The following is a 41401-nucleotide window of genomic DNA, read 5'->3' as shown; positions in this document are numbered from 1 at the left end:
AAACCGGTAACACTCTACCGATATGTCGACCCGAACGGCAATCTGCGCGATTATGGGAAACGGGTTCTCACCGCTTAGCGTAGGATTTTGCACTCTCCGGCATCAGACCCCATTCAGCCCGGCCTGACCGCCGCCAAGGGTCGCCAAAAGTGACCGCAAGGCTTTGAGATTGACGTTGAGAACTGTGGAACTGCGCGGGTTACGCGACAGCACCTACCGGGCAGCCTGCTCAAACGGAAAATCTGACGCCGCGCCCGTTCTTTTCAGACCCCAGCCTTTGATGATGCCATAGACGGCGGGAATGACAATCAGGGTAAGCAAGGTTGACGATACCATCCCGCCGATCATCGGCACGGCAATACGCTGCATGATTTCCGATCCTGTGCCATGCGCCCAGAGGATTGGCATCAGACCCGCCATTATCGCCACTACTGTCATCATCTTGGGACGGACCCGGTCCACCGCGCCCACCATGATTGCGGCGTATAGCTCGTCGCGGGTCAAATCGCGGCCTTTGCACCGTTCGCGTGCCTCGGTCAGTGCCTGATCGAGGTATATCAACATAATCACCCCGGTCTCTGCCGCCACGCCAGCCAGCGCGATAAAGCCTACTGCCACCGCAACCGACATATTGAAGCCCATGAACCACATCAGCCAGATGCCTCCGACCAGCGCAAAGGGTAGTGACAGCATAACGATCAGGGTTTCCGTCAGGCGGCGGAAGTTGAGGAAGAGGAGCAAAAAGATCAGCGCCAGCGTCAGCGGCACCACAATGGCAAGTCGTTCTTTGGCGCGTTCGAGGTATTCGAACTGCCCGCTCCAGCCCAGAGAATATCCCTGCGGCAGGGTTACAGATGCCGCCACCGCCGCCTGCGCCTCTGCAACAAAGCCGCCCAGATCACGACCCGCAATATCAACGAAGATATAGACCGCCAACTGCCCATTTTCGGTGCGGATCGAGGTGGCCCCACGTGTGCGCTCAATTTTTGCCACATCGCCCAAGGGTATGGTGCCACCGCCGGGCAGCGCCACCTGAACCTCGCGCCCGATCGCTTCTGGGTCCGACCGCAAGGCCGCCGGATAGCGGACGGCGACATCATACCGCTCGCGCCCCTCGACCGTTTGGGTGATTGCTTGGGCCCCGAGTGCCATGCCGATCACGTCCTGCACGTCCTGCACAGACAAGCCGTATCGACCAAGAGCGGCGCGGTCAGGGGTGATATCAAGGTAGTAACCGCCGATCACCCGTTCGGCATAGGCGCTGGTGGTGCCGGGAACCGTGCGCAGCACAGCCTCGACCTCGCGCGCGACCTTTTCCATCTCGGTCAGACTGGTGCCATAGACCTTGATGCCCACAGGGGTGCGGATACCAGTGGACAGCATGTCGATGCGCGCGCGGATTGGCATGGTCCACGCATTCGACACGCCGGGAAATTGCAGTGCCGCGTCCATTTCTTGCCGCAGGCTTTCGGTGGTGACACCGGGGCGCCATTCGGCCTCAGGGCGCAGTTGAATAATGGTTTCGAACATTTCTGTCGGTGCGGGGTCGGTGGCAGTCAAAGCGCGGCCTGCCTTGCCGAAGACCGTTAGCACCTCAGGGAAGGTCTTGATAATGCGGTCTTGCGTCTGCATCAATTCGGCCGCTTTTGTGACCGATAGCCCCGGCAAAGTGGTCGGCATATACATCAGCGTGCCCTCATTTAGCACCGGCATGAATTCTGACCCTAGCTGGCGCGCAGGCCAGATGGTGCCAACCAGCGCAGCAAGTGCCACGATAATCGTTAGGCTTTTAGCCTTCAGAACAGCCTGAATCACCGGACGGTAAACCGCGATCAAGGCCCGGTTTACAGGGTTTTTGTGTTCCGGGATGATCCGGCCCCGCACGAACACCACCATCAACGCTGGCACCAGCGTAACCGACAGGAATGCTGCCGAAGCCATAGCAAACGTCTTGGTATAGGCAAGCGGGCCGAACATGCGGCCTTCTTGGCCTTCCAGCGAAAAGATTGGCAAGAACGACACGGTGATGATCAAAAGGCTGAAGAAAAGCGCAGGACCAACTTCGGTAGCCGCCTCGATCAACACCTCGGTGCGGGGCTTGTCGGGGGCGGCGCGTTCCAAGTGTTTATGCGCGTTTTCGATCATCACGATGGCAGCGTCGATCATCGCGCCGATGGCGATGGCGATGCCGCCAAGGCTCATTATATTCGCGCCGATCCCGAGGAATTTCATCGCGGTAAAGGCCATCAGCAACCCAACCGGCAGCATGATGATCGCCACCAAGGCAGAGCGAAAATGAAGCAAAAACAAGATGGTCACGAACGCGACGACCAGGCTCTCTTCCAGCAGCGTCGTCTTCAGCGTCTGGATCGCCGACAGGATCAAGTTTGAACGGTCATAGACCGGTACGATCTCTACGCCTTCAGGCAGGCTTTGGGCGACCACGTCCAGCTCGGCCTTGGCGTTCTCGATCACATCCAGCGCATTGGCCCCTACCCGTTGCAGCACGATGCCACTGGCCACCTCACCCTCGCCGTTCAACTCGGCGATGCCGCGGCGTTCATTCGGAACGATTTCGACCCGTGCTACGTCTTTTAGGCTGATAGGCACGCCGCCGATGCTACGCAGGGTGATGTTGCCAATATCTTCGGTTCCCGAAAGATAACCGCGGCCCCGCACCATGAATTCGAATTCGGCCAGCTCTACCGTGCGCCCGCCGGTATCCATATTGCTTTCAGAAATAGCCGTGCCGATGTCGGACAACGTAATTCCTTGCGCCCGCATCCGCACGGGATCGACTGTCACCGAGTATTGCTTAACGAAACCACCAACGCTCGCAACCTCGGAAACGCCTTCGGCCCGACTTACGCCAAAGCGCACGACCCAATCTTGCAAGGATCGCAATTCTGCCAGTGACAAGTTTTCGCCTGTGATTGCATATTGGTAGACCCAGCCCACACCCGTGGCATCGGGGCCAAGAGCGGGCGTTACCCCGTCAGGCAGGCGGGCCGCAGCGGCGTTGAGGTATTCCAAAACGCGGGATCGTGCCCAATAGGGGTCAACGCCGTCCTCGAAAATGATGTAAACGAACGAGATACCAAAGAATGAAAACCCCCGCACCACCCGTGATCGTGGCACAGTCAGCATGGCCGAGGTTAGCGGATAGGTCACCTGATCTTCGACCACTTGCGGGGCCTGACCCGGATAGTCGGTCAGCACGATCACCTGCACGTCCGACAGATCGGGTATGGCGTCGATTGGCAGCGTGCGCAGCGACCAGATCCCGGCCGCGATAATCAAGGCGGTGGCAAAGAACACGAGCACCAGATTGCGGGCCGACCATGTGATGATACGCGCGATCATTCGCTTGCCTCCGGGGTCAGCAGCGCCGCAAGAGCTGCGTTCAGGTTGCTTTCCGCGTCGATCAGGAAGGTGGCCGTGGTGACGATGCGGTCTCCTGCGGCAATACCTTCGCGAATTTCTACCATTCCGGCACCTTGCCGTCCCAAGACCACATCTTGCGGTGCAAACTTGCCCTCGCCCAGATCGCGGATAACAACCTGGCGGTCGCCGGTATCAATCACCGCTGTCTGTGGCACTTGTACCACCGGCACATCGTCGCCCGTCGCCAGCGTGACATCGGCAAACATGTTGACCAGCAAGCGCCCCTCAGGGTTGGCAAGGTCGATGCGGACGCGCGCAGTGCGGGTCTGCATGTCAACCTGCGGATAAATTTCGTTGATCACACCGCTGAAGGTTTCGCCCGGCAGGCCGGGAAAGGCGATCATAGCGGTGTTGTCACGCGAAAGGCCCGTCAGCGCGCTCTCGGGCACATCGGCCATCACCCAGACGACCGAAGTGTCTGCGATCCGAAATAAGGTTTCGCCTGCAGATGACATCATGCCCTCAACCGCCATCCGGTCCAGCACGACGCCCGATCGCGGCGCCATCAGGGCGATGTTGACAGGGGCTTTTTTTTCGGCGGCAATCTTGTCGATAACCAGCGCCGGAACGCCCAGATTGGCCAGCCTTTGGCGGCTGCCCTCGGTGCGTTCCACCCCGTTGCGCAGGTCCGAGACATAAAGCGCCGCCGCTGCTGCAACTTCGGGCGAATACAGCGTCGCCAACAGCGCACCCGCCACGACGGTTGATCCGGTCGTCACATCCTCGACCGTTTCGATAAACGCATCGGTGCGCAAGGAGATGACACTGACACGCCGGTCATCCAAAGCGACAATACCCGGTGCGCGGATCGTAGCTGCCATGGGTTCCAGCACAGCAAGGGCCGTGCGCACGCCGGTGCGTTGCAACTTGCCCGGCGAGACAGTCACCGAGCCTGCATCGCTGGCCTCATCTGCAAAGACGGGAAGGTAATCCATTCCCATCGAATCGAGCTTTGGCACCGGCGAGGTATCGGGCAGGCCCATCGGGTGACGATAATAAAGGATCTTGCGCGGTGCGCCGTCGGCCGCGGCAAGAGGGGCTGCGGTCGGATCGAATGACACATCTTCGCTTGCCAGCACGGGCAAGAACGCCCGGCCATTGAGGGTGTCGGTCGGCGTGGCAGACCATTCGGCCAATCCATCGGGATGGCGGTAGTAGATGACAGGGCCAGCCGCCACTTTGGCCGCCGCTGGCATCGCTTTGGGATCCTGCCCGGTCCACATCGCCACCTGCACCTGTGCGGCGTCCGCCAGCATCGCTGGTGTCAAGCCTTTGCCCCCCGCCGCAAGGCCCGCCCATCCGGCCAGACCGCCGACGGCACCGATCAGAATCAGCTTTCCAACCAAAGTCATGGCAACACCTCGATCACAATCTGCGCCTGCACCGTCTCCGCCTCGCCCTGCACTTTTGCCGCAACTGAAAAGCGCCAGTTGCCGTCCATCGTCAGATCGGTGGAAAAGCGGTAGTGGCCGGGTTTTTCGGTGGGCAATGCCACTATGGGCGTCGTCATAGTCTCCATGCCGTCCGGTTCCATATCCATCCGCGTCGCAAAAAGGATGGCCCCGTCGACTGGCGTGTTGGTGCGGGTGTCGATCAGGGCCACATCCAGAATTGCTCCGTTGCCGAACGGATATGTGGTTTGCGCAAGGACAAGGGAATAATCAGACGCGGCCGCCTGCGCCATCGGCACAGAAAATTGGGCCGCAACCACAAGGGCCGCAAGAAAGCGGGGCAATAAATGGAGCATGACAGACCTGTAAATTTGGACAAAGGGGGCGCCGAAACTTGGAGTGTATCCCCGAAAGGAACCTACCCCAGATCAACGTGCAGCTTTGGGGTGCGCGAAGCACCCCACCCTTCATGCCTTCGGTGGTCTTCGCAGGCCGTTGTCCATGTACTGAAGACTATCCGTTAGCCCAACAGTCAAAAAGACCGCAATCTTCGAAGTTGGAAAAAACTCCAAGACGGCCAGTTTCTTGCTTTGAACCGATGACACCGCACGGCATTGCATCGTGGACACGCACGCGGCATCACATTCCGGCAAATCTGGGCAATCAATTGGGCAGCAATCATCCTGCATGGTCATCATGACCGCTGCACTTGCGGTTGAAACATGACTCAGGCTGGTCTGCACCAAAAAAGCGCCGACCAGCAATCCAACTAGAAAAAGGCGCATCTTTATCCACACCAAATTGATATGAAGTAAATGTAGAACGACGACAATACACAATTCGTTGAGCTTTTGTGCCGAATTTCATGATGGTGGCAGCACCCACAAGGCCATTTCAAGAACGCATGGCGTTCGTTCACGCAGCCTCATAGCGCGAGAAGACTTCGGTCGTGCCATCGCGCCGGATCAGAAACACATCGTATGCTTCGCGCTCGTTATCCGGCCCCATTCCCGGTGAGCCGTAGGGCATGCCAGGCACGGCCAAACCTATAGCATCGGGGCGCTCGACCAGAAGGCGGCGGATATCAGACGGTGGCACATGGCCTTCAAGCATATACTGATCAATCCGACCAGTGTGGCATGAGATCATGTCTTGCGGGATACCGTTGTCCGATTTGTAGCGCATCAGCAATGTTCCAAGGCTGTCCTCCGTGGTAACCGCAAAACCTTCGGTCTGCAGAACATCGACCCAAGCCGAACAGCATCCACAGTTTCGATCCTTGACGACATGAATGGCAGGATCTGCTGCAAGGGCCGGCCGGGCGATGGCTGAAGCTCCGGCGATCAACATCAGGTGGCGGCGTGTTAAGGTGGCAAAAGACATGGTGAGCTTCTCCTCAGGCAAGAATGCGGCGTAGTTTTGGAACAGCGAAACGCCGATCCTCGTGGAAGTCAATGATGCTGGCAAATCGCCCGTTGGCATAGAACAGGAAAACGCCCGCAGTGTGGTTCATGGTGTAGTCGCTGTCCCCGGTAGGCACCTTATCAAAGCTGACGCGAAAATCAGTGGCCGCGCGAGCTGTCTCGCCCATGCTGCCGGTAAGGCCTATGATCCGCGGGTCGAAATTAGATATGTAATCCGCCAGCACATCCGGTGTGTCACGCTCCGGGTCGACTGTGATCAGGGCGACCGTCAGCCTGTCGGCGTCTGAGCCAAGCGCTTCCAACCAGTCAGCGATATCAAGCAGCGTGGTTGGGCAAACATCGGGGCAATAGGTAAAGCCAAAAAACACCATGGCAGGGCGTCCCCGCCATTCTGCGACGGTGACCTCTTGCCCTAGGTGATTGGTCAGACGCCAGTCCATTTTCGTTAAGGGCAATGGTAGCAGTGCGTTGGGAACGGCGCGGTTACGCGCTTTCCATGCCCCCAATCCCAACATGAAAGCCGCAGCCCCTGCCACTCCGGCAAGCGAGAGGATTACTTGGCGTCGACGCACGCAGCCTCCTGTGCCCGCATCGACAAAATATCAACACTGACGTCAAGCGCACCTGCCTTCTCGAAGGTTAGAGTGATAGGAAATTTTTCGCCTTCGACTAGCGGTGCGGTCAGGCCCATGAGCATCCCGTGAAATCCTCCCGGCGACAGAGCCACAGTTTGGCCTGCTGGAACGGGAATTGATGCAGCATGGGGCATCGCGGCGACACCATCTGTGACAGTGGTTTCATGCAGCATCGGCATGCTGGCCGCCGGTGTCGTGAGGCCAAGCAGGGCGTCATCCATCGCGCCGCTGTTGGTGATCTCCAGATACAAAACCGCCGGGCGCCCCGTTCCGATAGAGGCACGGGACCAAGCCTGTTGGACGATGATATCGCCGCTCGTAAAGGTTTCACAGGCTTGCGCCATTGGGGCCGCCAACAAAAATGCCATTGCAGGAAGGAGATTTTTCATGTGTCAGAACCTCGATTTCAGATCGGAAAGAATGGCATCGGCAGGGGTGCCATAGTCGAATTGGCGCAACCAATCACCCTTCGGGCCGATAAGGTAAAGGGCTGCACTATGCGACATGGTGTAGCCATCGGTAGCATCTGGCGCGTTCTCGCGCTCAAAGAATGTCTTGAAACTCTCCGCTGCTGCCCGCGTGGCCTCTGCATCACCCGTTAGCCCCAGAATTGTGGGGTGAAAAGCCTGGGTGAAGGCGTCGATGCCCAGCTTGCGGTCACGTTCGGGATCAATCGAGATGAAGATGGGTTGCACCTTTGCCGCAGCATCGCCCAGATAGTCCATCACCTGTGCTACCTCGGACAGCGTGGTCGGACAGACATCGGGGCAGTTGGTGAAGCCAAAAAACACGAGTTGGAACTTACCCGCGAATTCGTCTGTTGCGCGAAGCTGGCCTGCGCTATCGGCCAGAGAAAATGCAGGCCGAAACGTGGCTTCTTGGGTTTGCGCGTTCATTTGGGGCCGCAGCACCAAGGCACCGTAGGCTAGGGCCGCAAGCCCGGCCATGATCCAAAGTCCGATCTGAATATGTCGAAGCCTCATAGACGGCAGTCTCCATTAGCGTTTGTGATTGCAATCAGCCTGCTTGTTCCACAGCCAGCCGAATGTCGGCAACCAGAGTGTCGGCACTGAAGCTTTCCAACCGCTTGCCATTCAGGAAAAATGTGGGCGTCTGGCGGATGTTCAACGTTTCGACATCGGCGGCGTCCTGGTTCAGCACAGCGGTGGTGCCGGGAAACAGCATGTCGCCCTCGGCGCGGGTAAGATCAAGGCCAGCAGCCCCGGCGATTTCCCAAGCCACGTCAAGCTGGGGCGCTCCATGAACGGCCCAGCCTGGCTGCTCTTCTAGCAAAGCGTCCAAAACAGGCTCGAACAGATCCTGACGCCGCGCGGCTTCCAGCATCCGCACTACCTCATCTGACCCTTCGTGAAACACGGTGTAGCGCAAAACAATTCGCAGCTGCGTCGGGAATTCCTTACGCAACTGCTGCAACACGGGGTGATATGCGCGGCACGCCTCACAGGACGGGTCGAAAAATTCGACCAGCGTCACAGGGGCGTCAATCGGGCCAAGGATGGGCGAATAAGCTCGGATCAGAACAGCGTCATCGATAATAGGGGCTGTTTCTGCGGCAAGGGCGGCGTCACGCTGACGCTGGCGGGTGACGTAAAACGCGCCGCCACCAAAGGCTATTACGCCCAAAGCGGTCGAGCCGAGAACAAAAGCGCGGCGATTCATGTGCGGGATCCTTTTAGTAAGCTGAGATTGGCCAGGATGGCCGCAAAAGCGATGGTTGATAGATAGGGCAAGGGTATTCCAAGGACCACCTGTGCCTGATCTGTGCAGGACGGGCCTGATGCGGTGCAAGGGGCGATGGCAGCAGGGATCAACCCTGCATACAGCCCGCTGTGCCAAAGTGCCAATGCGAGCCCCGCCAGTGCGAGGGGCAGCGCGTATATCCGCACGCCTGTATCCCCGCGCAATGTGGCTATCCCCAAAAGCGGCACCAAAGGAAACATGGCGATGCGCTGATACCAACATAGAGTGCAAGGCATCTGGCCCAGCACCTCACCGATGAACAGCGCGGCCAGGGTGGCGACAAGGGCAATCCCGAAAGCTACCGCCAGCGCCCCTTCCAAACGGAAAGTTGTAAGGAATCCGTTTTCACGCATTGGCATTCTCCTGCTCAGGTGCCTTACGCAGCATTGCCAAAATCAATGCTACCGCCCCAAGGCTGATCGCCACATCGGCCATATTGAAAGTCGGCCAATGCCACGTCCGCCAATAGACGTCGAGAAAATCTGTCACCATGCCTTGCCGCCCCCGATCAATAATGTTTCCGAGCGATCCACCGACGATCAGAGTCAGCCCCAGCCGTTCCCATCTGTTGTTTGTCCGCAATGCCATGATGGCCATGAGCAGTGTCAAACCACCCGTCAAGGCAATCATGGCCCATGGCCTGCCTGCCATGACCCCGGACAACAAGCCAAAACTGGCACCTTCATTAAAGCCAAGAGCGAGATTAAACCCTGGCGAGACAGGATAGACATCCCCTTGCGTCAACCACACAAGCGCCATGAGCTTTGTGATCTGATCAAAAGCGACCACGCAAACCAGAACAAGACCCATCGCAAAACGCGTTTCCGGAATCTCTGCCCACAATCCGATCCAGCGTGGAACATCCTTGCAATATGTCAGGTAAGCCTGCCCAAGTGTACGGGTCAACGCGGCCTCTTCCGACCGGATCTGCAGGCTGGCCGAGATCAGGAACATCACGACGGCCAGGGCCGTCGGCAGCGCAGGGATCGCCAGTGCCACACCAGCCAATAGAAAAGCCTGCCCCAAAAAAGTAGGGTTGCGGCTGATGCGAAACAACCCGGTTTGTACCAGCGCCCCGGTATCGGCCTGAGGAACCCCTACCCGCCAAGATGCCCCCATCGACCTTTGGGCCGCAAAGGCGACCATCGTGCCAACTGCGGAGACGCATATCCCAATAATGCTAAGGGCGGCAAACGCGCCTTCGGTCCACAGCGGGTCGGCCTTGTGCAAGGCCGGAACTGCCAGCCAGAGCATCGGTCCAAAGCCCGCCACCACAAAGGATGAGCGAAAACCAAGTGCAGCGAGGCGATCTTGGCCTTTGGCCTTGTCAAACAGCCAGACCGATTGTCCGATCGCGCGTGCGGCCTTTGCATTGCCCCAGACAAACAGTGCCAGATATCCCGCCAACACGGCAAGGGCGGCCCAACCAAACAGCGATATCACGTCAACCCTCCCGCTCAGGATTAAAGCGCAGCAGGCGCAGCGCGTTCAGGGTAACCAGCACGGTGGCACCGGTATCAGCCAGAATGGCGATCCACAGCCCAGTAATTCCCAACACGGAGGTCACGAGAAAGACCGCCTTCAGCCCCAGCGCTAGTGTCACGTTCTGACGGATGTTGGCCATCGCCGCCCGCGCCAGGCGGATTTGCGCAGGCACATCCGTCACCCGGTCGCGCAGAATGGCGGCATCTGCGGTTTCCAGCGCCACATCGGTGCCCGACCCCATCGCTACGCCAACAGACGCCTGTTTCAGCGCCGGCGCGTCATTGATGCCGTCACCAATCATCATCACATGACCGGTCTCACCCATCTTCTTGATCGCCGTCAACTTGTCCTCGGGCATCATTTCCGCCTGAAACTCTATGCCGAGGCCGCCCGCAATAGCCGCTGCGGTGCGTGGGTTGTCGCCTGTCAGAACCACTGGGGTGATCCCCATGGCGCGCAACTGGCGCACCGCATCAGCGGCATCGCTGCGCGGCTCATCGCGCAACGCAAACAAGGCCAGCGGCTCGCGGGCGCGGAAAAGCACAGCAACCGTCTTTCCCTCTTCCTCCAGAGCTGTCGCGCGCCGCAACCCAATACCATCCAGACCGCCTTGTTCCATTGCATATTTGGGGTTGGTAACCCATACGGATGCGCCATCAATCACCGCCTCGACTCCTTTGCCAGGGATCGCGCGGGCGTCTTGCGCCGCCAATACAGGCGCATTTGCGTCTTTGGCCTTGCCAGAGATTGCCATGGCGAGTGGATGGCTCGACCCGGCCTCAACCGCTGCTGCAAGTGACAGTACTGCGGCCTCATCCATCCCGCCCAGCGTCAGCACATCCGTTACAACCGGGCGGCCATGCGTCAAGGTGCCGGTCTTATCAAAGGCCACATGGGTGGTTTTGGCGGCAGCCTCGATCACCGCACCGCCCTTCATCAACAACCCTTTGCGTGCGCCCGCAGACATAGCCGAGGCAATGGACGCAGGCACCGATATCACCAGCGCACAGGGGCAGCCGATCAGCAACAGGGCGAGGCCACGATAGATCCATGTATCCCAAGGCTCACCAAGTACAAGTGTTGGCACAAAGATGACCAGCGCCGCCACGCCAACGATGGTGGGCATATACCAGCGGCTGAACCGATCGATGAACCGTTCTGTCGGCGCGCGGGCCTCTTCAGCCTCCTCCACCAATTGGATAATGCGGGAAATTGTGTTGTCTTGCGCAGCTTTGGTCACCGTCACGCGCAAGGCGGCCTCTGTATTGATCGAGCCTGCAAAGACCGCATCGCCTGGCCCCTTGGTGCGAGGCACGCTTTCGCCCGTTACCGGGCTTTCATCGATGCCACTTGTGCCCGATGCAATCTCACCATCCGCTGGGATGCGATCACCGGGACGCACTAGAACGATCTGGCCCACAGTCAGAGTTTCAGCGGGAACTTCACGGGTGGTGCCATTTTCCTCCAGCAGCGCCGTTTTGGGCACGAGATTGGCCAAGGCACGAATGCCGTCACGCGCTTTGTTGGCTGCAACGCCTTCCAGCACCTCGCCCACCGCAAACAAAAAGACCACCAGCGCCGCCTCTTCCGCCGCGTTGATGAACAGCGCGCCTATGGCGGCAATGGTCATCAGGCTTTCGATGGTAAAAGGTTGGCCGACGCGCAGCGCGGCAATGGCCCGTTTGGCCACTGGGGCCACTCCGATGAGGCAGGCGATGAAAAACGCCCAATAGCCGATCTCAGACGAAGTCAAAAGTTCGATGCCCCAGGCGACCACCAAAAGAATGCCGGTCACGATGACCAGTTGGCCCTTGGAGGTTTGATACCAACGCTTGCCCCTGTCGGCGGGGTCGTCATGCACATGGCCTGCACTGCCGTGGCCCGCATCAGGGCTGGATTTGGCGTCATGGTCATGGCCGTCGTGATCGGAATGATCCTGCGCACCTGCCTGCTCGGGCATCACAAACCCCTTCCGCGCGGCGGCCTCGCCCTTTGGCGCAATGCCGTAGCCAAGCGATTTGACCGTCGCCTCAATCCGCCCGCGGGGGGTTTGCGCCTCATCCAGTGTCAACCGCAGGCGTTCGGTCATCAGTGCCACACTGATATCAGAAACCCCCGGCAGCCGCCCCACCGCATCCTTGATCTTGTTGGCACAAGATCCGCAGTCCATGCCCGAAACGGTCCATTCGCAACTGCTGTCGGTTTGTTCAACGGGTGGCGTGGTCATATCTGTCTCCGGTCTGGTCAAGGCATTGCTCTTATTGATTCCCATCTTTAATGTCTCTAGCAACTAGAGGTTCAAGAGGTTTTTTATGCTGACCATCGGAAAGTTAAGCAAGACTGCCGGCGTCAAAGTGCCGACGATCCGCTATTATGAAGAAATCGGTCTGCTGCCCGAAGCGGAACGAAGCGCCGGAAATCAGCGGCTTTATGGCACCGTCACAATGGACCGGCTGACTTTCATCCGCCATGCCCGCGAGCTGGGCTTTACGCTGGAGGCCATCCGCGACTTGCTCAGCCTGTCCGATACCCCAGATCAATCCTGTGCGGCTGCGGATCAGATCGCAAAGGCACAACTTGTCGCCGTGCGTGACCGCCTTGCCCGCCTGCGCGCCTTGGAAATCGAGTTGGAACGTATGATTGCCCAATGCGCCCATGGCACCATCGCCGATTGCCGCGTGATTGAGGTGCTGGGGAACCATGATCTGTGCGGCCATGCGCATAACGCGTCGGATCACCCATCCCTATAACGTCAGCCGACCGTCCGCGAGAGCCGCCGCCATCCCAGAACAGCAAGGCCGAGAAAAACCAAAAGCAGCACGATGCTGAAGGTGCCCCACCCGTCAACCACCGCACGCTCAATCGCGGCGCCAAAGTAATATCCAGCACCCACCAAAAGCCCCGTCCATAGCAAAGCCGAGGAAGCATTCAACACCGTAAACACCGGCCACTTCATTTGCGTCAGACCCACAGGCAGCGCCCCGATTGTGCGCATTCCCTTGGGATAACGATAGATGAAGATATAAGCCCAGCCATAGGCATCCAGCAGTGCTTCGGCTTTGTCCATCAGCGCCAAAAGACGCGGCCGTGACGCCAGAAAGCCTGCGCCAAACCGCCGCGCCACGGCAAAGCGCAATTCATCACCCAAATAGCCACCCGCAAATGTCGCAACCGCGACCAGTGCGACATCCAGCGCCCCGGCTTGCGCCGCATACCCCCCGAACAACGGCAAAGACCCGCTTTTCAAGGCGCAATAGCCAAAAAGCAGCAGGTAAACCAATGTGCCATACTGCGAAATCAGAGAGATAATAGCTTCCAAGAAAAACGATCCTTTGGGCGAAAGTTTTGTTGAGTGGCCGATGCTTATGGATCATGTAGCGTTCTGCCCTCAGCGTTAGATACATAGCGGACCCGCGCGGTGATGGCATTGGCGAACAATGATCTTTTTTGGAAATATACGCCCCTCCCCTCGGAATAGATCAATATGAGCCAGCATGCCTGTGGAGGTGAAGCCGAGCATCAGGAGCGAGCCGATGCTGCCGGTCCAGCCGAGAATTCGGCAAAGATGCTATACCGCAAAACCCATCATTGATTGCATTTGTCATTGAAGGTCTGTCCTGCCCACCAGAACGCGACCAAGGGAATAACAATCCATTGCAAAACCGGCGACAGGCCCGCATCGAGGAACGGAATGATCGGCATCAAATCTGAATAGGCCCAAGCTTCGCGGATCGTGATATTGAGCCATTCGCTGAAGAAAGTATATCCCAAGCCGAAAGCTACAGTCAAAGCTCTTACGGAACGCCGCGTCGCAGCGAAATAGGGCCAGCCTTTGCCTATCAGTATCAAGACGAGCATCAGTGTGCTCAGGGCGATCAGGATATCCCCACCCGTGCAATGAACGGCCGCAAAGACGATCTCCTTCCAACTGCCCGCGGTCCAAATCGTGTAAAGCGGCATGTGTGCAAACTCCCAGATCAGATTGGCTGGGATGATCACTGAAAAATATCGACGAACTGCGGTTAAAGAAATCGCGTCCGTAAACGACGGCATGACGCCTATTGTGGGATCGCTCATTGGCCCTCCTGGCTCGGTTTCCCATTTGGGTTGGCGATGTTCATTCTATAAAATCCCGCAAGAAGGACACCATCTTTGGATCGTCCCATTTGGCCGGCCCGATCAGTCGCCCAAGCTCTTGCCCTTTATCGTCAATCAGGATTGTCGTCGGCAGGCCAATTGCGCGCAGCGCGGTCATCGACAACATGGTATTGTCGACATACATGGTAAGGTTATTAACGCCAATATCATTGTAAAAGCGTCGGACTGCGGGCGCACCTGCCCTGTCTATCGACAGAGCAACCACCTCGAAAACATCGCTCCCTAGTTCTGCCTGTAGCGCATCCAGCGTCGGCATCTCTTCTCGACATGGAACGCACCATGTCGCCCACAGGTTCACGAGGATGACCTTACCTCGAAAATCTTCCATATCTCCCCGACGGCCGTCTTCTGTCAGATAGCGCACATTGACGATCGGTTGTGGCATTGCACGGACAGCAAACCCTTGCGGTCCCGCGAACGCTATTCCAAAAGACCATGCCCATACAATCAGAGCCCGCGTAAAATGTTTCATTGCGTTGGTCCCTTGGCAGTTTTGCGTTTCAAATACGGATCGCCAGCAGAGGCACCAGCATGAGCTTGGGGGTTCATTCTTGCTTGCAGACTTCTGCGTCATGGTTGTACCTTCTCATCCGCTTGGCTGCGGCTTTCCTGCAATTCGCGGATCCGGTCGGGCCATGTGTTCTTGATAAAGGCCAAGATTTCCACGATTTCTTCATCCTTCAGCACTTCTTCGAAACCGGGCATGTCGCTTTCATAGCCGTTCCCGACGATCGCCGCAGTTCCACGCTTTACAATGTCAGTCAATATGCGGTCCGAATGATGCCAAGTATGCCCCGATGGGTCATGCGGTGGGGCGGGCAATCTGCCGTTTGGCAATCTTGAGCGCCACTCAGGCTGCCCCTCAAGGTTAGCACCGTGGCAACTGGCGCAGTTTTCTTGATAAAGGCGCGCGCCCGTGGGTATGTCGTTCTGCGCCGCAACCGGTAAGACCGTTGCGGTGAACAAAAATGCGGAGAGCCTAATGGTGTTTTTCACTGCGCTTCCGCCTCCTCGTTGCGAGCCACCTACAGAGGATGAAAAATGCCACGAACAACGACAAGATAAGCAGGACTTAAACCGCCCAGGCCAATCCCATCATCAACAGGCTGTCGCCGCTACTGGCACCTTCAATCCGCATCTCGGTGCCTTACTATTTCCCGTTGTCCGAGCGGATGTATTTGACCAGTGCAATTGCCGCCAGCCCCAGCACCACCACAATCAGTAGCCAAACGAGACCCGTCGCAACAACCATACTGCCACCCATCATTCCACCGTCCATCATCATACAATTCATCCTTTTTTCCTGTGAAGCCGGTCTGGCGCGCAATTGCGCCAGACCGTGCAATTGATCATTCGACCATGTAGACAGTCGGGCTCACACCTTTTTCGACAGCGAACACTTTGAATGGCTCCTGTTTAGCGCCGCCCATACCCGGCGACCCCATCGGCATGCCCGGAAGCGTCACTCCGGCAATTTTTGGTCGCTCATCAAGAAGTTTTTTGACGGCGGCAATCGGAACATGGCCACTCACAGCATAGTCGCCCAGAAATGCAGTATGGCAGCCCTGAAAATCATCCGGGATACCTGCCTCGCGGCTGATTTGCGAAAGATCTTGGGTAGGTTTCACTTCTACCGTGAAACCGTTTTGGCGCAGATAGTCGGCGTAGTCTTCGCAACATCCACATTGCGGATTCTTGTAAAGCATGACCTCCTGCGCTGCCGTCGGTGCGGCATTCAGGCTCATCGCGAATATGGCGGCAGCACCAGCGGTGCCAAGGCTTGCAAACCCAAATATCTTTTTCATTGGTTCATTCCTTCATGTGATCAGTGTTTTGTGGGTCTTCAAATTTTAGTGCTGCCGGAGGCGACGCGGACGACGCCCATCATGCCAGCTGCCTGATGTTCTAGAATGTGGCAATGGAACATCCAGTCTCCTGGATTGTCCGCCACAAACGCAATCTCAACCCGTTCCTCGGGGGCCATCATCACTGTATCCTGCCATTCGCGATAACGCGTTGGTTGCCCGTTGCGCGAGATAACGCGGAACGAATGCCCGTGGAAATGGATCGGGTGATGCCAGGCCGTGCGATTGTCCATCTCGAACACGTGCGACGTTCCCTGCGGCAAAACCAGCAAGGGTTCCTTGATCGGACCTGTCGCTGCCTTGCCGTTTATGAACCAAATGTTGCCCTCGCGCATCTGGTCCATCATCGACCTCATGCCATTGCCCATCATCATCTGCCCCATCATTCCGCCATTGAAGACGATCTGATGCCGCTCAGCCGAGGCCATGTCAGGGTCGGCAAGCGGGTTAGGCTGCAGATCCATCGGCCAATCCGGCACCGTGTCCCGTAATCTGTCAGGCGCATAGACGAGATCGACCAGACGGTATTCCAACCCTTGGTAGAAAATATCGGTGACAAAAGCCGCATCACCAGGCTTGCCGGTCATGTCGATCACCAAATCAACCCGCATCGCCGGGCCGATAAGCACGATATCGCCTTCTGGTGCATGGGGCGCCACGGGCTGACCGTCCAGCGCGACAATAACTGGCGCAAACGTCCCAAAATTTAACGCGAAAATTCGGGCATTGGCTGCATTGATCAGCCGAAGTCGGATGCGCTCTCCGGCCCGGACTGAAATACGTTCCGGTATTTGACCGTTTATAGTCACAGAATTCCCAATACGTCCGCCATGCATGGCATCGGCCTGACTGCCGAAATCATCCACAATCTGCCCGTCGGGAGACATCCGCCAATCATCGAGCATCCAAGTCATGTCGCGATCCACGCGGATCGGGTCCGTTTCCTCAACGATCAATGGCCCGGAAAGCCCGCGTCCGACCTGTTCCGAACTGCGGTGGTGGGGATGATACCAGAACGTGCCTGCGTCGAGTGCATCGAATTCGTAGAGAAAGTCGCTGCCAGCCGAAATCGGATCTTGTGTCAGGAACGGCACGCCATCCATAGCATTCGGAGTCCGTATGCCATGCCAGTGGACCGTTGTGCCTTCATCCAACCCATTTTGGGCCAAAACACGAATACGGTCGCCCTGACGCACGCGGATTTCAGGGCCCGGAATAGATCCGTTGTAGCTCCAGACATCGGTCGGGCCATAAGGTGCTGGACGCAAGGCCGCCTGGCCGGACGCCGCGCGCAGCACGAACGGTTCGTCTGTCGGGCCTGCCATGGCTATTCGTGCAGGTGACAAAGCGGATATGGCTGTGAAAGCGGCACCAGTGCGCAGCACTTGCCGTCGTGAGATATTTCTGTTGAGCATCATCGCTTCTGCCTTGTTCTGAAAATGTCGCGCTGGCCAAATTCGGCCAAATCAACGGTCAGGCCTCGCCACGAGCGAGACCAAATTCAAATTCAGATAGGAAGCTTGGGAGGGAATGGGTCAAGCGAAGGGCTGACGCCGCGCGGGATCAAAGGTTCGTCAACCGAAACGATGAGACCAAATAGTATCGCAAATCGCCAAGAAGACGCTTGACCTATGATCCCAGCCGTTCCCACTGAACCGCAAGGAACAGGACACCCGCCCTCGCAAATTACGCCAGAAACATATCCCTCGGGACCGCACCCATCGCAACGCTGATCTGCACTTCCGGCGGTATCCATATGCACCATGGCGATGTCAGCCATGCTCGCCGACGATCCCTTTGGGGCAACCACTGCACCGAAGGTCAGGGCTAGAATCAAAGCAAGGCGAAGAACATGGATCATAGAAGCCATATGCAGCCTTCCAGTAAGGGGAGGTCAAGCGATACTCTGTCACTTGGCCGTGATAACCTTCAATTCCAGTGCTTATTCTTGCCTCTCTCATGTCGGAACCCATCACATTTTTTGGGCAGCTAGTCTTGGCCCCTATCCGGCAAGTGCGTTCACGCGGGTTAAGCGGCGCACGAGTCCTGAGCCAGCACAGATCGTTACTCAAATGCTGCAAGGTGCCTAAGAGTGCCGATGGCAATTCTTGAAAAAGCAGTGAAGGTTTTCTGGCTCCCTTCGTTTTGGCATGGTCAGCAATGTTGATTGCTTATACGCTGACAAGTATCGATACTGCCTCGATTAGGGGCTAGGTGCTGCGCAATGCCTCGCCCATGAGGTTCCTGCGATCTACTCTCGACCCGTCTGCGAATGCTGCGAAGAGCGCGAGCGTTCGATCGCTCACATGATGTTCAATCCCTTCGGCATCCCGTTCGGCGGTCTCTAAGTCGAGACCAAGGCTGAGAAGAAAGCGCAATACAATTTCATGCCGATGGCGGCATTTTTTTGCCAGAGCGCGTCCGTCTTCAGTCAGAAAGACAGAGCGATATTTCGCACGGGTAATCAGTCCTTCGCGTGCGAGACGATCGAGCGTCTTGGCAACGGTAGGTGCTGTAACCCCCATTTTCGTTGCAATATCAACAGGTCTCGCTTCGCCTTTCGCATAGATCAGCTCGGCAATCAGTTCGACATAGTCCTCCGCCAGTTCATTTCGTCGGGCCGCACGCACCCCGACAAAAGCTTCGGCACGGGAATCCACCGCGCGCTCGTCAGGCATGACGGCTTCTACTTCCTGATTATCATTCTTTTTCATCCGTTAAGTTTTGCATGAATTGGATTGACAGGTAAAGGTGTAGAGTAGACAAGTTAGCCTTGTCTAACTTTTGGTGCATAGACTTTAGCACTGCTCCCGCAAGGAAACCTGATTCATGGCCGACGCTTCCAAACCCTCTCTTGATCCTTCGCGCCGCGCTCTGCTGGTTGGTGGCCTTGTGGCCGCAGGCGGAGCAGCCATCGCCGCTGGCAGTGCGCGCTCTCAAAGCGCAGCGGATCCTATGGCTGGTCACGATATGTCCACCATGCCGGCAGATCCATATGCTGCCCCAATGCAGGGAATGGCGCACGGCAACATGACAACGGTTGGCTTGGTCGATCACAATCGAAACGGGTTTGATCCGACTGCCATGTTGACGGATTGGGAAAGGGGAACAACCGAGCTATTGCCTGATGGGAGAACGCTTCGAACATTCGAAGTCGATGCCATTGACAAGGAAATCGAGATTGCACCCGGCATTTTCTTTCCAGCCTGGACCTTCAATGGCCGGGTCCCTGGTCCTGCCCTGAGGGCGAAGGAAGGCGAACGGCTTAGGATAGTCTTTCGCAACTTAGGCTCGCACCCACATTCCATGCACTTTCATGGCATCCATTCGGCGCGGATGGATGGTGTTCCTGGTGCTGGATTGATTGGTCCGGGCGAGGAGTTTATCTACGAATTTGACGCTAAACCTTTTGGTTGCCACCTTTATCACTGCCACGCCTTGCCCCTAAAGCGGCATATGCACAAAGGTATGTATGGTCTTTTCGTTATCGACCCCGATCCTGAGCGTCACCCCGAGAACGCGACCGTCGCGGCATCGCGCCTGCTTGGCAGCCCTGAGAATGCTCATTGGCAAGAGATGGCTATGGTGATGAACGCCTTCGACACTAATTTCGACGGCGCAAATGAAGTTTATGCTGCAAACACTGTCGGCCAAGCCTACATGAATGAGCCAATTCGCATCGACAAATCGCGCCCAGTTCGCATTTACTTGGTGAACGTGACCGAATTCGACCCGATCAATTCATTCCATTTGCACGCGAATTTTTTTGACTATTACGACACCGGAACCACGTTGACGCCAACGCTGCGCACCGTTGATCTGATCATGCAATGTCAGGCGCAGCGCGGAATCCTTGAGTTCAGCTTCGCCGATCACGAAGATGGAATGTACATGTTTCATGCACATCAGTCCGAGTTCACCGAACTTGGTTGGGTTGGAATGTTTGATGTAAGGAGCTCTGCGAAATGAACGAGCAGGTTCAGCCAAAGCGCCCCGCACTGAGCCGCTTGCTGCTGGTGCTTGTGCCACTGGCAGCCATGCTTGGCATGTTCGTTTGGATCGCGTCGCTTGATCCCCTGCGCAGTTTCAACAATGGCGCGCCGCCAGTAGAGGCATTGACCGTGGAACGGACAATTCTGGACGAGACCGGGATCGGGCTTTTGGTCCGTGCCGGTGGTTCAGACGCCATGGTGATCGCCCAGGTGGCGGTGGACGACGCGTTCTGGACTTTCACGCAGAACCCGCCCGGGCCGATCGTTCGTGGGGGTGCTGTGTGGATCCAGATACCCTATCCGTGGGTTTTAGGCGAGGCGCACGCAATTAATATGCTGTCTAACACTGGTGCTTCGTTCGAACATGAAATCGCTGTAGCTGTGCCAACACCAAAGGCCACGGTGGGTCAGCTTCGCCTTCAGGCATTAGTGGGAGCGATTGTTGGGTTGCTGCCTGTGGCGCTAGGTCTGATGTTCTATCCGGCAATGCGAAGCGCCGGGCGTGTTGGGGTGAGTTTTCTTCTCGCGCTGACGGTCGGTTTGTTGACCTTCCTGCTCATTGACATGACGTCCGAGGCGTTGGAGCTTGCAGACCAGGCTGCAGCATTGTTCCAAGGATCGGCCATGGTCTGGCTGTCTGGGCTCGCGAGTTTCCTCATGCTGATGGCAATCGGACGCTGGCGCGGCACGCCGGAAGGGCTGGCGTTGGCATTTTACATTGCCCTAGGGATAGGCTTGCACAACTTTGGCGAAGGGCTGGCGATTGGCGGCGCGTTTGCTGCCGGATCGGCAGGGCTCGGTACGTTCCTCGTTCTCGGCTTTGCTCTCCACAACGTTACCGAAGGGATTGGCATCGCTGCGCCGATGTTGCGGATCCGGCCGCCACTCTGGAGTTTTGCAGCCCTGACACTTTTAGCGGGTGGCCCTGCCGTTCTAGGAATGTGGGCAGGAAGTCTTGCATACGCTCCGCAATGGTCGGCATTGGCGATGGCCGTTGGGGCTGGCGCAATTTTGCAGGTCATGGTCGAGGTTACGGCCTATCTGATGCGCCAGAGCAGCGACCGGCAAGCGGTGCTGTTTTCTCCCGCCGTTCTAGGCGGGTTTCTTGCGGGACTCGGTTTCATGTATGCAACTGCTGCGCTGATCAAGGTTTGATCAACGCACGTTTTATCCAGATCTCAACACTTCGGATCGTCTACGCGACAAAGCAAGAAATGCGGATACCCTATGCCACCACATTATGATATTTGGCCCGTGAACTTAGTTAAGGAACCTGCGCACATGGACAGCAAAATTCCCGTCGTGAAAAAACAAGTTCGGTCGATCTTACTTGTTTCCGGACTTCTGGTACTTGCAGCCTGCTCCACGCCGATAAATCAGACTACCGATAAATCCACCGGGTTCCTCAAGGAACTGCCTGAAGGGGTCGCCCTGATTGCGGCACCCTATCAAAACCTTCAGGAGGTGATCTTGCAACCCGACGACGGGTGCTATTGGTATCGCCATTTCGGACCCGTCGAAACGACAATGCTTCCTTTACTTACGGTCGATGGAAGACCAATCTGCACAAAAGTCGCAGGCTAACAAAACCGTTTATTAGGCTATACGCTGGCTTTTAAGCCGTGCATTCAGGTGTTTGACACACGGACTCGAGTTGCCTCTGTAAAGGATGAACTTCCGCCGCGGAGCCACGCCCGCACTAAGTCTTTTTGTTAGCTTGTCGTTAAACGACCTTCTTCTGCCGGATAAAGGTATGCTGTCACGCCGGTCTCAACTTGGTCGAACAGCGAATTTATGTGTGGCATGACCATACGCACACACCCGGAACTCGCCCGGTTACCTATAGAACGCGGAAGCGGCGTCCCATGGATCCGCAAATAGGTATCACGATCACCCACAAACAGATACAGTGCCCGCGACCCCAAGGCGTTTGCCGGTCCAGGCTCCATCCCATCTGCGTATTTGGCATAGATTTCGGGTTCGCGCTCGATCATGGACTGCGTGGGGGTCCAAATCGGCCATTTTACCTTGCGTTTGATGGTATAAGTACCAGGCTCGTATAATCCACTTCGGCCAATGGCGACGCCGTAACGCATGGCCGTGCCATCGAACTGAATGTGATAAAGATACCGAGCAACGGCATCGACATGAATATCCCCCGGCACAAGCCCCGCACGCGCTTCTACCCGAGTTGGTAGCAAGCGCGGTTGCAATCCCCAAGGGTTGGTCGTCGCAGCATCATAACCTGCTGGGGTAACGAGCGCATCCCAAGTCGCCCACTGATTTTCCATATGAGACGAGGCGAAAACCGGTGTTGCAATTGGCGACGAAAACAGCGCTGTTGCCGTTGCGATAAAATGGCGTCGTGTGAGCATGGGCGTTGCTTTCTCATCAATACTTGGAGCGTTACTTTATATTTTTCCGACGGGCTTTAAAGGTTAAGCAATACGGGACAGGTGTCCAGTCAAGTCTGTGTGACCATTGATGAAAGTTGAAAGCCTGCACACGTACTAGTCATTCTGACAATACCGTGATGTGTCAAAGGATCTATTGCACCTAAAGGAACTAGAGCCCCTAAGCGTCTTTGCTCGATATGGAGGGTTTTCAAATTTCGGTCCGAATGGAAACACATAGGCTTTGCAGCAAAACGCGTTTACAAAACTTGGCCAGATTTGCTGTCTCCGTCGCGGCGGGTGCATCCTTTGTCTTGGCCCTCCCACCCTATTCGATTCTGCCGCTTGCGCTCATTCCCTTTGCGGTCCTGGCGGTGTTGTTGCGTGGTGTGTCCCCCCTCAAGGCGTTCAGTTTGGGATATGTGTTCGGCTTGGGTCAGTTCGTGCCAGGCCTTTTCTGGATCACCGAAAGCTTCCAGGTGGAGGCAGACCGGTTCGGATGGCTCGCCCTGCCCGCCGTGTTCGGACTTGCGATGTTGCTCTCAGCGTTCCCGGCATTGGCATGTGCAATCGCTACGCGCATGACGCGGGCCGGCCTACCGTCGGCGCTATCGTTGGCATCAGCCTGGGCGGGAGCCGAGTGGCTGAGAGGGCATATTCTGACTGGCTTCCCTTGGAATCTAGCGGCCTATAGTCTGGCGGACTGGACGGTGCTATCCCAAGCTGCTTCGTTGGTCGGCAGTTACGGGTTAGGGTTTCTGATCGTGCTATGCGCAACACTCGCGGGATATGCCTTTTGTCCCTCCAATCACCGTTTGCGCAGGCTCCGTGTCGCCGGGACGGCCGCAATCTTGATTGGCATATCTGGGTTCGGCATAGTGCGGATAGCGGCCTCTACCCTGCCCCCAGAAGGTGGTACGCGCATCCGGGTTGTTCAGCCGAACATAGCCCAAAGCGCCAAATGGGATCAAGCTACCCGAGACGAGAACAAACAGCGGCTTATAACCTTGTCCGAACGCGCTGGATCGTTTGATCTTTTGCTCTGGCCCGAAACTGCTTGGCCAGGTTTTCTGGCAGAGGATGAAGGAGCACGCATTATATTGGCAAGCCTTCTACCGGAATCCGGCGTCTTGATCACGGGCAGTCCAGTGCAGGAAGAAACCGCAACCCGAACGACATACCGCAATGCCGTGCTTGCCATTGCCTCAGACGGAACGATTTTGGCGCAATACGCCAAACACCACCTCGTGCCCTTTGGCGAATATGTTCCCTTGCGCGGCAAATTGCCCCTTCCGCGCTTGGTTGAGTCTCGTGGCGACTTTGTGCCCGGCCCGGGGCCAAGCACGTTGGCGATTGGGGCCGGCCTCCCCTTGGTTGGTGTTGCAATCTGCTATGAGGCCATTTTTCCAGGTCATGTCGTTGATGGCGCAACCCGACCGAGCTGGATTTTCAACGCCACAAATGACGCCTGGTTCGGAACATCAATCGGGCCTTGGCAGCATCTGGCATCAGCGCGCATGCGGGCCGTTGAAGAAGGCCTTCCCCTTGTTCGTGCCGCAAACACCGGGATTTCTGTTGTGGTCGATGCGTATGGCAGAACAATTGCCATGATCGAGCTCGAAAGGTCAGGCATCATCGATGCGCGCTTACCCCGACCGCTTCCGCCAACACCCTATGCTCGTTTTGGTGACTGGACTGCAATAGCGTTGATCATGTTTGCATGGATCATCGCCGGATTGCGACTGCGGCTGCAAAAGCCAGCACGCCTTACAAGCATAATGACATGATCGGCTCGCTTTGAGAGCCTATGCACAATCTTTGCTGGCCGGGCAACACAACAAATGGCTCGAATCTGACCTTACGTCGGCTGGACCCCAACCCACTTGGCCGCCAGCGCCTTTGGCGATTGGCGGCTGGTTAGAACAGCCATCAGCCTGTTTTCTGTGCGCCGGCTTTTGAGTTGGCAACGCCTTTTTGAATGAGCTCTTGTCTGAACCTCGAAACATTGCGGTCCAAGACGCAACAAGCCATGCTTGGCTTCAAACAAAGATCTCAATCGGTGTCCCATCTCGTACCATCGCATAAATCTCTTCCATTTCGCGATCTGAAACCGAGATGCACCCCGCCGTCCAATCCGGCTTGATCGGATCGATGTTGCGCCTCCGCCCGCCGTGAATGAATATTTCGCCGCCAGGTTCGCGTCCTTGCGCTTTGGCGAAAGCGATGTCAGCCTCATTTGGATAGGAAATGCCGATGGAAAGGTGAAACAAGCTGTTCGGATTGCGCCGGTCAATGATGTATTTGCCTTCGGGTGTCTTGCCATCGCCTTCAAATTGCTTGTGTCCCATCGGCGCAAAGCCAAGATCTGTTTTATAGGATTTAAGAACGCGATCACCGTTGTAAAGAAACAAACGTCGGTCGCCCTTGAATAATTGTATGCGGGTGACTTCCGGGCCGTCATAGGTCCTGAACCTGCTATTGGCACAGCCGACCAAGCCAAGAGCAAGACTACCTAGAACGACTATGCGGCGTGTCGCATGTATCATATTCACTCCTCAATCCATTTAGGTCGGATTGCTATAAAGTACAATTTTGTGATCAGTCCTGACCAAAGTGAGATAAGCTCAACCACGGGCGTTGGCAAAAAGATAGCCTTGAGCTAGCGGCCTTGACTGCAGTCATGGAGAGATCCCGCGAGTTTTAGGGGTCCAGCAAATCATGGATTGCAGCCATCGGAAATCCACGCGGCGTAGGGTTGCCCAATTTGTCAGACGAGTGGCACCTAGAAGAAAATCGGCGCAGGGATACACTCCTGCGCCGAAAGTCGGCTGTTTATTTCAATGTGACGATGGTCACTTTGCCATTGACCCGTTCTTCGACGAACTCGATGGCCTGGCCTTCTGACATCGTGGCGATCATTTCCTTATCGGCGCGAAACACCATTGTCATGCTGGGCATTTCGAGATTGACGAGCGGACCGTGGTCAACCGTGACTTTGCCCGCCTTAGCATCTATTTTCTTGACGGTGCCCTTGCTGTATTTCACATCGGCCTGCGCCATTTGGTCGCCGACGTTCACCTCGCGGTGCATACCTGACTCGTAATGGCCGAGGATGAGGCAGGCCGCTTCGAATGTGCCCGCATTTGCAAAGGTCCAGACAACCTCGCCCGAAGCACCCGGTTCAAGACGAATACGGTTCGGGTCGTCATGTTCCATATCCATCTTTGCCATTTCTATCTTGTGCTCAGCGTTTCGCTCGACCGTGTCGAGAACAAACTCATGCTCCAACTCACCTTTGTTTGTGATGTTGAATCGAATTGTTTCGCCCTGCTTGACGTTCATATCTTCGCTTTCGATGAGCATTTGGCCTTCGTCGTTTTCAAGAAGGGTCACGTTGATCGTCCGGTCAATCTTCGCGGCCGCTCCGGGTGCGCCGACTTCCATCATTGACGCAGCCATTCCAGGTTTCTTGGCGTGGCCTGCATCGGCAAAAGCTCCCGTTGCGAAGGCGAAAGTGATGGCAATGCCGAGAAGTAGTTTTTTCATGTTTTTGTCCTATAAGTTGGTTTGTCTTGATGTGACGAAGGGCCGATCAGCCCTTCGAGGTTAGTTTTGGCGTGAGAATGGTCTTGGGGCTGTTGTTGGTGGCGAATTCAGGCAGCTCGCCCGTCCATTCGTAGGCCTGTTCACCGGGCGGATTTTCATACCAGCCTGGGTCTGAGTAATCGTCTGCGTCAATGCCTTCCCGCACCTTCACAACCGAAAACATGCCTCCCATCTCGATGGGCCCATATGGCCCCCAGCCGTTCATCATCGGGATGGTATTATCGGGCAATGGCATTTCCATTTTTGCCATGTCGCCCATCCCGGAGGTGCCCATTGGCATATACTCCGGCTGGAATTTACGGATCTTCTGAGTGAGCTGCGACTTGTCCACGCCAATAAACGTTGGAACGTCATGGCCCATCGCATTCATAGTGTGGTGCGATTTATGACAGTGGATCGCCCAGTCGCCAAGATGATCAGCCACAAACTCGTAAGCCCGCATTGCGCCCACGGGAATATCGATCGACACCTCTGGCCACTGTGCCGAAGGAGGCACCCAGCCGCCATCGGTGCAGGTCACCTTGAAATCATAGCCGTGCATGTGGATCGGGTGGTTGGTCATCGTCAGGTTACCAGCCCGAACCCGCACGCGATCGCCCTTGTTGACTACCAGCGGGTCGATATCGGGGAAAATTCGGCTATTCCATGTCCACAAGTTGAAATCCGTCATCGTCATGATGCGCGGAACATAGGTGCCGGGATCAAGGTCATAGGCATTGAGCATGATCAGGAAATCGCGATCCACCGGCATGAAGGTGGGATCTTTAGGATGGACTATAAAAAAGCCCATCATTCCCATGGCCATCTGGGTCATCTCATCACCATGAGGGTGATACATGAAGGTACCAGATTTGACCAAGTCGAACTCATAGATGAATGTTTTTCCTGGTGGGATGCTGGGATGGCTAAGCCCCGAGACACCGTCCATTCCTGAGGGCAAAATGAGACCGTGCCAGTGAACCGTGGTGCCTTCGGGGAGTTTGTTTGTGACATAGATGCGCACCCGGTCGCCTTCCACCGCCTCGATTGTCGGGCCTGTGGACTGGCCGTTGTAGCCCCACAGATGTGCTACTGTGCCCTCGGCCAGCTCGCGAACCACGGGTTCTGCGACTAAGTGGAATTCTTTGACGTTGCCGTTCATCCGATGGGGCAATGTCCAACCGTTCAGCGTGACCACAGGCGTGTAATCCGGCCCCGAATTGGGGCGCGGCGTGATTAGCGTGCTGGCGCTGTCCATCAGGGCAGTTTCAGGCAAGCCCATATTTGTGGTCTTGCTCCAAGCTTGGCTAGACACGAGGGCAGCACCCGCAGCCCCGGCTCCAATCAATTGACGTCTGTTCAACATGGGAAGTCCTTTCATTGTCGGGGTCAATGGCCTGCACCGCCGGCCGCGATTGCGGGGCCTTCGCCGCCGCCTGCACCGCCCGCGCCGCCGCCATAAATCGCTGCGGTAAGCTCAGCCTGCGCGAGGTAGAAGTCACGCTTGGCATTCGCCGCCTCAAGCTGTGCGCCAAGTTTTTCGCGCACATCTGTCAGAAGCTCGAATGTGTTGGTGATCATGCCGTTATAAGACAGCAGGCCTTCTTCCTCGACAGTAGTGCGCAGCGGCACCACGACATCGCGGTAATGGCGCGCGATCTTGTAGGACGCGTGATAGGCAACCTCAGCCCCGCGTGCTTCGGACCGCACGTTGACGGCCTTTTCGGCTAGCACATTAGCGGCTTGCAGATAAGAAAGCTCTGCCTTGCGCATCCGTGCCTTGCCTGAATCAAAGATCGGGATCGCAAATTCAAGCTCGACCTGCGGGGTCACAACCTTTTCGATGTCACCGCCCGCGTCCACCTCACGCTCAAGTTCGGCACCCGCCACAATCTCCAAATCGCTTACGATCCGGGTCTGATCTGTCAGGCCGAATGCCGCAGCCTGTGCTGCCAGCCCCAATTGCGCGACCCGCAGATCAACACGGTTGGCCAACGCTTTGCTCTCAAGATTGCTGATCTTTCCAACGGATTTGGGCAATGCAGGCAATGCATCGGGCACAGTATAATTAACATCACCGCCCCACAGGCCCATTAGGCGGGTCAATTCTTCTTTGGCCCGCGTGGCGTTCAGCCGCGCTTTTGCCACCTGCCCCGCAAGTTCGGCGTTAAACGCTTGTTCGCGTGCTTGTCCGGCCTTGTTCAAAGCACCTGTCTCGCCCAGCTTGCGGGCCAGTTCTGACCCCGCGTCTGAGGTTCTTTTGGCTTGGGTCAGATACCCAACAGTTTCAAACGCAGCGACAGCGTTGATCCACGCAACGCGGGTTTGATTGGCAAGTGCAAGCGTATCGTTTACGGCGGTCTGCTGCGCTTGTTGAAAAGCGGCATCAGCCACGGCAACACGCTGTTTACGGGTGGTTGCATCCAGAATATTGGCCCGAAACAGACCTTCAATCGCACGGTATGCGCCGAGCTCTGGGGCGCCAAGACCCAGAAGTCCGATGGAAACTATGGGGTTTACGGGGGTAGATTGCTGCCATGCGTCGGCCGCTGAAAGTCCTACGTTGGCATAAGCGGCTTGCAGCCCCTTATTATTTAGCAGTGCGGCCTGGACGGCAGTATCGGCACCGATAAGCTTACCTTTGACCATGCCTTGGACTTGCTGTTGCAGGGCATCATTCTCGGCCTGCGTTTGGACAAAGGCGGTTTGTTTGCCAATCGCGCCAGAGGTTTGCGCGGAGACTGCGGCAAAACCGGCCTGTGTGTCTGTGTAGGAGCCGGGAACGGCACCAACGCAGGCACCCAACAACAAAGGCGCTGTGAAAAATAAGGATCGTTTTAGAATGCGCATCACTTGCCCTCCGTCTGTTCTTGATTGACTTCGCGCCAGTCGCGCGGCCCGGTCGGGGCGCGGTAGGTGTATCCGGCAAAGGGGTCTTGCGGACGGAGTGGCGAGACTGCGCCAGACGCGCTGACAGCCTGTAGCGCGGTTGTATCGGGAAGCGGTGTTGGCGTTGATGCGCATGCACCAAGGGCCAAGGCACACGCCCCGCTAAGAAGTTGGGATTTCATATATTTTACCTGATCAAGAAGACATCTCGCGCGGAATGTGCGCAGAGGAGCAGCCCCGGACGTCAGGGGCCGAGCGTCAGATCAGGTGTTTTGGGGGGCGCAAAAAGCCGTACGAAACTGCGGCGACAGGGAGTGCCGATGGAAACACATTACCAATAACCGCCGCATCTGCCTGTGGTGATGCAAACGCTTCAGTCAGGATGGCCGAGAGGCATATACCTGTGCAGCATTGATTTTGGCCTGTGTCGTGTGAGGATGTGTCAGCTTTGCTTGACGCACAATGCGTTTGTGATGCCGAATGGGAATCAACATCCTGAAGTGAGGGTGTTTTGCCCTGCTCCATGGCAGAATTCCCGTCGCGAACGCCTGCTGCTGCATGCGCCCCCGCGGGTGGGGAGAATGTCAAAGCAAAAGCAACAACAAGGCACGAAAGCACCCGAACTAGCTTTGCTAAGGCATTTTTCTGTTTCATTCATCCCAAGTCTCAAAAAAATGCGGAGCTGTCAAGCCATCCAGCGTGGGAAGGTTTCTGACAAATCTGTGATAACTTGGTATATCTATACGACTTTGGTGATGTAACCGCCCCGGCGGCATCTCTGTGCCAAAGTGGGTCTGTGAGGATCCACAAAAGGGAGCGGTTACATCAGAGCCCCATGCGTATCTCGAGTCGCGCTTGCCTGAACGCGCGCATGCCGTTCAGACAGAGCGGAGTTGGCACCAGTTCAGTGACGTTACCGGCAAGCGGCCATCACGCTGGCGATGCGGGGAAACCAACTTTCGCCAGCGCGGCTGTTACAATTGCCGCATCAGCATTGCTTTCGACCGCGACCTTTCGCGCCGGCATGTCAAACTCGATGCGTGCTACTGGATCGAGACCGTGGATCGTTTTTTCTACGGTCGCCTTGCAGTGACCGCAGCTCATGTCGGGAATATGGTAGGTAATCATTGGTCTCTCCTTTCAGGTTTGCTTATAGATCAACCCGCCGCAGGCGCAGCGCGTTGGTGATAACGGACACCGAAGACAGGCTCATTGCAGCCGCCGCAATCATTGGCGACAGCAACAGCCCGGTGACCGGATAAAGAAGTCCTGCCGCAATCGGCACGCCGAGAGCGTTGTAGGCAAAGGCAAAGAACAGATTTTGCTTGATATTACGCAAGGTGGCGCGTGCCAGTTTGCGTGCCCGAACGATGCCCATCAGATCGCCGCCCAGCAGGGTGATGCCAGCGCTTTCCATTGCCACGTCAGCCCCAGTGCCCATGGCGATGCCAACGTCTGCGGCGGCGAGTGCGGGAGCATCATTCACGCCGTCCCCCGCCATTGCAATCTTGTGGCCCTTGCCTCGCAATTGATCGATTAGCTTTTTCTTGTCTTCCGGCAAAACGCCCGCGCGCACTTCGTCGATACCAAGCTTTCCGGCAACCGCCTGCGCGGTGCGCTCATTATCGCCTGTCGCCATAATAACGCGCAGCCCCTGCGCGTGTAGCTCTTTAATCGCTTGTGCTGTGCTCTCCTTGATCGGGTCAGCCACTGCCACAATGCCTGCAAGACTACCATCGACCGCGACAAACATCGCGGTCTTACCCTCGGCGCGCAGAGCGTCCGCCCTTTCCTCGGCCTGCGCCGTATCCAAACCCATCTCTTGCATCATCGCGGTATTGCCGAGTGCTACGGCGCGTCCCTCGACATTCCCCCGCACACCTTTGCCGGTCACCGACTCAAACTCCGTCGCTTCTTGCCGCGCCGCGCCTTGTGCCTCGGCCCCCTCGACAATTGCTTCTGCGAGTGGATGTTCCGAACCGCGTTCGAGGGCTGCAGCTAAAGACAGAATATCAGCCTCGGGAACATCACCTAATGCCACCGTATCGGTCAGCTTTGGCTTGCCCATAGTCAACGTGCCAGTCTTATCGACGATCAGCGTATCAACACTCGCCATGCGCTCCAACGCTTCGGCATCCTTGATCAGAACGCCAGCTTGCGCACCGCGCCCTGCCGCCGTGGTGATCGAAATGGGTGTCGCCAGCCCCAACGCGCAAGGGCAGGCAATGATCAGCACTGAGACGGCCGACGCAATGGCATAAATCAATGCAGGCTCTGGCCCGAAAATTATCCAAACGGCAAAGGCAAACACCGCGATGCCCACCACAGTCGGCACAAATACAGCCGACACGCGGTCGGCCATACCTTGGATCGGCGCGCGTGAGCGTCGGGCGCTCGACACCATCGCCACGATCTGCGCCAACACAGTCTCAGAACCAACCTTACCAGCCTCAATCACCAATGAGCCGTTCTTATTGATTGTGGCCCCGGTCACGGCATCGCCCGGCCCCTTTTCAACCGGCATAGACTCGCCCGTTAGCATGCTCTCGTCCAAACTGGACCGCCCCTCAACCACCACGCCATCCACCGGCACCGCGTCGCCGGGGCGCACGCGCAGGCGGTCGCCTTCCATGATATTCTCCAATGGTGCATCATATTCTGTGCCATCCGGCAGGATGCGCCGCGCGGTTTTTGGCGCAAGGTCCAGCAACGCGCGTATCGCATCGCCGGTGCGCTCCCGCGCCCGCAGTTCCAACACCTGACCGACAAAGACTAATGCGATAATAACAACCGCTGCTTCAAAATAGGTGCCAACGCCTTGCCCCATCCGGTAAGCATCGGGGAAAACACCAGGCAGAAAAGTAGCAACCAACGAGTAAAGATAAGCCGCTGCCACCCCAAGGCTGATCAGCGTCCACATATTTGGCGAGCGGTTGACAAGTGAGTCCCAACCGCGCCTGAAAAACGGCAAAGCCGCCCAAAGCACGATCGGTGTCGCAAGTACAAACTCCAGATAGCCGGCCGTCTGATGCCCGAGCCAATCGCGCACCGGCAGCCTGATAAGTTCCCCCATGGTCAGCACAATCAGCGGAATTGCTGCCGCCGCCGAAATCCACATGCGACGGGTGAAATCCGACAGCTCTTCGCTCGGCTCGTCCGAGGGCAGCATCGGCTCCAATGCCATGCCGCAGATCGGGCAAGCACCGGGCGCGTCTCGAACAATCTCGGGGTGCATCGGGCAGGTGTATTGGGTTTTTGCGGGGGCAGCCTTTGTACGTCCCTCAGCACGGCCCGAAGCATAAAACCACGGATCGGACTTGAATTTTGTCTCGCATTTGCCCGAACAAAAATGAAAAGTATTATCTGAAAATTCGGCGTGGCGCGTGTCAGCCTCGATCACGACTGTCATGCCGCAGACCGGATCTTTTGCCGTCTTTGCTCCTTTTGGGATCTCGGGGTTTGCGTGTTGATGATCGTGGTCCATGTCTTGCCAACTTTCTGTTGATTTATGTTGGCCTAAGACATTCCACCGCTGGAAGCTCAAGCCCTAACGGGAAGGGCCGTATTCGTCATCAAGGGGCGGATTGCGGGTCAAAAGGGACCGTCTAATTGCAAACTCCAGCACCATCGCGATCGTTCCCAAGAACGACGATCAGCGGAACAGACTGCCATTTCGTTACCCCGACACCGGCACCCATGGCTGGCGCGCCAGTCAGGGTGCTACTGTTTTCGTCATCACATGCGGTCATCATACTTCCTTCTTGTCTTGGCGTTTGGCCGCAATCCAAAGCAACGGCAATCCGGTCACAAGGCCAAACCCGAGGACGGCCCAAGTCGCACCGCCAATATCTCCGCTCGCGGCCTCACCGCCAAAATGCGCGAGCAAAAAACTGGCCGGAATGACCCCAGCAAGTGTTGCCACCGCGAAACGCCAAAAGTGTAGCCGACTCAAGCCCGCCGCATAGCTGATCATATCAAAGGACATGAAGGGCATCAGGCGGCTGGCAAACACGGTTGCTGTCAATGCGGTCTGCGACCCAAACAAGCCTACATCGACCCGCGTACCAAACACCCGCCGCAAGGCATCGTGGCCCAGAAACCGCGCCAAACCAAAGGCGATCAACGCCCCAATCTCGGCGCCAACAACGACCAGAACAGTGCCCCAAAAATGCCCATAAGCCGCGCCCGCAGCGAGTGCGATGGGCCCGCTTGGGATTGGGCTAGCCACGACTGCAACGGTCATTAGCGTGACGATCAGGACCGGCCCCCAGATTCCAGCGCGCTCGACCAGCTCCTTTAGGGCTTCGCCGTCCAACATTCCGCGTATTTCGGTAAACGCCGAAGGCGCAAAAATCCAGACCGCAAGAATGGCGAGACCGAGGACCATAAGTGCGAGAACTATGCTTGTTCGCACCCTCATGTCAGATCGCCTCGACGGCCTTTGCTAAAAGATCACGTACCTGGCCAGCTACAGCTGCAAGCTCGGCATTATCAATCGCTTGCATCGATGCCACCGGGTCAACAGCGCTGACCTCTACCCCGCCGTGAACAGCGCGCAAAATCACGTTGCATGGCAGCATTGCACCCACCCGCGGCTCTATCTCAATGGCTTGATGGGCCATTTTGGGGTTGCATGCGCCGAGAATAAGGTAGGCGGGCATCTCGACGTCCAACTTCTTTTTCATCGTCGCCTTGACGTCGATCTCTGTCAGAATGCCAAATCCGTTGTCGGACAGGGCTGCGCGGGTGCGCGCCTCCACTGCATCAAAAACAGCGTCCGTAATGATACGATTTATTGTGTATCCCAATGTTTTTCCTTTCAGGTCATTTACGTAGGTATTTGATCAACGCCGCAATGGCGAGACCGACAAGGACTAAGATAACAATCATCCAAAGCCAGCCAAAGCCCATGCCTAAACCCATACCATAGCCGTTCATCATCGTTTTCTCCTGATCTGTGATTGGATTGCCCCCACCAATTGGTACCTAGTCCGAACGGCGGGAAAAAAGAGCGTATCAGTTATTGCCCATCATGCCCTTGCCCGGCATGCCATCTTGTTGACCGCTCATGTGGCTTTGCATCAGTGCAGCCATCGCTGCCAATTCAGCTTCAGTCACCTGCGCGTCGCCATCTGGGTCGTGCATCTGGAAGGCGCGCACGGTCATCGGCCGAGTATGGGCCGCATGCATTGCAGCAAACTCATCCAGCGATAACGTGCCATTCACATCGGCATCATAGATCTTGATTTCGGCTTGAATGCCTGCCGTTATTTCCTCGGGGGTGAGCGTTCCGTCTGCGTCAATGTCAAAGGTGGCCATGGCATGGCTTTGGGCAGCACCCATCATCACGCCCATCCCACCGTGGTCACCAGCGCCATCGTGGTCAGCTGTTCCACCGTGACCACCCATCACCCTGCCATATTGCATCTGGGTTTGCTGCGCGATCACGGGCACGGCAACTGAAGCCACACCAAGAGCGGCGACGGCAGCAAGGATGAATTTGGTTGTACGTTTCATTTTTGTTCTCCTGGTTAGATCTGTCATAAACCCAATCTGGGGGGCAGATGTCCCACAGGTTTGTCAGCCGAACTGGTCTTTTGTATCAAACTGTCGCAAGGGAGGGGCGTACGACGTTTTGCGACAATCTATTGCGCGCATGCGCGGCGCGATCGGCTAAGGGCACGAACAGGAGATAACATGACAAGCAATCCGCCCCATATTCTGATCGTCGACGATCACCGCGAGATTCGCGATGCGCTGGCGAAATATCTTGAAAAGAACGGCATGCGAGCCACCTCGGCCGCGAACGCTACGCTGATGGATGCGGCGTTGAAGGTTGGCGAGTTTGATCTGATCGTGCTTGATGTGATGATGCCGGGCGAAGACGGGCTTTCTGTCTGTCGCCGATTGCGCGCGGCGGGCACTATGCCGATCCTGATGCTGACAGCCCTTGGTGATGAAACCGACCGCATCGTGGGGCTAGAGGTCGGCGCGGATGACTATCTGCCCAAACCATTTAACCCGCGCGAATTGCTGGCGCGGATCAAGGCGATCCTGCGCCGGTCAGACCGGGTTGAAGTGGCGGGTGGCAGTCTTGCCGGACATATGTTGGCGTTCGACCGCTGGGTACTGGATACAGACCGCCGTCTCCTGACGAACAAAGATGGCACCGAAGTGGCGTTGACCACCGCTGAATTCCGTCTGCTCACGGTCTTTCTCGAACGCCCACGCTTCGTGCTTAGCCGTGAACAGTTGCTCGACTTAACTGCGGGCCGCGCGGCTCAGGTATTCGATCGCACCATCGACAACCAGATCAGCCGCCTGCGCCGAAAGATCGAGGTCGATCCCGCGAAACCAATGCTGATCACCACTGTCTGGGGGGGCGGGTATAGCCTTTCCACCGATGTGAAGGGGAAGCCGTGAGTCCTGATCGTTCCATCCCCCGCCGGTGGTATCCGCAATCCTTGGGGGGGCAGCTTCTGGCGATGTTGTTGCTGGCCCTGGCTATCACGCAGGGGCTTGGGCTTTTGTTGTTGACCGACGAACGTAACCGGGCCGTGCGCGCGGCCTTGGGTGTGGAGGCGGCAAGCCGCGCCGCAAATGTGGTCTTGCTGCTCGACGATGCCCCCGCCGATTTGCACGCATCAATCCTTCGAGCCGCAGATTCACCCCTGGTCAGGTTTGAGGTGGGGTCCGAGCCGGACGCCCCCCCCCACAACAGCGCCGAAGTTGACGTCGTTCTGCGCCAGATCCGGCAGATACTTGATGAACCCGGGCGAGAGGTTCGAGTGGATATTCATGCCATTAAAGGTGACGCGATGTCGTTTCCCGATGGCATGCCCGCCGAAATGCGCCCGATGCACGAAGCGATGATGGCAGGACAAATCGACCCCGTAGAAATGTCGCTGTCGATCAGTCTGGAGGCGGGAGATTGGCTGAACGTGCGAACGATGTTTCATCGGCCGGCCCTTCAATTGTCGCCGCAGGCCTTGTTGCCCTTGCTGTTGATGGCAGCAGCCGTGGTTCTTGTGGCATGGTGGACCGCGCGGCGTGTCGTCGGCCCGATGCGCGCGCTTTCGGTCGGGGCAGACCGGCTGGGACGCGGGCTCGATGCGAGTCCCCTGCCTATGACGGGCCCGACGGAGGTGCGAGATACAACACTGGCCTTCAACCGGATGAAAGAGCGCCTTACCCGCTTCGTGAACGAGCGCACCCATATGCTTGCGGCCCTTAGCCATGATTTGCGTTCGCCCCTGACCGCTATGCGGCTCCGGATCGAAATGCTGGACGAAACAGACGACAGTATCCGGCTCAAGGCTTTGGTCGAAGAAATGCAGGCCATGGTTGAGGCCACGCTTGAGTTCGCGCGTGGCGTCGCCACAGTAGAGCCCGCCATTTCGGTCAATCTTGCCACAATGCTGAGCGATCTGGTGAGCGACGTGGGGGGTGATCGTGTGCGCCTCGCACCTTCGGAACCGCTGTTTGCTACCATCCGCCCCCGAGCCCTGAACCGCGCGCTGCGCAATTTGATCGACAATGCGCTCCGCTATGGCGGCGTCACTAACGTGACCTTGACGCAAGAGCCGATGACGGCAGTCATTTCTATCGCTGACAAGGGTCCGGGGTTGCCGGATGATCAGCTTGAGGCTGTCTTTGAACCCTTTGTGAGACTAGAAAATTCGCGCAACCGTGATACTGGCGGCGTCGGTCTGGGTCTCGCTATTACACGGACCATCATCCAAGCGCATGGTGGATCGATAAGTCTTAGCAACTTGCCAGAAGGAGGACTGAAAGCCGCTATTCGATTGCCGACTGGAGAGGCGTGAACAAACTTGGCGTCTCCTGCGAAGCCGGTTCGAACCAAATACACACGGATTAAAGTGAAGCTGCAAAATGTAGGAAGGCCGTTACTCGCAGAATACACTCATTAAGTTCTGAGGTGGTTCTGCCATTCGAGATAGCGGTGCCATCTTTCCCGTCGCCTGACTCTTGTCATTGATCACTTGGGACCATGTACGTCGGCGAATGGAATTTCTGTTGCGGTAATGCCGTCGTCTCGGTGTTGCTTGTCCAAGGACAGATCCGCCACGACGCGTTTAAGGCGTTGGTTTTCAGTCTCGAGCTCCTTCAGCCGTTTGAGCTAATCCCGACTCATGCCACCATATTCTTTGCGCCACCGATAATAGGCCTGACTGGTTACCCCGATCTGCCGCACAGCCTCGGAATCTGACTTTCCCTGCCCTTGCAAAACTTCAATCTGCCGAAGCTTTAGCACAATATCTTCTGGGTTCTCTCGTTTTCCAGCCAGACATTGCCTTCCATGAACTGTTGCAAACCGGCAAAGAGTGGCATCAGAGCAATCGGGAGGCAGACCCCCTACTGTTCTAATTGTCTCAAGCTTAGCAGGGGTTTCTATATTTTATAGATATTAATTGTTTTGATTAGTTCGACGGACCTATTCAATCGCCAACCCTGAGACAATAAGTACTATGCCAACTTGGCTCGATCATCCTTAAATGCCAGTAGCCTCAGAGCGTTGAAGACCACCATCAGGGTTGAGCCTTCATGGATCAGCACAGCCGGTCCTATTCCCAAACCGAACAATGTCGCGGGAATCAGCAGCGCAACAATACCCAAACTGGCCCATAGGTTTTGGCGGATAATTCGGCTGGTCTGTCGGCTTAGTCCGACGGCAAACGGCAGGGTCTGCAAATCGTCGGCCATCAACGCAATATCCGCTGTTTCTAATGCGACATCAGATCCTGCTGCACCCATTGCAATACCAACCGTAGCATTGGCCATCGCCGGTGCGTCGTTGACGCCGTCGCCAACCATCGCCACGCCCCCGTCGGCCTTGAGCGCCGCAATTTTTGTGACCTTATCCTCTGGCATCAAATCGCCAAATGCCTTGTCCAAACCAACCTCTTTTGCGACCGCGTCCGCAACATTCTGGTTATCACCAGAGATCATCATCATCCGCTTTAGGCCCACATCACGCAGCGCGGCAATGACAGCTCTGGCATCTGCTCGAGGGGTGTCCATCAAGCCGATTATGCCGAGATACCTTGACCCACTTCTCACGACCATTGTGGTGCGGCCCTTCTTGGCCATTTCTTCGACCGACGCGCGCAAATCTTCGGGCAATGGCTGGCCAGCGACATTGTCAAACAGCGCGATCTTACCGATGTGAACGATGTTTCCACCAACCTTTGCCGACACGCCTTGACCAATAATATTGGCAAAATCTGTTGCCTCAACTGGCAGAATACCCAAGCGTTTTTTAACGTCTCTGACGACCGCCTGCGCGAGGGGGTGATCGCTCAGCATTTCGACAGCGGCGCTGACCTCCAGCAACTCTGTTTCTGCGGCGCCACCGTAAGGTAAGATATCCACTAACCGTGGTTCGCCAATAGTTAGCGTGCCGGTTTTGTCAAAGGCGATGGCATCCACCTGACCCAGAGCTTCAAGGGGCGCGCCACCCTTGATCAAAACACCACCCCGCGCTGCACGGGCAATCCCTGACAAAATTGCACTGGGTGTTGCAATTGCTAAAGCGCACGGGCTGGCTGCTACCAGAACGGCCATCGCACGATAGAAGCTTTCAGTGGCTGTCTCGTTCAGAATTAGGAATGAAAAGCTGGTGATGACAGCCAGCAAAACGACGCATGGCACAAATATCTTCTCGAACTTTTTGGTAAAGTTCTGCGTCGGCGACTGGCGGGTTTGCGCTTCCGCAACCAGTGTCATCACCCGCGCCAATGTCGTTTCGCCAGCGAGTTTTGTGACCTGAATATCAAGACTTCCGCTGCCGTTTATCGATCCGGCAAAGACACGATTTGCCGCGGAGAGGCTGCCCGGATTTTTTGAAGCAAGCTCACTGTCTTTGACGGGCATCTTGTCCACAGGCACACTCTCGCCCGTAATTGGCGCTTGGTTTACCGCGCTCGATCCCTTAACGACGAATCCGTCCGCCGCGAGACGTTCGTTGGAGCGCACGACAACGATGTCGCCGACCAAGAGGTTTTCTATCAAGACAGTCTCGGTTCCATCGCCCCTTCGGACCAAAGCCTCGTTAGGTGTCAGGTCTGCCAATGCCGCCACGGCATTTCTGGCCCTGCCCATGGCATAGTTTTCGAGCGCATGACCAATGCTGAACAAAAACAGCAGGAATGCGCCTTCCGCCCACTCTCCCAGAAATGCAGCCCCTGTTGCGGCAACCAACATCAGAAAATCAATCTGGAACTGACCTTTAACAATCTTTTCAATGGCTTCGCGCAGAGCGAAGTAGCCCCCAAAGAAATATGCTGCCAGCAGCAAGCCAAATCCGAACTGTTCAGAAATGATGCTAAGCTTCGGTCCCAACCACCCTGACAACAAACAAAGCCCCGCAAACATCGCAAAGATGATCTCGGCCCGCCCACCCAAGGCTCGATTCAGAAAACTGTCGTGCGCGTGATCGTGCCCATCGTCTGCACTGTGATCATTTTGTGCGTGAACATCACTTTGAGGTTCTCGTTCGTGCGGGTGGTTTTCGGACATATAATTTCCTTTATCAAATTCAGATTCGTTAAGTGTCACAAAAACCGTCGCACCTTCGATTTATATTGAAGATACTCGGCCCCGTATTGCTCTTCCAGCCAGCCTTCCTCAGCAAACGGGAACGCCAAAAACACGATAATCCCAGCGACGACGGACGGCAGCACTGTGACGGTTGCGCTCAGTATGGCCCATCCAGTCAGGATCGCGATGTCGCTAACGTATTGGGGATTTCGGGAAAAGCGATAGAGGCCATCTGTCTTGAGCTGACCTGCTGCCCCCATCGTCTGGTCCGCACCGAAACCGATCACTTCGTACCAGACGCCCACATTTCCAACTAGGATCAGGATCGGCCCCACGACAAAACGTAGCCAAGGCGGCACCTGAATTTCTCCCCAGCCCAAAATTCCCAGAGCGACGACAGCCGCGAAAAAAACGAGCGTACCGGCCCAACCAACGAATGCTTCCACGGAACCGAAGGTTTGCGGCGGCCAGATTCGGCAATCGGGCCTCACGACTGACCATAAAACTGCCACAAGTGTCAGCCCGCTGATCGACAGCGCCACGCATGTGAACAAGGTTTCCGCCAAATTCATTCCAATCTTCTCGCGACACCAACATATGCTGTCAGGGTTTCAATGGCCATGCTCGTCCCGTTTTTCTTCTGCAGCGTGAAAACCGACGTTGGTAACAAGCGCAGCATCCGGTAAATTGGGTTCGATTCGGACCTTCGGCGCTCTCGGTTCGAGTGGCTGCTCTTATGCCGAACTAGCGCGTCGCTGAGTCCGTCTATTTCACCTAGATTGCCGACCGCCACATCCGGAATCTCCCCTTCCCGGTCACCTCGCGAACGAGCCCTCTGGCCTCCATCCAGGCCAGATTGCGCCCAACGGCTGCGCGGCTAGCACCAGTCAGGGCCTCGGCCATCGGCGCAGAGACCAGTGGCCACTCGGTCAGCGCGGCCCGCAAAGTTGATGATGTGCGCCCTGACAGCGGCGCCATGACGTTTTTCGCTCTTGCCGACCAAACCTCGATATCGTCCAGATGGCGCATCGCAGTCAGGGTCGCGCTGTCCATCCCGTCGAGCCAGCGGTTCAAACGCTCGGCCGTGGGGCCACCGGCACGCAATCCCCCTGCCCCACTCATGGCCATGGGCGCGAAGACCGCGCCCTTTCCCTCGCTAGCGGCAATCCGTCCCGCTGTAACGGCAGCCTCAATCCTGTCCCTATGCTGGCCAAGGCCGGCGAGGTTCCAAACGTGGAAACCCATGCAAGCGCGGCTGATCGGGTGCAGGTTGATGGCTGCGTCCATCAGGTTGAGCCACCCCGCCGCGCGATCCATGAAACGGTCTTCCGCCTCATCTAAATTCTCAGGGTCGCGACGATCCAGAAAATCGGCAAGCCCCGCCTCGGGTCCGGGCCCCCCTGTCAGCCGCCGCACGGCCCATCCGACGCGCGTCAGCGCCCCCATATCCTCCTGCACGCCCGACAGCCGCAGGGAGGTCCAAAGCGCAAGCCGGTCCGGGCCGACCCGGTCGCCGACAAACCAGCTCAGTTCGGCAGCTTCGATCAGGGCCAGACGGTGCCGCCAGCCTTCCGGGCCACGCCGCAGACGATCATCCAAGGCGCCAAGCCGACCGGCCACCCGCGCCAAGCGCGCTGCAAGTCCAGCCTCGGCCTGCGCCCAATCGGCGATGGTTGACGTCTCGCGCGGCTCCGCCCGCGGCCCAGGCGGCAGGTAATCCGGCTCCTCCTCCATCGGACCGGTGTCGCATTTTCTTCACCATTTCAGCACATGATTATTACGTGATTTCTGGAAGATACCGCGATATCGTAGATCATTT

Annotated in this window: 41 protein-coding genes and 1 pseudogene; 7 read left to right on the top strand and 35 right to left on the bottom strand. The window is 56.8% G+C overall.

The annotated features are described in order from the left end of the window. Nucleotides 1-213 precede the first annotated feature (213 nt). From ACEN2J_RS16330 to ACEN2J_RS16275, 12 genes are all read right to left on the bottom strand, one after another. Nucleotides 214-3363, bottom strand: a complete 3150-nt coding sequence (locus ACEN2J_RS16330; protein WP_442107170.1) for an efflux RND transporter permease subunit — start codon at nucleotides 3361-3363, stop codon at nucleotides 214-216. Beyond that, complete coding sequence (locus ACEN2J_RS16325) at nucleotides 3360-4796, bottom strand: efflux RND transporter periplasmic adaptor subunit (protein ID WP_442107169.1); 1437 nt, start codon at nucleotides 4794-4796, stop codon at nucleotides 3360-3362. The genes ACEN2J_RS16330 and ACEN2J_RS16325 overlap by 4 nt, the downstream gene beginning before the upstream one ends. Beyond that, nucleotides 4793-5191 (bottom strand): FixH family protein, encoded by a 399-nt coding sequence (locus ACEN2J_RS16320; protein WP_442107168.1) that lies wholly within the window; start codon nucleotides 5189-5191, stop codon nucleotides 4793-4795. Before ACEN2J_RS16320 ends, ACEN2J_RS16325 begins: the two co-directional genes overlap by 4 nt. A gap of 111 nt (nucleotides 5192-5302) precedes the next feature. Next, nucleotides 5303-5620: a hypothetical protein gene (locus tag ACEN2J_RS16315; RefSeq protein ID WP_442107167.1), complete on the bottom strand. Its 318-nt coding sequence runs from the start codon at nucleotides 5618-5620 to the stop codon at nucleotides 5303-5305. Nucleotides 5621-5750: 130 nt separating this feature from the next. Beyond that, nucleotides 5751-6218, bottom strand: coding sequence for a DUF411 domain-containing protein (locus tag ACEN2J_RS16310; protein WP_442107166.1), 468 nt, complete (start codon nucleotides 6216-6218; stop codon nucleotides 5751-5753). 13 nt (nucleotides 6219-6231) lie between these two features. After that, nucleotides 6232-6831, bottom strand: a complete 600-nt coding sequence (locus ACEN2J_RS16305; RefSeq protein WP_442107165.1) for an SCO family protein — start codon at nucleotides 6829-6831, stop codon at nucleotides 6232-6234. Beyond that, entirely contained in the window at nucleotides 6813-7283 is a 471-nt protein-coding gene (locus ACEN2J_RS16300; RefSeq protein WP_442107164.1) for a copper chaperone PCu(A)C, read from the bottom strand. Before ACEN2J_RS16300 ends, ACEN2J_RS16305 begins: the two co-directional genes overlap by 19 nt. 3 nt (nucleotides 7284-7286) lie before the next feature. Beyond that, the gene (locus ACEN2J_RS16295; protein WP_442107163.1) at nucleotides 7287-7877 is read right to left on the bottom strand and encodes an SCO family protein; all 591 of its coding nucleotides are present in this window, start codon (nucleotides 7875-7877) and stop codon (nucleotides 7287-7289) included. A gap of 34 nt (nucleotides 7878-7911) precedes the next feature. Further along, entirely contained in the window at nucleotides 7912-8574 is a 663-nt protein-coding gene (locus ACEN2J_RS16290) for a DsbA family protein (protein ID WP_442107162.1), read from the bottom strand. Then, entirely contained in the window at nucleotides 8571-9008 is a 438-nt protein-coding gene (locus ACEN2J_RS16285) for a disulfide bond formation protein B (RefSeq protein WP_050524027.1), read from the bottom strand. Before ACEN2J_RS16285 ends, ACEN2J_RS16290 begins: the two co-directional genes overlap by 4 nt. Next, entirely contained in the window at nucleotides 9001-10098 is a 1098-nt protein-coding gene (lspA, locus tag ACEN2J_RS16280) for a signal peptidase II (RefSeq protein ID WP_442107161.1), read from the bottom strand. The genes ACEN2J_RS16285 and lspA overlap by 8 nt, the downstream gene beginning before the upstream one ends. Before the next feature lies 1 nt (nucleotide 10099). Further along, nucleotides 10100-12367 carry a heavy metal translocating P-type ATPase gene (locus ACEN2J_RS16275; protein ID WP_442107160.1) on the bottom strand — a complete coding sequence of 756 codons (2268 nt, stop codon included), beginning with the start codon at nucleotides 12365-12367 and terminating at the stop codon, nucleotides 10100-10102. Between the two features lie 85 nt (nucleotides 12368-12452). Between ACEN2J_RS16275 and ACEN2J_RS16270 the strand changes: the two genes are divergently transcribed. Further along, complete coding sequence (locus ACEN2J_RS16270; RefSeq protein ID WP_442107159.1) at nucleotides 12453-12890, top strand: MerR family transcriptional regulator; 438 nt, start codon at nucleotides 12453-12455, stop codon at nucleotides 12888-12890. A gap of 2 nt (nucleotides 12891-12892) precedes the next feature. Here ACEN2J_RS16270 and ACEN2J_RS16265 read toward each other — a convergent pair whose 3' ends face one another. The 8 genes from ACEN2J_RS16265 to mntR form a co-directional block, all read right to left on the bottom strand. Further along, nucleotides 12893-13459, bottom strand: coding sequence for a DedA family protein (locus ACEN2J_RS16265; protein ID WP_442107158.1), 567 nt, complete (start codon nucleotides 13457-13459; stop codon nucleotides 12893-12895). 266 nt (nucleotides 13460-13725) lie between these two features. Next, nucleotides 13726-14217, bottom strand: coding sequence for a hypothetical protein (locus ACEN2J_RS16260; RefSeq protein ID WP_442107157.1), 492 nt, complete (start codon nucleotides 14215-14217; stop codon nucleotides 13726-13728). Between the two features lie 40 nt (nucleotides 14218-14257). Continuing rightward, the gene (locus tag ACEN2J_RS16255) at nucleotides 14258-14770 is read right to left on the bottom strand and encodes a TlpA family protein disulfide reductase (protein ID WP_022705382.1); all 513 of its coding nucleotides are present in this window, start codon (nucleotides 14768-14770) and stop codon (nucleotides 14258-14260) included. 98 nt (nucleotides 14771-14868) lie between these two features. Then, nucleotides 14869-15264 (bottom strand): c-type cytochrome, encoded by a 396-nt coding sequence (locus ACEN2J_RS16250; RefSeq protein ID WP_231575889.1) that lies wholly within the window; start codon nucleotides 15262-15264, stop codon nucleotides 14869-14871. 184 nt (nucleotides 15265-15448) lie between these two features. Beyond that, a complete protein-coding gene (locus ACEN2J_RS16245; protein WP_442107156.1) occupies nucleotides 15449-15583 on the bottom strand; it encodes a hypothetical protein in 135 nt (44 codons plus the stop codon). 64 nt (nucleotides 15584-15647) lie between these two features. Next, the gene (locus ACEN2J_RS16240) at nucleotides 15648-16103 is read right to left on the bottom strand and encodes a DUF411 domain-containing protein (protein ID WP_022705385.1); all 456 of its coding nucleotides are present in this window, start codon (nucleotides 16101-16103) and stop codon (nucleotides 15648-15650) included. Nucleotides 16104-16141: 38 nt separating this feature from the next. After that, nucleotides 16142-17581, bottom strand: coding sequence for a multicopper oxidase family protein (locus tag ACEN2J_RS16235; RefSeq protein ID WP_442107155.1), 1440 nt, complete (start codon nucleotides 17579-17581; stop codon nucleotides 16142-16144). A 792-nt stretch (nucleotides 17582-18373) separates the two neighbouring features. Further along, the gene (gene mntR / locus ACEN2J_RS16230; RefSeq protein ID WP_442107154.1) at nucleotides 18374-18877 is read right to left on the bottom strand and encodes a manganese-binding transcriptional regulator MntR; all 504 of its coding nucleotides are present in this window, start codon (nucleotides 18875-18877) and stop codon (nucleotides 18374-18376) included. Nucleotides 18878-18992: 115 nt separating this feature from the next. Here mntR and ACEN2J_RS16225 point away from each other — a divergent pair, with 115 nt between their 5' ends. From ACEN2J_RS16225 to ACEN2J_RS16215, 3 genes are all read left to right on the top strand, one after another. Continuing rightward, the gene (locus ACEN2J_RS16225; protein WP_442107153.1) at nucleotides 18993-20132 is read left to right on the top strand and encodes a multicopper oxidase domain-containing protein; all 1140 of its coding nucleotides are present in this window, start codon (nucleotides 18993-18995) and stop codon (nucleotides 20130-20132) included. Then, nucleotides 20129-21310 carry a ZIP family metal transporter gene (locus ACEN2J_RS16220; RefSeq protein WP_442107152.1) on the top strand — a complete coding sequence of 394 codons (1182 nt, stop codon included), beginning with the start codon at nucleotides 20129-20131 and terminating at the stop codon, nucleotides 21308-21310. The genes ACEN2J_RS16225 and ACEN2J_RS16220 overlap by 4 nt, the downstream gene beginning before the upstream one ends. A 126-nt stretch (nucleotides 21311-21436) precedes the next feature. After that, nucleotides 21437-21739 carry a hypothetical protein gene (locus ACEN2J_RS16215; protein ID WP_442107151.1) on the top strand — a complete coding sequence of 101 codons (303 nt, stop codon included), beginning with the start codon at nucleotides 21437-21439 and terminating at the stop codon, nucleotides 21737-21739. Between the two features lie 128 nt (nucleotides 21740-21867). Here the strand turns inward: ACEN2J_RS16215 and ACEN2J_RS16210 are convergent, their stop codons facing one another. Continuing rightward, entirely contained in the window at nucleotides 21868-22530 is a 663-nt protein-coding gene (locus ACEN2J_RS16210; protein WP_442107150.1) for a L,D-transpeptidase, read from the bottom strand. A 218-nt stretch (nucleotides 22531-22748) separates the two neighbouring features. Here ACEN2J_RS16210 and lnt point away from each other — a divergent pair, with 218 nt between their 5' ends. Continuing rightward, nucleotides 22749-24335 (top strand): apolipoprotein N-acyltransferase, encoded by a 1587-nt coding sequence (lnt, locus tag ACEN2J_RS16205; protein ID WP_442107171.1) that lies wholly within the window; start codon nucleotides 22749-22751, stop codon nucleotides 24333-24335. 252 nt (nucleotides 24336-24587) lie between these two features. Here the strand turns inward: lnt and ACEN2J_RS16200 are convergent, their stop codons facing one another. The 10 genes from ACEN2J_RS16200 to ACEN2J_RS16155 form a co-directional block, all read right to left on the bottom strand. Then, nucleotides 24588-25094 (bottom strand): L,D-transpeptidase family protein, encoded by a 507-nt coding sequence (locus ACEN2J_RS16200; RefSeq protein WP_050524037.1) that lies wholly within the window; start codon nucleotides 25092-25094, stop codon nucleotides 24588-24590. 286 nt (nucleotides 25095-25380) lie between these two features. Further along, a complete protein-coding gene (locus ACEN2J_RS16195) occupies nucleotides 25381-26094 on the bottom strand; it encodes a copper-binding protein (RefSeq protein WP_442107149.1) in 714 nt (237 codons plus the stop codon). A gap of 46 nt (nucleotides 26095-26140) precedes the next feature. After that, the gene (locus tag ACEN2J_RS16190; protein WP_156209371.1) at nucleotides 26141-27499 is read right to left on the bottom strand and encodes a multicopper oxidase family protein; all 1359 of its coding nucleotides are present in this window, start codon (nucleotides 27497-27499) and stop codon (nucleotides 26141-26143) included. Between the two features lie 23 nt (nucleotides 27500-27522). Further along, on the bottom strand, nucleotides 27523-28983 hold the full coding sequence (locus tag ACEN2J_RS16185; RefSeq protein ID WP_442107148.1) for a TolC family protein: 1461 nt from the start codon (nucleotides 28981-28983) through the stop codon (nucleotides 27523-27525). A gap of 969 nt (nucleotides 28984-29952) precedes the next feature. Continuing rightward, complete coding sequence (locus ACEN2J_RS16180; RefSeq protein WP_050521761.1) at nucleotides 29953-30150, bottom strand: heavy-metal-associated domain-containing protein; 198 nt, start codon at nucleotides 30148-30150, stop codon at nucleotides 29953-29955. Between the two features lie 22 nt (nucleotides 30151-30172). Next, nucleotides 30173-32506 carry a heavy metal translocating P-type ATPase gene (locus ACEN2J_RS16175; protein ID WP_442107147.1) on the bottom strand — a complete coding sequence of 778 codons (2334 nt, stop codon included), beginning with the start codon at nucleotides 32504-32506 and terminating at the stop codon, nucleotides 30173-30175. 121 nt (nucleotides 32507-32627) lie between these two features. Further along, nucleotides 32628-32771, bottom strand: coding sequence for a hypothetical protein (locus tag ACEN2J_RS16170; RefSeq protein WP_442107146.1), 144 nt, complete (start codon nucleotides 32769-32771; stop codon nucleotides 32628-32630). Continuing rightward, entirely contained in the window at nucleotides 32771-33442 is a 672-nt protein-coding gene (locus tag ACEN2J_RS16165) for a TVP38/TMEM64 family protein (protein WP_442107145.1), read from the bottom strand. Before ACEN2J_RS16165 ends, ACEN2J_RS16170 begins: the two co-directional genes overlap by 1 nt. A gap of 1 nt (nucleotide 33443) precedes the next feature. Continuing rightward, nucleotides 33444-33830: a DUF302 domain-containing protein gene (locus ACEN2J_RS16160; RefSeq protein ID WP_442107144.1), complete on the bottom strand. Its 387-nt coding sequence runs from the start codon at nucleotides 33828-33830 to the stop codon at nucleotides 33444-33446. A 208-nt stretch (nucleotides 33831-34038) separates the two neighbouring features. Continuing rightward, nucleotides 34039-34539, bottom strand: a complete 501-nt coding sequence (locus ACEN2J_RS16155) for a calcium-binding protein (RefSeq protein ID WP_442107143.1) — start codon at nucleotides 34537-34539, stop codon at nucleotides 34039-34041. Between the two features lie 180 nt (nucleotides 34540-34719). Between ACEN2J_RS16155 and ACEN2J_RS16150 the strand changes: the two genes are divergently transcribed. Together ACEN2J_RS16150 and ACEN2J_RS16145 are read left to right on the top strand one after the other, a co-directional pair. Further along, entirely contained in the window at nucleotides 34720-35445 is a 726-nt protein-coding gene (locus ACEN2J_RS16150; protein ID WP_442107142.1) for a response regulator, read from the top strand. Then, nucleotides 35442-36848: an ATP-binding protein gene (locus ACEN2J_RS16145; RefSeq protein ID WP_442107141.1), complete on the top strand. Its 1407-nt coding sequence runs from the start codon at nucleotides 35442-35444 to the stop codon at nucleotides 36846-36848. Before ACEN2J_RS16150 ends, ACEN2J_RS16145 begins: the two co-directional genes overlap by 4 nt. Before the next feature lie 239 nt (nucleotides 36849-37087). Here ACEN2J_RS16145 and ACEN2J_RS16140 read toward each other — a convergent pair. From ACEN2J_RS16140 to ACEN2J_RS16125, 4 genes and pseudogenes are all read right to left on the bottom strand, one after another. Continuing rightward, nucleotides 37088-37330 (bottom strand): annotated as a pseudogene (locus ACEN2J_RS16140) (transposase); the annotation flags it as partial. 179 nt (nucleotides 37331-37509) lie between these two features. After that, complete coding sequence (locus ACEN2J_RS16135) at nucleotides 37510-39561, bottom strand: heavy metal translocating P-type ATPase (protein ID WP_442107140.1); 2052 nt, start codon at nucleotides 39559-39561, stop codon at nucleotides 37510-37512. Nucleotides 39562-39596: 35 nt separating this feature from the next. Further along, complete coding sequence (locus tag ACEN2J_RS16130; protein WP_442107139.1) at nucleotides 39597-40154, bottom strand: methyltransferase family protein; 558 nt, start codon at nucleotides 40152-40154, stop codon at nucleotides 39597-39599. A gap of 202 nt (nucleotides 40155-40356) precedes the next feature. Then, nucleotides 40357-41316 (bottom strand): hypothetical protein, encoded by a 960-nt coding sequence (locus ACEN2J_RS16125; protein WP_442107138.1) that lies wholly within the window; start codon nucleotides 41314-41316, stop codon nucleotides 40357-40359. Between the last annotated feature and the right edge of the window lie 85 nt (nucleotides 41317-41401).

It is taken from the genome of Pseudorhodobacter sp. W20_MBD10_FR17 (genome assembly GCF_052119765.1).
Taxonomy (GTDB): domain Bacteria; phylum Pseudomonadota; class Alphaproteobacteria; order Rhodobacterales; family Rhodobacteraceae; genus Pseudorhodobacter.
Note: the sequence above shows the minus strand (reverse complement) of the source record. Positions and strands in the feature narration are given on the sequence as shown.

Coding starts and splice junctions, on each gene's coding strand:
- ACEN2J_RS16330 (WP_442107170.1), bottom strand. CDS start 3,363: ATGATCGCGCGTATCATCACATGGTCGGCCCGCAATCTGGTGCTCGTG.
- ACEN2J_RS16325 (WP_442107169.1), bottom strand. CDS start 4,796: ATGACTTTGGTTGGAAAGCTGATTCTGATCGGTGCCGTCGGCGGTCTG.
- ACEN2J_RS16320 (WP_442107168.1), bottom strand. CDS start 5,191: ATGCTCCATTTATTGCCCCGCTTTCTTGCGGCCCTTGTGGTTGCGGCC.
- ACEN2J_RS16315 (WP_442107167.1), bottom strand. CDS start 5,620: ATGCGCCTTTTTCTAGTTGGATTGCTGGTCGGCGCTTTTTTGGTGCAG.
- ACEN2J_RS16310 (WP_442107166.1), bottom strand. CDS start 6,218: ATGTCTTTTGCCACCTTAACACGCCGCCACCTGATGTTGATCGCCGGA.
- ACEN2J_RS16300 (WP_442107164.1), bottom strand. CDS start 7,283: ATGAAAAATCTCCTTCCTGCAATGGCATTTTTGTTGGCGGCCCCAATG.
- ACEN2J_RS16295 (WP_442107163.1), bottom strand. CDS start 7,877: ATGAGGCTTCGACATATTCAGATCGGACTTTGGATCATGGCCGGGCTT.
- ACEN2J_RS16290 (WP_442107162.1), bottom strand. CDS start 8,574: ATGAATCGCCGCGCTTTTGTTCTCGGCTCGACCGCTTTGGGCGTAATA.
- ACEN2J_RS16285 (WP_050524027.1), bottom strand. CDS start 9,008: ATGCGTGAAAACGGATTCCTTACAACTTTCCGTTTGGAAGGGGCGCTG.
- ACEN2J_RS16275 (WP_442107160.1), bottom strand. CDS start 12,367: ATGACCACGCCACCCGTTGAACAAACCGACAGCAGTTGCGAATGGACC.
- ACEN2J_RS16270 (WP_442107159.1), top strand. CDS start 12,453: ATGCTGACCATCGGAAAGTTAAGCAAGACTGCCGGCGTCAAAGTGCCG.
- ACEN2J_RS16260 (WP_442107157.1), bottom strand. CDS start 14,217: ATGAGCGATCCCACAATAGGCGTCATGCCGTCGTTTACGGACGCGATT.
- ACEN2J_RS16255 (WP_022705382.1), bottom strand. CDS start 14,770: ATGAAACATTTTACGCGGGCTCTGATTGTATGGGCATGGTCTTTTGGA.
- ACEN2J_RS16245 (WP_442107156.1), bottom strand. CDS start 15,583: ATGATGATGGACGGTGGAATGATGGGTGGCAGTATGGTTGTTGCGACG.
- ACEN2J_RS16240 (WP_022705385.1), bottom strand. CDS start 16,103: ATGAAAAAGATATTTGGGTTTGCAAGCCTTGGCACCGCTGGTGCTGCC.
- ACEN2J_RS16235 (WP_442107155.1), bottom strand. CDS start 17,581: ATGATGCTCAACAGAAATATCTCACGACGGCAAGTGCTGCGCACTGGT.
- mntR (WP_442107154.1), bottom strand. CDS start 18,877: ATGAAAAAGAATGATAATCAGGAAGTAGAAGCCGTCATGCCTGACGAG.
- ACEN2J_RS16225 (WP_442107153.1), top strand. CDS start 18,993: ATGGCCGACGCTTCCAAACCCTCTCTTGATCCTTCGCGCCGCGCTCTG.
- ACEN2J_RS16220 (WP_442107152.1), top strand. CDS start 20,129: ATGAACGAGCAGGTTCAGCCAAAGCGCCCCGCACTGAGCCGCTTGCTG.
- ACEN2J_RS16215 (WP_442107151.1), top strand. CDS start 21,437: ATGGACAGCAAAATTCCCGTCGTGAAAAAACAAGTTCGGTCGATCTTA.
- ACEN2J_RS16210 (WP_442107150.1), bottom strand. CDS start 22,530: ATGCTCACACGACGCCATTTTATCGCAACGGCAACAGCGCTGTTTTCG.
- lnt (WP_442107171.1), top strand. CDS start 22,749: ATGGAGGGTTTTCAAATTTCGGTCCGAATGGAAACACATAGGCTTTGC.
- ACEN2J_RS16200 (WP_050524037.1), bottom strand. CDS start 25,094: ATGATACATGCGACACGCCGCATAGTCGTTCTAGGTAGTCTTGCTCTT.
- ACEN2J_RS16195 (WP_442107149.1), bottom strand. CDS start 26,094: ATGAAAAAACTACTTCTCGGCATTGCCATCACTTTCGCCTTCGCAACG.
- ACEN2J_RS16190 (WP_156209371.1), bottom strand. CDS start 27,499: ATGTTGAACAGACGTCAATTGATTGGAGCCGGGGCTGCGGGTGCTGCC.
- ACEN2J_RS16185 (WP_442107148.1), bottom strand. CDS start 28,983: ATGCGCATTCTAAAACGATCCTTATTTTTCACAGCGCCTTTGTTGTTG.
- ACEN2J_RS16180 (WP_050521761.1), bottom strand. CDS start 30,150: ATGATTACCTACCATATTCCCGACATGAGCTGCGGTCACTGCAAGGCG.
- ACEN2J_RS16175 (WP_442107147.1), bottom strand. CDS start 32,506: ATGGACCACGATCATCAACACGCAAACCCCGAGATCCCAAAAGGAGCA.
- ACEN2J_RS16170 (WP_442107146.1), bottom strand. CDS start 32,771: ATGACCGCATGTGATGACGAAAACAGTAGCACCCTGACTGGCGCGCCA.
- ACEN2J_RS16165 (WP_442107145.1), bottom strand. CDS start 33,442: ATGAGGGTGCGAACAAGCATAGTTCTCGCACTTATGGTCCTCGGTCTC.
- ACEN2J_RS16155 (WP_442107143.1), bottom strand. CDS start 34,539: ATGAAACGTACAACCAAATTCATCCTTGCTGCCGTCGCCGCTCTTGGT.
- ACEN2J_RS16150 (WP_442107142.1), top strand. CDS start 34,720: ATGACAAGCAATCCGCCCCATATTCTGATCGTCGACGATCACCGCGAG.
- ACEN2J_RS16135 (WP_442107140.1), bottom strand. CDS start 39,561: ATGTCCGAAAACCACCCGCACGAACGAGAACCTCAAAGTGATGTTCAC.
- ACEN2J_RS16130 (WP_442107139.1), bottom strand. CDS start 40,154: ATGAATTTGGCGGAAACCTTGTTCACATGCGTGGCGCTGTCGATCAGC.
- ACEN2J_RS16125 (WP_442107138.1), bottom strand. CDS start 41,316: ATGGAGGAGGAGCCGGATTACCTGCCGCCTGGGCCGCGGGCGGAGCCG.